The 57,671-nt window shown below is 36.3% G+C and carries 60 protein-coding genes and 2 riboswitches; of the genes, 11 read left to right on the forward strand and 49 right to left on the reverse strand.

Annotated elements, in window-relative coordinates; translation table 11 throughout:
• The coding region (locus ACIQYS_RS13275; protein WP_402980625.1) for an IS30 family transposase at positions 1–518 on the reverse strand (518 nt) is incomplete at its 3' end.
• Between the two features lie 293 nt (positions 519–811).
• Here ACIQYS_RS13275 and ACIQYS_RS13280 point away from each other — a divergent pair.
• Positions 812–1,174: a VOC family protein gene (locus ACIQYS_RS13280; protein ID WP_402980630.1), complete on the forward strand. Its 363-nt coding sequence runs from the start codon at positions 812–814 to the stop codon at positions 1,172–1,174.
• Between the two features lie 198 nt (positions 1,175–1,372).
• Here ACIQYS_RS13280 and ACIQYS_RS13285 read toward each other — a convergent pair whose 3' ends face one another.
• From ACIQYS_RS13285 to ACIQYS_RS13340, 12 genes are all read right to left on the reverse strand, one after another.
• Positions 1,373–1,720: a VOC family protein gene (locus ACIQYS_RS13285; protein ID WP_402980635.1), complete on the reverse strand. Its 348-nt coding sequence runs from the start codon at positions 1,718–1,720 to the stop codon at positions 1,373–1,375.
• Between the two features lie 140 nt (positions 1,721–1,860).
• Positions 1,861–2,208 (reverse strand): NIPSNAP family protein, encoded by a 348-nt coding sequence (locus tag ACIQYS_RS13290; RefSeq protein WP_402980638.1) that lies wholly within the window; start codon positions 2,206–2,208, stop codon positions 1,861–1,863.
• Positions 2,209–2,367: 159 nt separating this feature from the next.
• Positions 2,368–2,550, reverse strand: a complete 183-nt coding sequence (locus tag ACIQYS_RS13295) for a hypothetical protein (RefSeq protein ID WP_402980641.1) — start codon at positions 2,548–2,550, stop codon at positions 2,368–2,370.
• The gene (locus ACIQYS_RS13300; RefSeq protein WP_402980644.1) at positions 2,538–2,810 is read right to left on the reverse strand and encodes a hypothetical protein; all 273 of its coding nucleotides are present in this window, start codon (positions 2,808–2,810) and stop codon (positions 2,538–2,540) included. Before ACIQYS_RS13300 ends, ACIQYS_RS13295 begins: the two co-directional genes overlap by 13 nt.
• A 232-nt stretch (positions 2,811–3,042) precedes the next feature.
• Positions 3,043–3,573 (reverse strand): GNAT family N-acetyltransferase, encoded by a 531-nt coding sequence (locus ACIQYS_RS13305; RefSeq protein ID WP_402980647.1) that lies wholly within the window; start codon positions 3,571–3,573, stop codon positions 3,043–3,045.
• Positions 3,574–3,739: 166 nt separating this feature from the next.
• Positions 3,740–4,372, reverse strand: a complete 633-nt coding sequence (locus tag ACIQYS_RS13310) for a histidine phosphatase family protein (protein ID WP_402980650.1) — start codon at positions 4,370–4,372, stop codon at positions 3,740–3,742.
• Positions 4,373–4,454: 82 nt separating this feature from the next.
• On the reverse strand, positions 4,455–4,631 hold the full coding sequence (locus ACIQYS_RS13315; protein WP_402980653.1) for an NUDIX hydrolase: 177 nt from the start codon (positions 4,629–4,631) through the stop codon (positions 4,455–4,457).
• 573 nt (positions 4,632–5,204) lie between these two features.
• Positions 5,205–5,612, reverse strand: coding sequence for an NUDIX hydrolase (locus tag ACIQYS_RS13320; protein ID WP_402980656.1), 408 nt, complete (start codon positions 5,610–5,612; stop codon positions 5,205–5,207).
• Positions 5,613–5,858: 246 nt separating this feature from the next.
• The gene (locus tag ACIQYS_RS13325; RefSeq protein ID WP_402980659.1) at positions 5,859–6,587 is read right to left on the reverse strand and encodes a metallophosphoesterase family protein; all 729 of its coding nucleotides are present in this window, start codon (positions 6,585–6,587) and stop codon (positions 5,859–5,861) included.
• Positions 6,588–6,695: 108 nt separating this feature from the next.
• Complete coding sequence (locus tag ACIQYS_RS13330; RefSeq protein ID WP_402980662.1) at positions 6,696–7,565, reverse strand: DUF2785 domain-containing protein; 870 nt, start codon at positions 7,563–7,565, stop codon at positions 6,696–6,698.
• Positions 7,566–7,662: 97 nt separating this feature from the next.
• Positions 7,663–8,208: a GrpB family protein gene (locus ACIQYS_RS13335; RefSeq protein ID WP_402980665.1), complete on the reverse strand. Its 546-nt coding sequence runs from the start codon at positions 8,206–8,208 to the stop codon at positions 7,663–7,665.
• A gap of 74 nt (positions 8,209–8,282) precedes the next feature.
• The gene (locus ACIQYS_RS13340) at positions 8,283–9,008 is read right to left on the reverse strand and encodes an alpha/beta fold hydrolase (protein ID WP_402980668.1); all 726 of its coding nucleotides are present in this window, start codon (positions 9,006–9,008) and stop codon (positions 8,283–8,285) included.
• A gap of 640 nt (positions 9,009–9,648) precedes the next feature.
• On the opposite strand from ACIQYS_RS13340, the gene ACIQYS_RS13345 reads away from it, so the two are divergent.
• The gene (locus ACIQYS_RS13345) at positions 9,649–11,001 is read left to right on the forward strand and encodes an amino acid permease (protein ID WP_402980671.1); all 1,353 of its coding nucleotides are present in this window, start codon (positions 9,649–9,651) and stop codon (positions 10,999–11,001) included.
• Here the strand turns inward: ACIQYS_RS13345 and ACIQYS_RS13350 are convergent.
• The gene (locus ACIQYS_RS13350) at positions 10,986–11,612 is read right to left on the reverse strand and encodes a LysE family transporter (RefSeq protein WP_402980674.1); all 627 of its coding nucleotides are present in this window, start codon (positions 11,610–11,612) and stop codon (positions 10,986–10,988) included. The genes ACIQYS_RS13345 and ACIQYS_RS13350 overlap by 16 nt on opposite strands.
• Positions 11,613–12,178: 566 nt before the next feature.
• Here ACIQYS_RS13350 and ACIQYS_RS13355 point away from each other — a divergent pair.
• The gene (locus ACIQYS_RS13355; RefSeq protein ID WP_402980677.1) at positions 12,179–12,688 is read left to right on the forward strand and encodes a DUF3231 family protein; all 510 of its coding nucleotides are present in this window, start codon (positions 12,179–12,181) and stop codon (positions 12,686–12,688) included.
• 618 nt (positions 12,689–13,306) lie between these two features.
• Here ACIQYS_RS13355 and ACIQYS_RS13360 read toward each other — a convergent pair.
• Positions 13,307–13,540, reverse strand: coding sequence for a NifU family protein (locus ACIQYS_RS13360; RefSeq protein WP_100353777.1), 234 nt, complete (start codon positions 13,538–13,540; stop codon positions 13,307–13,309).
• Between the two features lie 83 nt (positions 13,541–13,623).
• Between ACIQYS_RS13360 and ACIQYS_RS13365 the strand changes: the two genes are divergently transcribed.
• Positions 13,624–13,956 carry a YuzD family protein gene (locus ACIQYS_RS13365; protein WP_402980680.1) on the forward strand — a complete coding sequence of 111 codons (333 nt, stop codon included), beginning with the start codon at positions 13,624–13,626 and terminating at the stop codon, positions 13,954–13,956.
• An 81-nt stretch (positions 13,957–14,037) separates the two neighbouring features.
• On the opposite strand, the gene ACIQYS_RS13370 is transcribed toward ACIQYS_RS13365, so the two are convergent.
• A complete protein-coding gene (locus tag ACIQYS_RS13370) occupies positions 14,038–15,105 on the reverse strand; it encodes an NAD(P)/FAD-dependent oxidoreductase (protein WP_402980683.1) in 1,068 nt (355 codons plus the stop codon).
• A gap of 127 nt (positions 15,106–15,232) precedes the next feature.
• Between ACIQYS_RS13370 and ACIQYS_RS13375 the strand changes: the two genes are divergently transcribed.
• Positions 15,233–15,469 carry a YuzB family protein gene (locus tag ACIQYS_RS13375; RefSeq protein WP_142540127.1) on the forward strand — a complete coding sequence of 79 codons (237 nt, stop codon included), beginning with the start codon at positions 15,233–15,235 and terminating at the stop codon, positions 15,467–15,469.
• Positions 15,470–15,489: 20 nt separating this feature from the next.
• Here the strand turns inward: ACIQYS_RS13375 and ACIQYS_RS13380 are convergent, their stop codons facing one another.
• Both ACIQYS_RS13380 and ACIQYS_RS13385 read right to left on the reverse strand, forming a co-directional pair.
• Entirely contained in the window at positions 15,490–16,254 is a 765-nt protein-coding gene (locus tag ACIQYS_RS13380; RefSeq protein WP_402980687.1) for a TIGR01457 family HAD-type hydrolase, read from the reverse strand.
• Complete coding sequence (locus ACIQYS_RS13385; RefSeq protein ID WP_402980690.1) at positions 16,241–16,702, reverse strand: DUF86 domain-containing protein; 462 nt, start codon at positions 16,700–16,702, stop codon at positions 16,241–16,243. The genes ACIQYS_RS13380 and ACIQYS_RS13385 overlap by 14 nt, the downstream gene beginning before the upstream one ends.
• Before the next feature lie 85 nt (positions 16,703–16,787).
• On the opposite strand from ACIQYS_RS13385, the gene ACIQYS_RS13390 reads away from it, so the two are divergent.
• On the forward strand, positions 16,788–17,054 hold the full coding sequence (locus tag ACIQYS_RS13390) for a DUF3055 domain-containing protein (RefSeq protein ID WP_402980693.1): 267 nt from the start codon (positions 16,788–16,790) through the stop codon (positions 17,052–17,054).
• A gap of 901 nt (positions 17,055–17,955) precedes the next feature.
• Here ACIQYS_RS13390 and ACIQYS_RS13395 read toward each other — a convergent pair.
• From ACIQYS_RS13395 to ACIQYS_RS13435, 9 genes are all read right to left on the reverse strand, one after another.
• Positions 17,956–18,297: a YutD family protein gene (locus ACIQYS_RS13395; protein WP_402980696.1), complete on the reverse strand. Its 342-nt coding sequence runs from the start codon at positions 18,295–18,297 to the stop codon at positions 17,956–17,958.
• 18 nt (positions 18,298–18,315) lie between these two features.
• On the reverse strand, positions 18,316–19,248 hold the full coding sequence (gene lipA / locus ACIQYS_RS13400; protein WP_402980699.1) for a lipoyl synthase: 933 nt from the start codon (positions 19,246–19,248) through the stop codon (positions 18,316–18,318).
• A gap of 115 nt (positions 19,249–19,363) precedes the next feature.
• A complete protein-coding gene (locus ACIQYS_RS13405) occupies positions 19,364–20,479 on the reverse strand; it encodes a Na+/H+ antiporter NhaC family protein (protein WP_402980702.1) in 1,116 nt (371 codons plus the stop codon).
• Positions 20,480–20,585: 106 nt separating this feature from the next.
• Positions 20,586–20,876 carry a hypothetical protein gene (locus ACIQYS_RS13410; protein ID WP_402980705.1) on the reverse strand — a complete coding sequence of 97 codons (291 nt, stop codon included), beginning with the start codon at positions 20,874–20,876 and terminating at the stop codon, positions 20,586–20,588.
• Positions 20,877–20,967: 91 nt separating this feature from the next.
• A riboswitch (Lysine riboswitch) is annotated at positions 20,968–21,151 on the reverse strand.
• A gap of 45 nt (positions 21,152–21,196) precedes the next feature.
• A complete protein-coding gene (gene yunB, locus ACIQYS_RS13415; RefSeq protein WP_402980708.1) occupies positions 21,197–21,970 on the reverse strand; it encodes a sporulation protein YunB in 774 nt (257 codons plus the stop codon).
• Positions 21,971–22,009: 39 nt separating this feature from the next.
• Positions 22,010–23,377, reverse strand: coding sequence for a bifunctional metallophosphatase/5'-nucleotidase (locus ACIQYS_RS13420; protein WP_402980711.1), 1,368 nt, complete (start codon positions 23,375–23,377; stop codon positions 22,010–22,012).
• A gap of 23 nt (positions 23,378–23,400) precedes the next feature.
• The gene (locus tag ACIQYS_RS13425; protein ID WP_402980714.1) at positions 23,401–24,219 is read right to left on the reverse strand and encodes a sulfite exporter TauE/SafE family protein; all 819 of its coding nucleotides are present in this window, start codon (positions 24,217–24,219) and stop codon (positions 23,401–23,403) included.
• Complete coding sequence (locus ACIQYS_RS13430; protein ID WP_402980717.1) at positions 24,219–25,070, reverse strand: DUF72 domain-containing protein; 852 nt, start codon at positions 25,068–25,070, stop codon at positions 24,219–24,221. The genes ACIQYS_RS13425 and ACIQYS_RS13430 overlap by 1 nt, the downstream gene beginning before the upstream one ends.
• Before the next feature lie 70 nt (positions 25,071–25,140).
• Positions 25,141–25,707, reverse strand: a complete 567-nt coding sequence (locus ACIQYS_RS13435) for a manganese efflux pump MntP (protein WP_402980720.1) — start codon at positions 25,705–25,707, stop codon at positions 25,141–25,143.
• 228 nt (positions 25,708–25,935) lie between these two features.
• Here ACIQYS_RS13435 and ACIQYS_RS13440 point away from each other — a divergent pair, with 228 nt between their 5' ends.
• Complete coding sequence (locus ACIQYS_RS13440; protein WP_402980725.1) at positions 25,936–28,542, forward strand: cation-translocating P-type ATPase; 2,607 nt, start codon at positions 25,936–25,938, stop codon at positions 28,540–28,542.
• Positions 28,543–29,195: 653 nt separating this feature from the next.
• Here the strand turns inward: ACIQYS_RS13440 and sufB are convergent.
• The 16 genes from sufB to ACIQYS_RS13515 form a co-directional block, all read right to left on the reverse strand.
• Entirely contained in the window at positions 29,196–30,593 is a 1,398-nt protein-coding gene (gene sufB, locus ACIQYS_RS13445) for a Fe-S cluster assembly protein SufB (protein ID WP_402980730.1), read from the reverse strand.
• 21 nt (positions 30,594–30,614) lie between these two features.
• Entirely contained in the window at positions 30,615–31,052 is a 438-nt protein-coding gene (gene sufU / locus ACIQYS_RS13450) for a Fe-S cluster assembly sulfur transfer protein SufU (protein ID WP_402980733.1), read from the reverse strand.
• The gene (locus ACIQYS_RS13455) at positions 31,042–32,271 is read right to left on the reverse strand and encodes a cysteine desulfurase (protein WP_402980736.1); all 1,230 of its coding nucleotides are present in this window, start codon (positions 32,269–32,271) and stop codon (positions 31,042–31,044) included. The genes sufU and ACIQYS_RS13455 overlap by 11 nt, the downstream gene beginning before the upstream one ends.
• On the reverse strand, positions 32,271–33,578 hold the full coding sequence (sufD, locus tag ACIQYS_RS13460; protein WP_402980739.1) for a Fe-S cluster assembly protein SufD: 1,308 nt from the start codon (positions 33,576–33,578) through the stop codon (positions 32,271–32,273). The genes ACIQYS_RS13455 and sufD overlap by 1 nt, the downstream gene beginning before the upstream one ends.
• Before the next feature lie 18 nt (positions 33,579–33,596).
• Positions 33,597–34,376, reverse strand: a complete 780-nt coding sequence (gene sufC / locus ACIQYS_RS13465; protein WP_402980742.1) for a Fe-S cluster assembly ATPase SufC — start codon at positions 34,374–34,376, stop codon at positions 33,597–33,599.
• A gap of 398 nt (positions 34,377–34,774) precedes the next feature.
• Complete coding sequence (locus tag ACIQYS_RS22430) at positions 34,775–34,930, reverse strand: YuzK family famiily protein (protein WP_483880188.1); 156 nt, start codon at positions 34,928–34,930, stop codon at positions 34,775–34,777.
• Between the two features lie 659 nt (positions 34,931–35,589).
• Positions 35,590–36,399: a MetQ/NlpA family ABC transporter substrate-binding protein gene (locus ACIQYS_RS13470; protein ID WP_402980746.1), complete on the reverse strand. Its 810-nt coding sequence runs from the start codon at positions 36,397–36,399 to the stop codon at positions 35,590–35,592.
• Between the two features lie 61 nt (positions 36,400–36,460).
• Complete coding sequence (locus ACIQYS_RS13475; RefSeq protein ID WP_402980749.1) at positions 36,461–37,129, reverse strand: methionine ABC transporter permease; 669 nt, start codon at positions 37,127–37,129, stop codon at positions 36,461–36,463.
• Positions 37,122–38,147, reverse strand: a complete 1,026-nt coding sequence (locus tag ACIQYS_RS13480) for a methionine ABC transporter ATP-binding protein (protein ID WP_402980752.1) — start codon at positions 38,145–38,147, stop codon at positions 37,122–37,124. Before ACIQYS_RS13480 ends, ACIQYS_RS13475 begins: the two co-directional genes overlap by 8 nt.
• A 193-nt stretch (positions 38,148–38,340) precedes the next feature.
• Positions 38,341–38,445, reverse strand: a riboswitch (SAM riboswitch).
• A gap of 41 nt (positions 38,446–38,486) precedes the next feature.
• Complete coding sequence (locus tag ACIQYS_RS13485; protein WP_402980755.1) at positions 38,487–38,807, reverse strand: thioredoxin family protein; 321 nt, start codon at positions 38,805–38,807, stop codon at positions 38,487–38,489.
• Between the two features lie 11 nt (positions 38,808–38,818).
• Entirely contained in the window at positions 38,819–39,169 is a 351-nt protein-coding gene (locus tag ACIQYS_RS13490) for a toprim domain-containing protein (RefSeq protein ID WP_402980758.1), read from the reverse strand.
• A 76-nt stretch (positions 39,170–39,245) separates the two neighbouring features.
• On the reverse strand, positions 39,246–39,626 hold the full coding sequence (gene gcvH / locus ACIQYS_RS13495; RefSeq protein WP_402980761.1) for a glycine cleavage system protein GcvH: 381 nt from the start codon (positions 39,624–39,626) through the stop codon (positions 39,246–39,248).
• Between the two features lie 74 nt (positions 39,627–39,700).
• A complete protein-coding gene (locus tag ACIQYS_RS13500) occupies positions 39,701–40,063 on the reverse strand; it encodes an arsenate reductase family protein (protein WP_402980764.1) in 363 nt (120 codons plus the stop codon).
• Between the two features lie 84 nt (positions 40,064–40,147).
• The gene (locus ACIQYS_RS13505) at positions 40,148–41,929 is read right to left on the reverse strand and encodes an acyl-CoA dehydrogenase family protein (protein ID WP_402980767.1); all 1,782 of its coding nucleotides are present in this window, start codon (positions 41,927–41,929) and stop codon (positions 40,148–40,150) included.
• A 223-nt stretch (positions 41,930–42,152) separates the two neighbouring features.
• Positions 42,153–43,328: an acetyl-CoA C-acetyltransferase gene (locus tag ACIQYS_RS13510; RefSeq protein ID WP_402980770.1), complete on the reverse strand. Its 1,176-nt coding sequence runs from the start codon at positions 43,326–43,328 to the stop codon at positions 42,153–42,155.
• Between the two features lie 30 nt (positions 43,329–43,358).
• A complete protein-coding gene (locus tag ACIQYS_RS13515) occupies positions 43,359–45,761 on the reverse strand; it encodes a 3-hydroxyacyl-CoA dehydrogenase/enoyl-CoA hydratase family protein (RefSeq protein ID WP_402980773.1) in 2,403 nt (800 codons plus the stop codon).
• Positions 45,762–46,046: 285 nt separating this feature from the next.
• Between ACIQYS_RS13515 and ACIQYS_RS13520 the strand changes: the two genes are divergently transcribed.
• On the forward strand, positions 46,047–46,364 hold the full coding sequence (locus ACIQYS_RS13520; RefSeq protein ID WP_402980776.1) for a thioredoxin family protein: 318 nt from the start codon (positions 46,047–46,049) through the stop codon (positions 46,362–46,364).
• Positions 46,365–46,470: 106 nt separating this feature from the next.
• Here ACIQYS_RS13520 and ACIQYS_RS13525 read toward each other — a convergent pair whose 3' ends face one another.
• Positions 46,471–47,436 (reverse strand): 2-hydroxyacid dehydrogenase, encoded by a 966-nt coding sequence (locus ACIQYS_RS13525; protein WP_402980779.1) that lies wholly within the window; start codon positions 47,434–47,436, stop codon positions 46,471–46,473.
• Between the two features lie 212 nt (positions 47,437–47,648).
• Positions 47,649–48,905 carry a GNAT family N-acetyltransferase gene (locus tag ACIQYS_RS13530; protein WP_402980782.1) on the reverse strand — a complete coding sequence of 419 codons (1,257 nt, stop codon included), beginning with the start codon at positions 48,903–48,905 and terminating at the stop codon, positions 47,649–47,651.
• A 202-nt stretch (positions 48,906–49,107) separates the two neighbouring features.
• Between ACIQYS_RS13530 and ACIQYS_RS13535 the strand changes: the two genes are divergently transcribed.
• Positions 49,108–49,626, forward strand: coding sequence for a C39 family peptidase (locus tag ACIQYS_RS13535; protein ID WP_402980785.1), 519 nt, complete (start codon positions 49,108–49,110; stop codon positions 49,624–49,626).
• Here the strand turns inward: ACIQYS_RS13535 and ACIQYS_RS13540 are convergent.
• Positions 49,623–50,498 carry a 5'-3' exonuclease gene (locus ACIQYS_RS13540; RefSeq protein ID WP_402980788.1) on the reverse strand — a complete coding sequence of 292 codons (876 nt, stop codon included), beginning with the start codon at positions 50,496–50,498 and terminating at the stop codon, positions 49,623–49,625. The genes ACIQYS_RS13535 and ACIQYS_RS13540 overlap by 4 nt on opposite strands.
• Before the next feature lie 103 nt (positions 50,499–50,601).
• Between ACIQYS_RS13540 and ACIQYS_RS13545 the strand changes: the two genes are divergently transcribed.
• Positions 50,602–51,816, forward strand: coding sequence for an NAD(P)/FAD-dependent oxidoreductase (locus tag ACIQYS_RS13545; protein ID WP_402980791.1), 1,215 nt, complete (start codon positions 50,602–50,604; stop codon positions 51,814–51,816).
• Positions 51,817–51,882: 66 nt separating this feature from the next.
• Here ACIQYS_RS13545 and ACIQYS_RS13550 read toward each other — a convergent pair whose 3' ends face one another.
• From ACIQYS_RS13550 to tsaA, 3 genes are all read right to left on the reverse strand, one after another.
• The gene (locus tag ACIQYS_RS13550; protein ID WP_402980794.1) at positions 51,883–52,473 is read right to left on the reverse strand and encodes a GNAT family N-acetyltransferase; all 591 of its coding nucleotides are present in this window, start codon (positions 52,471–52,473) and stop codon (positions 51,883–51,885) included.
• Positions 52,474–52,678: 205 nt separating this feature from the next.
• Complete coding sequence (locus tag ACIQYS_RS13555; RefSeq protein WP_402980797.1) at positions 52,679–53,680, reverse strand: glutaminase; 1,002 nt, start codon at positions 53,678–53,680, stop codon at positions 52,679–52,681.
• Between the two features lie 110 nt (positions 53,681–53,790).
• Positions 53,791–54,288 carry a tRNA (N6-threonylcarbamoyladenosine(37)-N6)-methyltransferase TrmO gene (gene tsaA / locus ACIQYS_RS13560; RefSeq protein ID WP_402980960.1) on the reverse strand — a complete coding sequence of 166 codons (498 nt, stop codon included), beginning with the start codon at positions 54,286–54,288 and terminating at the stop codon, positions 53,791–53,793.
• Positions 54,289–54,534: 246 nt separating this feature from the next.
• On the opposite strand from tsaA, the gene ACIQYS_RS13565 reads away from it, so the two are divergent.
• Entirely contained in the window at positions 54,535–57,567 is a 3,033-nt protein-coding gene (locus ACIQYS_RS13565; RefSeq protein ID WP_402980800.1) for an efflux RND transporter permease subunit, read from the forward strand.
• Positions 57,568–57,671: the final 104 nt, after the last annotated feature.

The following is a 57,671-nucleotide window of genomic DNA, read 5'->3' on the forward strand; positions in this document are numbered from 1 at the left end:
CCCTTTGCTTGCCCGCGTCCAGAAACGACCGTATCAAGCTCCCAATGACCAAATGTTTCCCGGTTACGAACTTCTTTGGGACGTTTGGAGATGGAGGTGCCAATGTTAAAACGGCCTCTTGTTTCTCGCGGTTTCTGGCGTTTTCCTTTTTGACGAAGGACTGTCAATGGCACTTCTAATAAGCCGTTATAAATCCAACGGTATATACTTTTGAAACTTAGCTTCCCTTTATACAAGCGGCCGACAATTTGTTCAGGCGACCAAGTTTCCCCCAACTTTTCTTGAACAGCTTCTTTTAACAAGGGCGTTAATTTTAGTTTTGCCCCACAGAACGATTTATTGGTATGATAACGAACTTGTGCTTCTTCAGCCGTACAATTAGCATGTCTTCTTAATTCACGCGAAATAGTAGAAGGCTGGCGATTTAATCGTCTCGCGATCTTTCGGATTGAATAGCCTAGTTCAAGTAACGTCTCTATTTTCGAACGTTCAGATATGGTAAGATGTTTGTAGCTCATAATGATTTCCTCCGTTCAAATGTTGGTGTGGTAACTACATTTTACACGAGGTCGTTATGGGCTTCTTTTAATTCAACTTATAGGTGTTGCACTTAATATTACAATTCGTCATATAAAAATAAATAGCCCCGTTCACTGAACTGAGCTATACCATATATTTATTTTCAATGCTTATTTCACAATAGCAACCTTTAGTGAAATAAGCAAATCAAGTGAAAATTCTATTTTTAAAGAAGGGCGATTGTTAAAGAGTGTAGAATATATATAATAATACTAAAAATAGGAGGAATAATATGAAAAATGAAGTTTGTGTTATCAGCATTTACGTGCCAAATTTAAACAAAGCAATCGACTTTTATACGAATACTTTAGGTTTTGAATTAAACAAACAGTATGGCCCTAAGATTGCATCACTTGTACACAGAGAGTTACCACTCGTTTTAGAGGAGAACGATAATGCCACCTATAATCAAGATATTTCAGGAGTTGTATTAGGATTACGAACTGAAGATATTTATGAAAAAGTTAAATTCTTGAAAGAGAAAAAAGTGAATTTTATTATAGATGAACCAACTAATTGTCCTCCAGGAAAATATGTTAGCTTTAGAGACCCCTTCGGAAATATTTTAGAATACCTCCAATTTGAAAATTTGTAACAAGTATAAAAAGTTCAACATAATTGTTGGACTTTTTAGTTTTCTTTTCAACTAACACGTATACCGCTAGTTAAAGTGTAACATTTCACATTGTGTCTCGGAAATTTTCTTAATGTTTTGGACGTAAGAATAGACCATCAAAATGATGGTCTTGTTTAACTAGCACCTGTTAGCTTAATAGCAAATGATTACAACTCACTATTTCTCCCAAAGTTCGATCAGTCGACCTTCAGGATCTTTTATCCAAATAAACTTTCCAAATTCACTAATCTCTTTTTCCTTCGCAAGAGGGACACCAATATGTTCAAGATGCTTAATAGTCTCATTTAAATCATGTACTTGGAAATTTAACATCACTTGTTGTTCTGTTGGAAAATAACTGTCATTCTCGGTAAAGAAAGAAAAAATAGTCTCATTTCCTAATTCGTGTTTAATTATAGTTCCATTCCACGATTCTAAATCAATCTTCAATACTTCACCGTACCATTTTTTTGTAACATCAAGATTCTTAGTTCTCCAAAATATTCCTCCGAAACCTTTTATCATCGTATCTAGCTCCTGTCTGTTTTTAAATTTTTAGTTGTTGAATTTAATGTTAAGTTCCTTCTTCAAATATACTGCGGCGTTAGGTCAATAAGAAAAAGCGCTGCCAAGCACCACATTAGTTAAACGAATAGTTAAAATTATTAGTTATATTTATTTAGAGTGGACACTAACGCTTCGTTTTTCACTTCCAATATATATTCAGTAAAAACATGTTCCCTACCACCATTTTTCTCGTACCAGTCTTTAATTCGTTTAACGTGAGCATCGTCACCTTTTACATTATTCTCTATTTCTATATAATCTTCATAACTGTCATATTCCCAAATGGCAAAAATTTCCGTGGTATTATTTTCATTCTCCTTCATCCATCGTCCTACCAAACGTGCTCCGTACTTTAGTTGATTAGGTAAATTAGTTTTGATAAAATGTTCATTTAATTTCTCTACAAAATCATTTTTTACAGTGTAAAATTTTCTCCTGTAAAACATACATGTACCTCCTATAACTTTTTATTATTTGGATTTCTCCCCGCCACCTAACTGTCTACGCTTAAAGGCTAATGTTATCATTAGCCCTCCAAGACCTACGAGGGAATGGTTAGTTCTTTCTCGACGGGAATTCCACCCGCTATATGATACAACCTAGGATTAATAAACTTTCCTTTGAAACCCAACCATAATACGTTCAAGTGATACCCATCCAATATACTTTGGTTTTTCCCAACCTATAGCAGTTTTTAACTTTTCTATATCAAGGTAATTATTAATCCCTACCTTATCCCAAGCATGAATAACCTCTCCATTACCAATAGATAAGCCTAATGCCCCCAATTTTTTCGTTCACCATTAATTACTCCGAAGCAATCATAAAAAACAAAGGTTCCTTTTGGAGGTACACCTGTTTGCTTATTTGCTTCATATAAATCTGCAGATTCTTTTGCAAAATCTCCACCAAAGATTTCAATGCCATTACTTCTTTCTAATGCATCCTCTACAAAAGCCAAACAAATAAAACAATATTCTTTAGAATTTAGATGACATATAGCCCACTCAATTGCATTGTTAATATACTTATCATAATTTTTATCCATTTTATTGTCACCTCTAATTCATCTCTTAAAGGTAATATATTCAACAATAAGAGCTTAACTTCCTGCCAAGAAATAAAACAATCTGAGCATTGCTTCTTTAACTATCACAACTAAAATACCCTACTTCAACTTTTACATAAAACTTAAACTAACCTGCTCCATAGCTCAATAAGAAAAAAGCTTTACTCCTTCTTGAAGTAAAGTACCCGTAAGTTGAAGAAGGTTTGTTGCATTACTTTCTCCATTCATGTTCTAAAACACTGTATAATAATGAGTCTCGCCAGCCATCTTTAATTAACAAGTCTTCACGAATTTTACCTTCTTTGATCATTCCGACTTTTTCTAATACTTTTGATGAACCAATATTTCTTGGGTCGCAAGTTGCATATATACGATGAAGTTTAAGATCCTCAATTCCAAACTCAACTAATAAAGTAGCGACTTCTGTCGCTATTCCTTTTCCCCAATAATCTGGATTAACAATATAAGCGATTTCCCCAACTCTATTTGTGTGATCTCTAATATTAAACTCCCCAGCACCAATCATTTTTTCTTTGTAAACAATTGCAAACACAAACCTTTTCCTTGGTTCTTTCCTTAAATCTTTTATCACTTGATTCACAAAATATTGTGATTCCTCTTCTGTATTAGGTCCCCAGGGCTGATATCTACAAACTATTTCTTGTGAAGCGTATTTATGTACATCTATCCAATCACTTTCAATAATTTCCCTTAATACTATCCTTTCATTTGAAAGTTCCATTAATAACCCTCCACTTTTATATCTTTGAATAAATACTTATTCCACTGAACTGCCTAGTTAGTTTAAGGGTAGCATTTCACAATGAATCGCCGAAATCTACTTGATGTTTTGGACGCAAAAATGAGGGTGGGACAGAAGTAGCCCCTCTGTTTAACTAGAGCACTATTTAGCTCAACACAGGAAAATGAGAGGTATCATTAAACTTATTTATAACATTCTGTTGATAACTATTTTGACTTAAAACTGTAATCCCACCTACCGAAGAAGAAAAGTATGCGTTAACAATCATTTCATGTTCAAATTTCATCCACCACGCAGTAATATAACCCAAAGTACCACCATGTGTGACAATCAATAAATTTTTCTCCTTTTCTATTTCATATATACTATCCATACAACTACAAACACGACTATAAAACTGTCTCCATGTCTCTCCATCTTTAAATTCCTGATAATCCAGATCAAATCCACTATTTTTCCTTGGTATTCTATTTTCTCTTGCCCAATTTTTTGTTTTTCCCGCTGCAATGCCAGTATTTATTTCACGAAGTCCTTTATTTTTGATGACTTTTAAGTTTAACTGATTGCCAATTATTTCTGCTGTTTGTGCTGCTCTTAATAAATCAGATGAATAAAAAGCATATTCTTTATTATCTACTATTCCCTCTTTTAATTTGTCACCTATAAGGCTTGCTTGTTTTTTCCCTAAATCTGTTAAAGGTGGATCTGTCCATCCTCCTGACATATTATTTATATGGTGTTCTGATTGACAATGCTGTATCAAGATAATGTTGCTCATTCAGACATCCCTCCCCCAAATATTAATCTTTTTCAAATTATCCTTACTTATAGAAACCGTTAGCTCTGTAAGAACAAAAAATTCATTTATACACTTTCCATTCTTTATAACATTCAGCATCTATACCTAGCGTATTTGTTTTTATCCATTCAAATGCATTAAGGACTAATGGTGAAGAATTATCTACTGATACATCTTGCTCCGATACCCATAAAGCTCCAAGTGAATCTTGTCCATCGAATTGTAGTAGTTCGCTCAATTCTCCACCTATTTTATTAACTAAATAATAAACGGCGATATGATGAACAGCACTTCCTGCACCATATCCTCCCCTTCACTCAAAATATTGCACTATTTATCTAAATACGATTTTAAAATTACATTCTTTGCTTTTCTCATTGTTCTATTTAATAATCCTATCTACTACCTTAGTTGAACCAGAAAAAGAGATGCATTGCAACTCAATGTTCTTCCACTATAGCTACCCGTTAGTGAAAAATGTCTCTACATTCCTTTTATCCCATTAGACTCAAAAATCCAATTGTTAAAACCATTGCCCCAATAGAAATTAGGCACACTATTACAAATTGATTAAAAGCAATCTTTTTTAATTTACCTTTTCTTTTCTGACTGTATAAAGACATAGTAAATACAATAACCCACGTTGCCATTAGAATATAAAAAGAAGCTAATATTTGAGCTCACCGCCAACCTAATTAATTTTTCCTGAATCTACTTTATATAGTTACCAAAGTGGTTTTACAAAAGTTTGGTCGAGGATGTAATAGAAGGTGCTTGTTTAACTAAAGCACCCGGAGTTTAATAAGGCTAATTAAAATGCAATATAAAAAGCTTGAAGTTTTGCATCTAAACAATATTCAATTCTTTGTCTGAAATTTTTCCAAATGACCATTTCCAATGCTTTCTCAATAGGAAAAAAACCTACCTCCAGACTCTCAGTACTAGTTGTTAGTTCTCCTCCTATGGGTGTACCCAAAAATAATGTATTACAAATTGAACCACTTACATTTTGAAATACCCCACAAAATTTCGTTATTTCAATATCTATTCCCGATTCTTCTTTCGTTTCCCTGATTGCAGCTTCCTTCAATGATTCTCCCTCTTCAACTTGTCCGCCAGGCATTTCCCATCCTCTTCTTGGGCCCTTAATTAATAAAATTTCATTTTGGTCATTTAGTACAATAGTTGCTGCTGAAATTACATGTTTTGGTGGTGTCATTATCTCTATCCCCATTTTTACATTTATTTTACGCAGTAAAAAACAATATTTCACCAAACATTTCTAATCATGAAATACCCTGTTTCTTCAACTAAACTGCTGCGTTAATTGAACAAGAACAGGTATTAATCCTGTTGAAGTAAAGCACCCTTTTGCTGAAGAAGTAAATTTACTACTTTACTAATACTTATCAGTACGCTATTATAAAATATTTAATTAATACCAATAGGATTAGTTAAGGAATCCTTATGTATATATACGAAGTATTATCTCTTTTCTTGGTATTGATGTTTTGCTTAACTTATTAACGTATTTTTCTAAGTCATATGGGACATTTCGTTGAGTAACACTAAATCCTTTTTCATTTATATCAATTATTCCATAACGGGCAAATGATTTTTTATAATAACCTAGTGATCCTGCGTTGTAGAACACTGTATTGTTACAAGTAAACTGGTGATGACTATGGTCGTGTCCAAAGCAAACTAATGAAGTTAATTCTAAACCATCTAAAACAGAAAAGTTTTCTGATGAAGGTATTCCCGTTAAGTCAAAAGGATCTTCGCTTATATGTGCATTATATAAAGTTGTATTCATCGGATAATGTATCAAGTGAAGATCTTGTTCAATTATCGTCTTATTTATTATGCGAGGTAATTTGGATAAACCAATTATATGTTCTTTTTTGAGTCTATCCGCAATCCATTCATGATGTGGTTTAACATTAATTCTGCTGATTGGATACGCTTCATTATTAAGTAATGCCAAGACTGATTCATCATGATTTCCAGTGATCATTTCGAGATTTTCAATAGCAAATAATTCATCTAAAACCTCATTTGAGAATGGCCCTATTCCTACCATATCTCCAAGACAATATATAAAATCTATTGATTTCCCTTTTAGATCATTTAAAACAGCATTCAGTGCATATATATTTCCATGAACGTCTGAAATGATAGCGATCCTATACATAATTACACCCCCATAGATTTTGAGAGTTTTTTAATTTCATGGAAGTTCAATAATAATGTTTGTGATAAAAGTTTAACACTCCTGTTAACTATTAATTTCTTGCTACTATTACAAAGAAATTTCGGATAGACACTTTTCAATACTCTTTTGAAGAGGTTTTAATTCAGAATTCGTATTCACTTTGATATAAAAACTTTTTAAGAATGTCTTACAGTTAAAATATAAGAACCAATACTCTTCTTCCTCTATCTGTTCTTTTTGATTCTTTAGTTCTATCGGTACATTTTGTAGTAATGTCTCTATTTCTTCTTGTTCCAATCCGTTATTTAACATTTCTAGTATAGGAATTAATATCCTTTCATCTTCATCGTGGACATAAACACTAGTTGAAACAAAAACCTTATTCCATAGTACTTTTAATATTTCTATGTAAATTTTCTGATCTATTTTTGAATTTTTTACAAGTTCATCAACAGCGTCAGCTACATGAGCCATACTATGAGCCCAGCCTTTTACAGATATATATCCCCGTAAATCTTTCTCCAAGTTAATATAATCAATTAATCTATCTTTTATTTTAAACACCATATCTTGTGAGAGAAAGTTGTCTTCATTATCCCTATATAGGATAAGTGCTATTAAAAGAGTAGTAAATGACCTTGTAAAAACAGTATCAGTTTCATATTCCCCAATTCCTTTAAATAATAAATCACTTAAACACAATTCTAATAGTTCATTTAATAACTCCTGCTCCATTTGATTTTTTTCTATAATTAATTGATAAAAAGAGCTATAAATTAATTTGTCTCTAAGTTCCCAATCAGTTGAGCCGATATTCTCAACCATAGATTTAACTATACAAACCTTACTTTCTTCTTCCCAAGTTCTTTCCCCACTCTTAATTTCCATTAAGAATTTTTTAAGTTCATTCGCCTTCATTGGAACAGCGTTTTTATAACTTATTTCTAGCCTTTCCATATCATCCACTCCTTTTTTATTCCAATAAGAAAAAATGTTGGCTTTGGCAACCCAGTGTTCTTTAACTAAAACACCTGTTAGTTGAATAAGCAAATCGTTATTTTATCATTTGATCCGTAACTTTTTCTAATATCATACTTATAAATTCTGTTTTACCTAACGTATAGGAAGTTCGGTCTTTTACTGTATTTGCTAAATTCCTTTTTAAGTTTTCATACTCAATTACGACTTGCGGGTTATTTCTCAAATAGTCTCTGAATACTAAATGTCTTGCAAGTTCTTTACTGTCTTTGTTACAAACATAGAGGTGATGCTCCATCCATCGTGTACTATTTCCATCCCATGGAGTATAAACATCCTTTCTACCAAATGCTTCTCTTCCGTAAAAGCTCCATTCTTCTTGGTGAAAATAACCTATGTTTTCAAGTCCCTGAATTACATGAGGAAAAACATCGTAATTTTCTATTACAATATCTATATCCAATATTGGTTTTGCTCCAAGGCCCTGAACCGAAGTGCTTCCAACGTGTTCAATATCTATAATCAAATCATTTAAATACTTACTTAAAACTTGTTTCATTGATTGAAATATTTCTGACCATCGTTCATCAAATTTAGATACTACTATATCGGAATGTGTCAACCTAGTTCCCCCCTTATTTCTTACTATAAAACTTAACTTCCCCTTTAATTTAGTGTCTTTTCTATACAAAATATTCAAGTGTTGTCGATTAACCGTTTTATTGCACTAACTACTACTTCTGGTTCGTCATTCTGTATATAATGGGTACTATTTTCAGCAATTACGAATTCTCCATTTGAGGAAATTTCAAGAATCTCTTTCTGCATTTCATTCCATAACCCTTGTGATTCCTTTGAATAATGAGCTTTCTTGCCCGCTGAAAGAACAATTAATGGGACATCCAGCATCTTTCTTGATTCCTTCACCTGTTTTAAGCTTTCCATAAACTCATCATAATTACCTTCGTAAACAAATTGCTTGTTGTATGCTTGTTGAAACTCTTGTGGCATCGTTGGGAGAAAAATTTCTCTATAATCTTCGGGTGTAGAATCGACCAATACAAGTCCACAAATTTCACTTTGATATTTAGTTGCGTACAGTCGTGTATTAACTCCACCAAATGAATGACCGACTAATATGTATGGGGGGATTATATTTGCTTGATTAAGAAGTTCATGCAATTCTCTTACCATCTCTTGACTCGTTCTTGAGTTAGAACTTGATTCACTTTTCCCAAGTCCTGCTCTATCATAAATGAGAACATCAGACAGCATTGATATATCAGTAATCACCGAATCCCAAGCCTTGGAAGTGTCTCCATACCCAGCATCCATTACAATAGTCGGTCTTCCCTTATTTTCTCCAACCAATTTAGCGTATAGTTTACAGTCACTTATCTGTACAAACATCTCTTTTGTCATTTAGTCCGTCCCCTCTTTTGTTAATCCTATTGGTTAAACAAGAAAAAAGAGCCATCTATACAGCTCATTGTCCTTCTACTAAAACACCTTGTTAAAGAAGAAGCCTATATTACATAAGAGTATTCTTTAGAATAAATCTTTAAAAAAACTGGTTACCCCATAAGTTCAGATATAATTTCAGAACTACCAGGCATTAATAATATGAGGGAAGTAACTATGAATAACAGTCCAATAACAAACAACATAATAACTATTTTCACAGAAAGAGAAACGTTTTTGTTAATTGCACCTAGTATAAGAAAAACAATACCTATAAACAGTAAAACCAAATAATAAAAACCCATCCTATCACCCCATTCAAAACAATTAGAATACTTCTCAAAACCCAGGAATATTCCTCTTCTGCTTTATACATTAACGTTATTCCTGATAAATAAGTTTCATTTATTGGGAAGATTACAAAAATAATAAACATGCTCCTTATTAAACTAAACTGACCCGTTGGCCATCCATGCAGCAAAGTGTTGCAAATACAGAGCCAAGAATTGGACTTAATACTGATAAAATTTGAAATAAACTTCTAAGGATAATACATAAGTTTAATGTCATGTGAAAACCTATGATTTCTAGGAGGTGCAAAATGGCGAAAAAAAAGACAGCGAATAACAGTAACAAGGATGCCAATCTTGCTTGGTGGCAATTATCTCTTATAGGGGTAGGGTGCATTATAGGATCGGGTTTTTTCTTGGCAACAAGTATTGCAATAAAAATGACGGGTCCTTCTGTTATATTCGCCTTTATAATGGCAGCGAGTGCAACTTATATTGTATTTGAAGCTCTCGGTAAAATGTCCGCTAAAGACCCACAAAAAGGGTCGTTTCGCACATACGCAAAAAAAGCATATGGACGTTGGGCTGGGTTTAGTAGTGGCTGGGTTTACTGGTGTTCAGAAATACTAATAATCGGCAGTCAGCTTACGGCAATTTCCCTTTTAACTAAACTTTGGTTTCCTGATGTTCACTTGTGGATATTTGCATTAATCTACGCAATTTGTGGACTTCTGATTCTTTTTATTGGAGCAAAAGCTTTTGGAAAATTAGAAAGTATTTTTGGTGTAATGAAAATTGCTGCTATTTTCATGTTTATTGTGATTGCCCTTTTGGCACTTACAGGAGTCATTGAAGGCAATCCAAAAGGAGAAGTTCCTAAATCTTTTCATGAGTTTTTCCCGAAAGGAGTCATCGGGTTTTGGAGTGCACTTTTGTTTGCCTTTTATGCACATGGAGGAATAGAAGTGATGGGGGTAATGGCTATTCATTTACGAAACAAGGAGGATGCTCCTAAGTCAGGACAAGTCATGATAGGATTGCTTGGATTAATCTATGTTACCGCTCTTTCTTTAGCGCTGTTACTGATACCATATACTTCATTTAAAGAGGACAAGAGTCCATTTGTTACGGCTTTATCCAGTTTTAATCTCGATTTTTTCCCACATGTATTTACCGCAGCTATTATTATTGCAGGATTTTCAACAATGTCTGCTTCCCTGTTTTCAGTTACTACGATACTGACGACATTATCAGAGGAGGGAGATGCGCCTGCTATTTTCAGCAAGCAAACGAAAAAGAAGTTCAAAATGCCTCTTCCTGCGATTGCGCTTACTTCCACAGGTCTTATAATTTCCATTGTTACTTCTTTATTATTGCCTGATAAAGTGTATGAATATATAACCACTGCTGCAGCATTAATGTTGCTTTATAATTGGTTTTTCATTTTGATTATGTATCAAAGATTAATCGAGCCGACTAAAGCTGATAAAGTGAAAAGAATAATAGGAATGATTCTCGTAGCCACGGCAGTAAGTGGTGCCCTTTTTCACGCAACAAGTCGACCTGGATTTTTTATTAGTCTAGTTTTCATTTCAATTATTGCAATTGTGGTCTTATTATTGCGTAAAAGATGGAAAAAGGAAGAATCTCAAAATAGCGTATGATAAGCCTGGATGCCAAAGTATATTCCGAATGCAATCATGGAAAGGGAAGAAATTAAGGAGATAATGATTAGAAATCTGGTAGATAAGAATTTGCGGGCACCACTTGATAAAAATGCCATTGTTGAATCCCATAATAGTATGCCTACTATAATAGCCAAACTAAAAGTAATTATTTGATTTGCTTGGAAATTTTGGGATGTTTCGGCTAGGACAGAGCCGTATATCCCCAGCCAAAAAAGGATCGTTAGTGGATTCAATAGGGATACGAGAAATCCAGACACTAATGATTGTCTAAGACGAATTCTTTTACCGGATTTCATATCTACCTTAATTTCATGAATTGTTAGTAGACTTTCTATTCCCGTATAAGTAAGCACAAAACAGCCAAACGACCAAAGAAATATTTTCATGTAAGGTGAATCGATAAATTGGCCAATACCAAAATAAACCATAATCATATACAAGACATCTGCCATTAAAGCTCCAAAACCAAAAATCCAAGCATGAAAAAAACCATTTTTAATGCCCGTATCTAATTGCGCAGCATTAACAGGCCCTATTGGTGCAGCTAGGGATATCCCTAAAAAGATATAAGTAAATATTGAATTCATGGTCTAGTCCCCCCTTAACTTGATATCTATGTATCTTATTCAGAGGGAGTGTCTTGTACACCTAATTTAAGAAAAAATAAATCGACATTCTACATCAACGACCAAGATCAAAATCTTTGATTTTCTTAGCGAGCAGGTTGAATTATTAAACAGGAAAAAATTACTAATTACCCCCCAAATCCTCTTATTCTCGAGAAGACTCCAAAAGCATATTAATGTAAAATTTTTTTCAAAAGATGGCATACTTTTTTCGTGAGAAATGGCTTCAGCCTTTGTTCTGTCGCTTTACCCAAGATTCAGAGCCAATTATAGATGGATGCCCATTCGTTTTTATAAAACATGAGTAATATGTTAGATAGCTAAGAAGTATTCACCCCCAGGTTGTGTGCTTCTCAGTTATTTTTTTGCACCTAATAATTCTTACTTTAGTACTTATTTCAATCGCACTACGAATTAAACTTTGCTATACATTTAACTTAAAATTTCCATACAAATGAATAATCTTTTATACTCTGCACATCCTAGTCCCTGTATGAAAAAATTACAAATTGTTAGGGAGTGCAATTATGGGAATATTAAGTGGAAATCCAAAGGATAAACCGTTACATTATGGTGAAGTGTTCGGTATCTGGACAAATCTGGCTACAAACAATGGATTGATAGCTGCTTATCAAACATTTTTTAATCACACAGGTGATAAGGAATTAGAAAAGATTATTGAAGAATCAATTCAATGTATGAAAGATGAAAACAAGCAACTAGAAGTAATATTAAAAATAAATGGTATAGCACTTCCTCCTGCACCTCCTGAACGACCGGTTGCAAGAATAGAGGACATTCCTCCTGGTGCAAGATTTAACGATCCTGAAATCAGCGCTTCACTTTCAATGAATATAGCTGCAGGTTTAGTTGCTTGCAGTCAAGCTATGGGAATGTCAATTAGGGAAGATATCGGTTTAATGTATGGTCAATTCCATCTGAATAAAGCTCAACTAGGTGCCAAATTGTTACGATTGAATAAAAGTAAAGGTTGGCTTATTCCTCCACCACTACATGTAGATTTTCCTGATAAGTAACTAAAATACCTATTCAGAAATGAGGAACTATACTTGTATTATTACAAAGAGGAACTCATAAAAATTATTACATCAACCAGATCCTGAAGCTGCACGTGTGATGCAAGAGATTTTGGGTGGTCATTAGAAGATTCTCACCATATTTAGTTTTCAGCCATCCGGTGTATCCATTGGCATACTTTTTCCAAGGGGAGTGGCTTTAGCCTTTGTTCTGCTGACTTCAACTGAGCTTCAGACCCCATAATCTGTCCACATATTAGTGCTTATAACAAAACTTGTCGCACTGCTGCGTTTGTTTAAGTGCATTCCTTCACAATCTCTGCGCTTGTTTTAGTATAAATATTCAGAAAACCTTATAACTTAAAAGAAGAAATGATAAACATTCTATTTATTGGTAAATATTATTAGATCAAGCCGCACTAATAATTAATACCAAAATGTAAACATACACCAGTTGTTGTATCCCAACAATTCGAATTACATTATGCTATAAAAATTTTAATAAAAATATAAGCAAATCCCCAAGTAAGAATAAAAATGACTATCAAATCGGCTTACAATTTGATAGTCATTTTAAATTACATTTTTAATGTTTGTTATTGGCCCTGCTGAATCAAGTTAAAATACTTGCTCTACTTCTACTACTCCAGGTACTTCTTCTAAAAGAGCGCGTTCAATACCTGCTTTTAATGTAATCGTTGAACTTGGGCAAGTTCCGCAAGCTCCAAGAAGGCGTAGTTTTACAATACCGTCTTCCACGTCTACAAGCTCACAATCTCCCCCATCACGTAGTAAAAATGGGCGCAATTTATCTAAAACTTCTTGAACTTGTTCATTCATTGTATCAGTCATATCTATCGACTCCTTTCATTATAATCATTATAATATCAGTAAGGGAAAAAATCCAATAAAGAATATGAAGGAGCTAAACGTCGATGAAACCTCAAGCGTTAAATATAGAAATTTATGGAGCGGATATAGTGTGCGCCAGTTGCGTAAATGCACCATCCTCCAAGGATACTTACGAATGGCTTCAAGCAGCAATTGACCGTAAATTTCCAACAAACGAAGTAACGTTTACGTACATTGATATCGATCAGCCAATTGAGAATAATAGACAACAAGATATAGCAAATCGAATCGTAGAAGATGAGTTTTTCTACCCACTAGTGATGATTAATGAAGAAGTGATCGGTGAAGGTTATATTCAACTAAAGCCAGTATATGCTGCACTTGAGAAATATGGGTATGTAAGTGAAGCAGAATAATGGAGTAAGGAAGTTCAATTGATGGTTCATTATTCAAAAAACTTCGAAGCAGTTTTTTTACATCGCTTCGAAGTTTTTTTGTTATCCATTATGTCGCTTATACATCCATAGCAACCCTGATTTCATCAGTCTTGCAATACGACCTGTAACGGAAATATCTGCCATGTAAGCGAATCCTTGCTTTTTCCCAAGTGATCCCATAAAACCTTTTAGTTTAATGTCAGGCATTTTGTCAGGGAGTGGTAGACCTCTCCAGCGAGCTTGTAAAACTTTTACTATTTGCTCCGCTTGTTCTTCCGCTAATTGAGCACTTGGTGCAAAAGGAAGAGATGCACAATCCCCAACAACGAATACATTCTCATAATTCGGCAAATCATGATATTGCGTTAAAATAACACGACCAGAATTATCTTTTTCACCTGGTAATGCACGCACTGTAGCTGCTGGTTGAATACCTGCAGTCCACACCACCACATCTACTGGAATAACCTCTTCATGATTATACAATTTGTTTGGTTCTACTTTTGTTATATTTGAGTTACTTACTACTTCTACATCGTTCGAATCAAACCACTTTTGTACATAATTACTCAAGCGTTCTGGAAAATCTCTTAAAATACGTGGACTACGATCGAATAATTTAATTCTTAGATCTGGACGACTCTCCCGAAGTTCACTAGCTAACTCTATTCCACTTAACCCTGCACCAACGATACCAACAATGGATCCCGCAGGAAGTCCACCAATTTTCGTGTATGTGTCACGAGACCGTCCGATCGTTTGAATGCTAAACGTAAACTCATCTGCACCAGGTACGTTATGGTACTTATCTTCACAGCCCAGCCCAATAACAAGATCATCGTAAGAAATCGCTTGACCATCTGCTAATAAAACTTGTTTGCCTTCTACATCAATTTCTGTAATTTCCCCATACTTAATCATTAATTTATCACTTTCTGGAAATCCAACTCGAACTTCATGATCTGAGGTTGTCCCTGCTGCTAATGCATAAAATTCGGTTTTCAAGCTATGAAATGGTGTTCTGTCTATTAAGGTGATTTCTACATCAAGTGGTAAATTATTTGGCAACATTCGCGACAAAATTCGCATATTACCATATCCTCCACCTAATAATACTAATTTTCGCATAATAATCTCCCTCATCTCTCAATGTCATCTAAAATTATAAATGATTGTGATGGTTTTCACAAGAGAGCTTCTAAATTGACGTATCCCGAAAAAAAGAGTAGCATGACGTTGTAGTGAGGTGACAGCTATGAATCCTATGGTTGAATTTTGTATAAGCAACCTTGCAAATGGTTCTCAAGAAGCTTTTGACATTTTAGAACAAGATCCTAACTTAGATGTACTTGAATATGGCTGCCTCAGTCATTGTTCATTATGCTCCGAAACTTTACTTGCAATCGTAAATGGAGATGTTGTCGAAGGGGATTCTCCAGAAGATCTTGTGAAAAAAATATATGCATATATTGAAGAAAATCCGCTATTTTAATAGTGGATTTTCTTTTCTTTTTACTTTATCCATTCATGTAAAGACTCTAAACAATAAGTCGGTTGCGAGGGTTTCATTTGAACTTCCTCTGTTCGAGTTACCCCACTATTCACATGCGCTGTATGAATGCCCATATGAATACCAGTTAAAATATCCGTAAGATAATTATCACCTATCATAATCATCTCTTCATTTTTATACCCGTATTTCTTTTGGATAAACGTTAGCATATATGGTTCTGGTTTACCCATAAATATTGGCTCTACACCAGTAGAATATTCTACTAGTTTTGTAAAAGCACCATTTCCCGGTACTAATCCTCTTTCATCTGGAAAAGCATGATCCCCATTTGTCGAAATAAACGCCGCTCCCGCTCGAATAGAAAGACATGCGGTTGCAAGCTTCTCATAAGTAATAGAGCGGTCAATTCCCATCACTACTACATCTGCAATATCTTCTGACCGCGCTACTTGCTTCGCGTCCAACGCATCTTGTAATCCACTCTCTCCGATCATAAACACCGATTTCTTAGGAAAATGTTCCTCTATATAATTCGCAGCCGCAATGGAAGAAGAAATAATATGATCTGTGTCCACATGAATATCCATCTTCCCTATTTTTTCTTGCAGTTGTTTCTGTGTCATTGACGAATTATTCGTTACAAAAAAAGGGTCGATACCGTTATTTTGTAAATAATGAACAAAATCCACCGCTTCCTTAATAGGGGTTTTTCCTTTATAAACCGTTCCGTCCAGATCCAAGAAATAAGCTTTATAGTTTAACATTCGAATCCTCCGGTAAAAAAGCAGAAACTGGTCCCAATTCATGGACTAAATAATTCTCAACTTGCGTTGGGAATTGCTTTAAGAAAGATATATTTGATACAAGTATATTTTCAAGTTTTTTATGATCTACTGCATAAAATTGACGTACTAGCTCTTTTCTATATTCAATTACTTCTTTTAGTGGGGCATCCATCTCATGTGGAATAACTTTTTCATCTGTTAAAATGTCGATAATATCATCATAACCACCTGGATCACGCATGATAAAACCATCAATCATCGAATTTCCAACATCAATAATGGACTCAATCATATTATGACCTACACGTTCTAAAGCTAATTTAGAATGTTCATCTGCATGCCAGTCTGTATTACCTTCTATTAGTGTTAACAACTTCTTCATATGTGCGATTGTCTCAGCAATTTTTTTTCGATCTACAAAATACATTGGAAAGCCTCCTGAGTCATGTTCAGTTGATATATACCTCTAATCTATAGTACCATAATTCGTAGTCAGGAAGGAGTGTCACAAGATGGAGCGATTTTTTTTATACGATGATGTGGAAGATACAAAAACGAGGTTCGTTGGTTTTACAGGAGATTCACAAAGATATGATTTAGCTATTTTACAAAGTTCCCGCTTTTTTGGAAAAGTGCTTGTAATGGATATTCAATATGGTAGAGCAGCAATACTTGGACCAGATGATTTAGAAGAACCAGGCTATTTAGAGCATGTTTACAATAGATCAGAAGTAGAAGCAGAAGAATTAAGAGATTATTTAAGAGAATTACTAAACTAATAAATTAAGTGCCTCTTTTTGCCAGCGAGAGCTTCTAGAAAGCTACTATCCCATAAAACGAAGACTCAATTTTTATCGTATCGCATTATAGGGATAATGCGTCTTAGCAAGTTGAATAAAAATGTCCGCAATGATTTTCGCTACAGTGCGGACGCTTTCCACGGGGGAGCGATGAACCTTCACCGACGCTACGCGTGCGCTGTGAAGTTTGATCTGTCTCACTTCATCCCGCTGGATTCGCCGCCCTTCCGCGAAAATCAAAGGAGCTTGCTGACTAATTAGTTTCTCGCTTTATAAACCAAAAGTTTTATTAGAATCAAAGAGTAAAATCTATTATTAGTAAGAATCTCGTGAAAATTTATCCAGTAAGTGGATAAGAGCAACAAACTGATCTTTAAAAGCAACTAGTTCTATAAGGGAAGCGACCATTTCCCCTATCAAAGAGTTTACCTAATAGGAGACGACCATTAATATTACGAAAATATACATTATATATTAATTCATAACATAGTGAAGCTCATGTTCACTTTCATATAGTGATAGATGCCACTCTTGCCTTCGTTCAGCGGGTTCTAATATTTCTTTTTGTTTTGTTTAGCTGAACGCTAATTAGCTAGCATATTTGGGTGATTGCAGCGGAAGGCGGCGACTCTAGCGGAGGCCAACAGGATGTTGGTCACGAAGGCGTTGCCACACGATGTGGCGCACTTAGCCTTCGTTCCTCTGGTGAGCAAATGAGACATCACAACGTACGCGCAAGCGGCGGTGATGGCTCATCGCTCACCCGGCGGAAATCGCAGAGGTCACCTGATAAAGCCATTTAAGACACATTACTCCTATTACGAGCAAAAGAGAATATTTTGCTTACCAAATGTAAAGTATTAAAAAACCTAGAGGAAGATCATAAATGATCCTGCTCTAGGTTTTCTTCTATTGTTTCATCTATTACGGTCGTTTTTACTTTCGGTGCAACTCCCGTTTTTTTGATCAGAAAATACGCACAGCCAAAATTACAATACTCATACAAATAATCTTTCATTGTACTAATTTTCGTATCAAATGTCGCTTTATGATTTCGATCTTCAAAAAATCCTTTTAGACGAAGCTGACCATATCCCCAGTCTCCCATAATATAGTCATACTTTGAGAGAATCTCGCTATATCGGTCCAAAAATGCATCTTCTTTAAATGCATCTCGGTAATTTTCTATTAGTTCATATGTAAATCCTTCTGCAACTATCATTCCATCACCACCCATTAGCTATTCCTTCGTAGCTAGAAGTTCCTCGCCTTGCGCTTGTCTTTGTTTTGCAGCGGCGTTTACTTGCTCATCCGCGTGATAACTACTTCTTACGAGCGGTCCTGCTTCACAATGAGAGAACCCTTTACTCATTGCAATCTTACGTAATTCACCAAACTCAGCAGGTGAATAATATTTTAGTACAGGTAAGTGTTTTTTCGTTGGTTGCAAATATTGGCCTATTGTCATAATATCTACGTTGTTAGCACGTAAATCGTCCATTACTTCTAAAATCTCTTCATACGTTTCCCCTAAACCTAACATTAACGAAGATTTCGTCGGGATGCTTGGTTGCATCTCTTTCGCACGACGCAGTAGTTCAAGGGAGCGATCGTATTTTGCTCTTGCTCGAACTCTTGGTGTTAATCGACGTACCGTTTCGATATTATGGTTCAAAATATCTGGTTTCGCATCCATGATATTTCGGATATTTTGTTCAATACCTCCCATATCAGAAGGTAATACTTCAATAGTTGTAAATGGATTTTTACGTCGGATTGCTCGAATCGTTTCGGCAAATACTTCTGAACCACCGTCTTTAAGATCATCACGAGCAACAGCTGTAACAACTACATGTTTTAAATTCATAATGACAACTGAATCCGCAACGCGTTCTGGTTCTGCTAGATCTAATTCGTTTGGTAGACCTGTTTTAACCGCACAGAAACGACAAGCACGTGTACAAACTGCTCCTAAAATCATAAAAGTAGCAGTTCTTCGAGAACCCCAGCATTCATGAATATTTGGGCATTTTGCTTCTTCACAAACTGTATGTAAATTATTATCACGCATTAATTTTTTTAGACCTTTATAGTCTTCATTCGTATTTAGTTTAATTTTTAACCAATCTGGTTTGCGTTGATGCTCTGATTTCGTAGGCTTACAAGATGTCATTTACAGCGACCCCATTCTTTATAAACTAACCACACTGTTGTCAATGTACCATATTATTAGAATTCAAACAACCTTCTGAACTCAGAATATTGGAGCAAAAAATGGGGTTCAATAGTTAACTATTTGCTTTTATATCACTCTTATTTTTTGTATTCCAAATGATGAATAGTGCTATAATAATAGCCACCACAGAAAGCATTCCTACTATTACCGAGCCTGTCAATCCTAAAACTAGATAGCCTATTGCCGCAATGATTGCACTAATAATCGCATAAGGTAATTGTGTCATCACATGATCGATGACATTCACCCCGGCTCCCGTTGCAGACATAATCGTTGTATCTGAAATAGGTGAACAATGATCTCCAAAAACGGCTCCTGCTAAAACTGCTGAAAGAACCGGTAATAATAATGCTGGCTCTATCTCCATAATAATACTAGCTCCTATTGGAAGCAAAATTCCGAATGATCCCCAAGAAGATCCTGTTGCAAAAGCCATCACAGCGGTTAATACAAAAAGCAAAAATGGAATGACTCCTACTGGAATATTATTATCCATTACGATTTTTGCTAAAAATGCTCCCGTTCCTAGCGCATTAATAAGAAACGACAATGACCACGCAAATATTAAGATAAAAATAGCAGGAAGCATTGAACGAATTCCTGTAACGAAAGCTTTCCTTACTAAACTAAAATTAGCATCTGGATTTTTATTAAACTGGCGTACATACAGTGCAATAGCTAAAATCGTTGCTATTAAACCACCGAGCATTAAAGAAAATGGAACATCTGTAAATTCAAAAATGACAAACAGATTAAGTATGTATCCCGAAAGTTTAAAACCTGTCCATAACATTGCAACTAACGTTACAACGATTAATGCAATAATCGGCAATACTAAATCTATAACTTTCCCATAATGATTAGTTGGAAAACTTCCTTGTAGATCTCCCGGATTAGGTTTACTCAAATCATACAGTTCTCCTGTTTCGAGCGCTTTTTTCTCATGCTTTTTCATTTCAAATAAATCAAAATCGGTCCAAGCAATAAAAAACACAATAGCTAACGTTGCAACCACATAAAAGTTCATCGGAGCCATTAACATAAATGCCTCAAGTGGTGTGTATGCAGTTACGGCATGTGTCGCAAAAATAACACCGATCTGACTGATTAAAAAAGCGCCCCAACTAGAAACTGGCGACACGGTGCGAATCAGTAATAGGTCTTGCAATTTGTCCAACTGCTAACGCATTAAAATAATCATCAACAAAAATAATAATACCTAAAAACGCTGTAAGTAATTTAGACCCTCGGCGAGTTCGAATCCTTTTGACCGCCTATGCAGCAAATGCAGCGCTACCTCCGGATAAACTAACAAATGCAGTAATTACACCAAGCAATAAGATAAAGAGTAAAATATAAATGTTAGAAGCATTTATCCCTTCGTCCCAAAAAGAAGTTTTAAATGATTCCCATAGCAGTATTAAAGTATCCACCGGAGCAAAATTCTTTACGAGTAATGCTGCGGTAACAATTCCAACACCAAGGGATAATATCACCCTTTTTGTCAGAAGCACCATTATAATTGCTAATAACGGTGGCAATAAAGAAAAAATCGTATTTTCCAAAACCTGTTCCTCCTCAAAATATAAAAAAGCCAACCTACATATGCACTAGGTTGGCTTCCACTATTGAATTTAAGCATAAAAATGATTATTTATCCTTTGTAGCTCATCATTTATACTTTTCATATAAATGACAGTGTTATTCTTTTTTAAAATAACCCCAACTAAATATCGTTTGACGAACCATACATAGCTTCGGCAAAACTTCCTTTCGTATACGATTATAAGCGTCATCTTTCCGTATAGTACTATTAAGCTCTGCAGCCTCTACCTATTATTCATTTTCTCTATTGTAACAGTTCTTTCTGTCTTTCCTGGATTTTTTATTTTTCAGGCAATGGAATCGGCACTTCAATGGACGGAGCAGTTCCGTTTCCACCTGTATAAATATGAGGAACTTGCCCTTGCACTAATCCCATCGCAACAGGAATATTTTGTTCGACAACACTCATTTTACTAGCAAGCGGGACAATAATTCGGACATTTACTTTAATATGAATACTTACTTCTACATAGGCATTATTAATTCCAAATTCCGTTATTGTTGGTACTACGTTCGACTGCACATTTCCAATTACATGAAATCGAATCGGAATTTTTGGTCCTAAGTTACCGATAAGCGGGATGTTCGTCGCCTGCCCCATCGGTACAAAAAACACAACTCCACCTTGATCTTCCATCGTTTGTTTGTCATATTCAATATCATCCAAATAAGGTAGACTCGATAAATTTCCTTTTTCTGCTTGCTCTAGATGGGCTTGAACCAAACTGTTCGTATCCGATAAAACACGATTAATAATTTCTGTATTAAATTTCGTCGTTACCATATTGGTGCTACCATTTGTTGATGGTACTTCCTCGATAATATCGTTTACATCTAAAACGTTCGCCGTTCTTGAGTTAATTGCTTTACTAATTACCATTGATGCAATTTTATTTGTTTGCACTTCCGCATAATCTAGATATGTGGGCGTCAACCGTTTATTAACAACATAAAATACACCAGCAACTGAAAAGATGAAAATCGCTATTAGTATAGCTAGTTTCCGCTGAGCAGTAAAAATGGTTAAACGCTTTTTTTTTCGATAGAATAGCAAAAAATCCCCCTTATTACTACTATGTAATAAGAGGGGTCATTATGATTGACTTAATAACTGATTGCCGTACCATTTTACTACATCTCGTATTAACTCTGGCATATAGTATTGTTTCGTCGCATATTTGAAGGAAGGAAAAAAATAACCAAATGTGAACATATCGAGTGTAGCAAGCGTATACACTTTTTTAAGTAGCAACGCTTCCCCACCTATAAATATGTTACCTTGCTCATCTTCCATCAGTTGCTCAAAAATAATTGCTCCCAAGTATTTCCCTCTAAATCCGAGCCCCTTTACTTCCAAACGTGGCCATTTCTCGTTTTTAGATTGCTCGACAATTTCCAATAATTCTGCGCCTGTTAATGTTATGACGCAAGGATTAATTGGATGCGGTAAACATCTATGCAAATCGCTTGCTGTAATCAGACCTTTTGGTAAGTCCGTCAAAAATATACCTGCTGGGAACATCGCACAATCCGCTTTCGTAAATGCAAGCAAAGCATTACCGAAAAATCGGGACATATCAGATGGACCGAACCACTCTTTGTGTAATAAGGTATCATTGTGAAGAACTGTTTCAGAAAGCTCTTCATTACCAAGCGCTTCCCATTTTTTTAGTTGCAAATCTGAGTCTTTCGGTTTTGGTAATGTATGTGTAACATGCAACATAGCTTGCTTTGATACGATTTTTTTTGTTCGATGATCGTAATCCATTGTCACTTGGCCAATATAAGCCCCATACTTTCCTGCAGCAGCCTGTAATGTATTTCCTATTGTTTTTCCTTCTTCGAAAAAATGATGTGTATGCGAACCTAAGATCAGATCAATTTCCGGTATCTCCTCCGTCATGATTTCATCTTGAGACATCCCTAAATGAGATAAACAAATAAGCACATCGACGTCCTTTTCTATTTCTTTACAAGTTTCTTTCAAACGATCGATAGGCTGTTGAATATGCCAACCTAATTGTTCATAATACAAACCGAAATCTGCAGTTGCCCCTACAATACCAATTCGGATGCCGGTGTGCGTAACATGAATTTTATAAGGAAGCACCCAAGAAGGAATATTCCCGCTTAAATCTGTAAAATTGGACACGATCACTTTAAAGTTTGCAGCTTCATACAAAGTATTTAAGTCATCATGGCTAAGCGTTATTCCTTCATTGTTGCCAATGGTGACATAATCATATCCCGCATTATTTAGTAATTGAACATTGCCTTTTCCAAGCGTACCTTCCGTAAACACATTAGATCTGTCTATATGATCACCAATATCCAAGGTTAAATAGGATTCGTTCGGTCCATGGCTTTTATGACGCTCTAAGAGAAACTGATGAATAGCAGGCCAATTTTCTAAATGGCTATGTATATCATTCGTATGATAAATATGGATTGTCTCTCTCATCTTTCATACACCTCTTCTATACTTTAAAATAACCCATCGATAATGGAGCGAATACCTAATAATAACAGCACGATTCTAAGTGCAAAAACAAGTGTATCAGAGTTTAATCTTTTATTTAATTTTGCACCTATTTTTGCACCTACATATGCAGCAGGAATTACTGGAATCGTATAAAGCCAAGGTACATTTCCGAGAGATATATGCATGGCCGAATTTACAAGCGACGATAAGAACACCATGAACATGGATGTTCCAACTGCAACATGCGGAGGAAACAAGAACAACAGGATCATGGCAGGTACAATCATAGAACCGCCACCAATCCCAAATAATCCGGATGCAAACCCAACTCCAAATGTTAACAGCAACGCAAACCAAATAGGATACCCATATACATACGTGTCTTTTTCATCTGTAAACGTTCGTTTCTTTCCATTATCCACAAACCACTTTACTGGTTTTAGACGATTACGCACAAGTAAAAGGGTAGATAAAACAATAAGTAAAATACCAAAATATAGATTAAAAGATGGCAAATCTAGCCCCTTATTCACCCATGCACCGAGTATTGTACCCGGAATACTTCCGATGAAAAAGATAAATCCGCTTCTAAAATCAACCGTCTTCGTTTTCATATACGAAAGTGTGGAAGAAAGACCTGTAAAAATCATCATAACTACAGAAAGTCCAACAACACTTTGAGGCGTAATATTAGAAATTAATCCGAGTGTCGTACCGAAAAACAACACCGCTGGAACTAAAATTACGCCACCACCTAAACCTACTAACGCTCCAACTATACCAGAAAATAGCCCAGCGACTACGAGTAATATCCACTCCATTATATCCCACCTTCAAATAAGTCTAATTGTTTCGGAGCAAGTCCTTCAAATTCAATACCAAGCATTTGCTGAAAGGCTTTCGCATTTTTCGCAGCATGGCCTCCGGAATTATTATTAAATAGTACAACTATCTCTTTTGCTTGTTTCTGTAATTGGTCTACTATATTTTGAGTATATGAGAGCTCTTCTTTATTATAATCGTATAAATAACGTACCTCTCGCCATTTTTCATTATTTCCTGGGTTATTCCAACCATATGTATTTCGACCATGTAAACGAACAAGTACTTTATCAGAAGTCGCAATTGGAACTACAGGAACACATCCTGTCCCTACTTGCGGCTCATCACAAACAGTATGATGCAAATGATGTGTTCTCAAAAAGTCCAATGTTCCATTTTGAAAATCAGGAGAGTACCAAGATTGATGACGAAATTCAATAGCTAGCTCTAAATCTCTCAATTCTTCTTTCACCCGAAGTATGTATTCCACATTTTCTTTGACACATGTAAACCAAGGTGGAAACTGTACTAACACCATCGATAGTTTTCCGGCTTCTTTAAACGGAAGAACAGACTCCCGGTAACGCTCATACATCTCTTCCATCGATTCATAATGGGAGTCCCCGCGTAAATGACAAGTTATTTCTTGATATGCTTTTACGACAAACTGAAAATTATCCGGTGTTTCTTTTATCCATTTTAAACTATTTTTAATAGGTGGAATTGCATAAAAAGATGTGTCCAATTCAACAACTGGAAAATGTGCGCTATAATCTTTTAACTTGTCTTTTGCCGTTGATACATACAAGTCTTGATGATCTCCCCACCCTGTTAAGCCTATTTTAATCATTTGTTCACCCCCAATATATATTAATCATATCATTCGTAATAGTTAAGTTACAGTGAAATGAAAAAGTATACTAAGCGAACATTTCATATATACCTATAAAAATAAGTAAGATTCCAGAAATTATAGTTGAATATTTACCGATAAATGTTTTGGTCAGCAAATAACCAAAATGACTACCAACCCCAACAGTTACAATCGAAAAAAATCCTACCGAAATTACCGTCCAAATAGCAGAAATGCCATTTGCACCTATTCCAATTCCACTTGCAAGACAATTGACGGATAAGACAAATCCTAACATAATCGCTTCTTTAATAGAGATGATGTTATTTTTGTCCTTATCAAATTCTTCCGCTTTTTTAGTATCCATGTTAGAAGATCGAGCGGACCATAAAGTCCATAAACCTATAATACATAACAAAATACTTCCAAAAAAATTGGCATTACTTAAAGAAATGTATCCAGTTATAGCGCCACCTGTTAAAACTGCCACATAGGTCATGATCATTGATATGACAGCAATCATTATATTCGAGCCGATTGGGACTTTCGTTTGTTTAGCCCCATAAGCAAGACCAATGCCCAAATTATCTAAGTTTGCCGCTAATCCAATAAGAATAATAGTTATCCAATGCATAATATCCCCCTTGTAAAAATCCATTTACATCTTATGCATATGCGAAAAAATTTTTTTGGTTAAAACCTTTCTGATAAACAGTACTTTTGGTTATGTTCCATCCAGATTTTACTCGATTACTATCATACTGTGATTGATACAGGAATAGTATTGATAGAGTTCAAATCTTACGGAGGCATTTTTCCACGAATAGAAGTCTAATCATTTTATACAAGAAAGGAGACTGACATGGTAGCATATCATCAACAATCATCACGCAAAGTCATGGAGATGTTAGACGTGACAAATCAAGGATTAAGTGATTATGACGTCCAAATAAGACAAAAAGAATACGGCTATAATAAATTAGTAGAAGGAAAAAGGACAAGTACTTTCGCCGTTTTCTTCGGACAATTTAAAGATTTACTAGTCATTATTTTAATGATTGCCGCTTTCATTTCATTTCTATTAGGAGAGGTAGAAAGCACCATCGTGATAATGATCGTCATTATTTTAAACGCAATCCTAGGCACCGTACAACATGTAAAAGCAGAGCAGTCATTGGACAACCTAAAAGCTCTAACCACCCCAATTGCAAAAGTGTTACGAAACAATCAAATAGTTCAAATCCCCTCCGTGGATATAGTAGTTGGAGATCTTCTTTATTTGGATGCTGGAGACTATATAAATGCAGATGGCAGATTATTAGAAAGCTATAACCTGCATATTAATGAAAGTTCGCTAACAGGCGAATCACTCTCAGTAGAGAAAAGTTCCTCGGCCATCAAAGAAGATGATGTCATTATTGCTGATAAAAAAAATATGGTTTTCACGGGAAGCTTCGTTACCAATGGACGTGGTACTGTCATTGTTACGGCTATCGGCATGGAAACAGAAATCGGGAAAATAGCCAATTTACTAGATACTGCAAAGGAGAAAAAAACTCCACTGCAAGTTAGTCTCGATCATTTTGGTGGAAATTTAGCTTTAGGGATTACAATAATCTGTTTAGCCATTTTCACGATTGATCTTTTTCGAGGACGCGAGCTCGTAGATTCATTTATGTTTGCCGTTGCGCTTGCCGTTGCAGCTATACCAGAAGCATTAAGTTCGATTGTCACCATCGTGCTAGCTTTTGGAACACATAAAATGGCAAAGGAAAATGCAATTATACGAAAGCTTTATGCGGTTGAAAGTTTGGGAAGTGTATCCGTTATTTGTTCCGATAAAACGGGAACATTAACTGAAAATAAAATGACCGTTCAACAAGTATACGTTGACCAAAAAGTCATCCCACATGATCAAATACAAACAAAAAACGCGGTGGAGAAAAATCTTCTCTTAATGGGCTTATTATGTAATAACTCCTCCCTGATAGATCAAAAAGAAATCGGGGACCCTACTGAAATTGCGCTCGTAAAATTAGGAAAGCAGTACGATCTTGACGCACTTAACATTAGAGATCACAATCCAAGAGTAGGAGAAATTCCTTTTGATTCAGATAGAAAACTAATGAGTACAGTAAATCATATCAATCAGCAAAATATTATGATAACCAAAGGCGCAGTAGATGTACTTCTATCTAAAACTGTAAAAATTGTTACTTCTAAAGGAATAGTAGATATAACAGAAATAGATCGTAAAAAAATCGAAGAAGTGAATCATGACTTTTCTAAAAATGGTTTAAGAGTGCTCGCAATTACTTATAAGGAAATAAAGCAAAATAGAGCAATTGGTGCAGAAGACGAAAAAGATTTAATCTTTGCCGGATTAATAGCGATGATGGATCCTCCTAGGAAAGAGTCAAAAGCTTCGGTTGAAAGCTGTATAGACGCAGGTATTAAACCCGTCATGATAACAGGGGACCATAAAATAACGGCAATTTCTATCGCTAAGCAAATTGGCATTTTAAAAGATTCATCCGAAGCAATGGAAGGATATGAAATTGAACAATTAACCGATAAACAACTACAAGAAAAAGTTCAAGATATCTCCGTCTACGCCCGTGTAACACCAGAGCATAAAATTCGTATCGTGAAAGCTTGGCAAGAAAAAGGAAATGTCGTTGCCATGACGGGAGATGGTGTGAATGATGGTCCCGCTTTAAAACAAGCGGATATTGGAGTGGCTATGGGGATAACTGGTACCGAGGTTGCAAAAGATGCATCCTCTATGATTCTAACAGATGATAATTTCTCAACAATTGTCAAAGCGATTTCAAATGGAAGAAGCATGTATACGAATATTAAAAATGCGATTCTCTTCCTATTATCAGGGAATGCGGGTGCTATTTTTGTAGTTCTCTATGCCACCATTTTAGGTTTACCAATCCCTTTTGCACCCGTTCATCTATTGTTTATTAATTTACTTACCGATAGTTTACCGGCAATAGCAATAGGTTTAGAGCCGCATAATAAAAATACAATGAAGGACAAGCCAAGAGATATTCGCATACCATTGTTAAATAAAAAGTTTACAACGCAAGTAATACTTGAAGGTTTATTAATTGCGATTTCTACCATTATTGCTTTTCGAATGGGATTGCAGACAGGAGATACGGTAACTGCAACTACCATGGCATTTACAACATTATGTTTGTCCAGATTAATACATGGCTTCAACTCCCGATCCAAAGAATCGATTTTCAAAATTGGTGTATTTTCGAATAAATATACGTGGCTAGCGTTTTCAATAGGGATTTTATGTTTACATTTAGTTTTGTTTGTCCCAGCGCTTGCAAATATGTTTGATGTTGCAACATTAAACGGAGTTCAATTAGGATTCATCTATGCATTGTCCTGTATGCCGTTTCTAGTTAATCAGTGGTATAAATTGTTGTTTGTGAGAAGTAAATAGAATATAGTTTGCGCACTTTAGAAATAATGCTTCTAATGGAAGTTATCGCTAGGATTTCCGCTGCAGGGCGGACGCTTTCCGCCGGGTGAGCGATGAACCATCACCGACGCTACGAGTACGCCTGTGATGGTTCATCTGTCTCACTGATCCAGCTGGAGTTGCTGCCCTTCCGCTCCAATCAAAAGAAAATGCTTACTTATCAGTATCGACTTGCTAAAACCAAATATTATGCAGTTTTTAAAATATGTGCATCCATAAAATGGCTTAGGGCAACAAACCGGTCATTGAAAGCAACCAGTTCTATTCAGAAAGCAACTAAATTAGCACGATAGCAACCAAATTGCTAGTGAAAGCAACCAATTCTTAAAATAACAAGTTTACTTGGAGTGAGACGATGATGAAAAAACAGCTGATAACTACAGATGCCAAATTAGCAAGTAATCCTCAATGATTTTTTTCTAGCTATCAGTTTCAAATCTTACAGTATATGGTTGAACAAGACAAAATCCACTGCGAACACGACAAAGACTACCCCGAGCGCGACAAACCCGAAGATCCCATCCGTATGACGCATTATCCCTATACTGCGCTTAATACAAAAAAAGGAGACGAACTATTGAAGTTCGTCTCCTTTTACTATTCTTTATAAAAGATTAACCTATTGACCCTTCCATTTCGAACTTGATCAGACGGTTCATCTCAACTGCATATTCCATTGGAAGTTCTTTTGTAAATGGCTCGATGAAGCCCATTACGATCATTTCTGTTGCTTCTTCTTCACTTAATCCACGACTCATCAAGTAGAATAATTGTTCTTCTGATACTTTAGAAACTTTCGCTTCATGCTCAAGAGAGATATTATCATTCAAGATTTCATTGTATGGAATTGTGTCTGAAGTAGACTGGTTATCCATGATTAATGTATCACATTCAATGTTCGCACGAGCACCTGTTGCTTTACGTCCAAAGTGTACGATACCACGATATGTTACTTTACCACCTTGTTTAGAAATAGATTTCGAAACAATGGTAGATGACGTATTTGGTGCTAAGTGCATCATTTTCGCACCAGCATCTTGGTGTTGTCCTTTACCAGCAATTGCGATCGAAAGTGTCATCCCACGAGCGCCTTCACCTTTTAAGATACACGCTGGGTATTTCATTGTTAATTTAGAACCGATGTTCCCATCAATCCATTCCATTGTTCCGTTTTCTTCAACAACCGTACGTTTTGTAACTAGGTTATAAACGTTGTTCGCCCAGTTTTGAATTGTTGTATAACGGCAATAAGCATCTTTTTTAACAATAATTTCAACTACTGCAGAGTGAAGTGAGTTTGTTGTATAAACAGGAGCTGTACAACCTTCTACGTAATGTACAGAAGCACCTTCATCTACAATGATTAGTGTACGTTCGAATTGACCCATGTTTTCAGAGTTAATACGGAAGTACGCTTGAAGTGGTGTGTCCACTTTTACGCCTGGTGGTACATAGATAAATGAGCCACCTGACCATACAGCTGAGTTAAGTGCTGCGAATTTGTTATCCGATGAAGGAATGACAGTTCCCCAGTATTTCTTGAAGATATCTTCATTTTCACGAAGTGCAGAGTCTGTATCTTTAAATACGATCCCCATATCTTCAAGTTCTTCTTTCATGTTGTGGTAAACAACTTCTGATTCATACTGTGCCGAAACACCTGCAAGGTATTTTTGTTCTGCTTCTGGGATACCTAGTTTATCAAATGTTGCTTTGATTTCTTCTGGTACTTCATCCCATGATTTTTGTGTAGCTTCAGATGGTTTTACATAGTACGTAATTTCATCGAAGTTTAGTGATCCTAAATCTCCACCCCATTGTGGCATCGGTTTAGAATAGAAAATTTCTAATGCTTTCAAACGATAATCTAACATCCATTGTGGTTCATTTTTCATACGTGAAATTTCTTCAACGATTTCTTTCGTCAAACCACGTTTTGAACGGAAAATGGATACGTCTTTATCGTGGAAACCATATTTATAATCACCAATTTCAGGCATTTTTTTTGCCATCGTAATTCCTCCGTTCTACTTTTATTGTTGTTCTTCCGAAACGCCTTTTTCCATTGCCTTCCACGCTAACGTTGCACACTTAATACGCGCAGGAAATTTGGCAACACCGTTTAATGCTTCAATGTCACCAAGGTCAATGGAATCGTCGTATTCTTTCCCAAGCATCATATCAGAAAAGATATGAGATAATTGAAGCGCTTCTTCAATTTTCTTCCCTTTTATCGCTTGTGTCATCATAGAAGCAGATGACATTGAAATAGAACAACCTTCCCCGTCATACTTTGCATCTTGAACGACACCATCTTCCACTTGAAGTGTTAGATGGATGCGGTCTCCGCAAGTTGGGTTATTCATATCAATTGTCAATGCGCCATCCTCTATACTTCCTTTATTGCGAGGATTTTTATAATGATCCATAATTACTTGTCGATATAGTTGATCTAAATTATTAGAAGACATCGCTAAAATACTCCTTTGCAGTACGCAGTCCAGCTACAAGTCGGTCAATATCTTCTTCTGTATTGTAAAGATAAAAACTTGCTCTCGCAGTTGCCGTGCATTGTAACCATTTCATCAAAGGCTGTGCACAATGATGACCTGCACGAACTGCAATACCATTCATATCAAGCACAGTTGCAACATCATGTGGATGCACATCATCCAAGTTAAATGTTACAATTCCTGCTCGTTTAGACGGATCATTAGGTCCATAAATAGTCAAACCTTCAATTGTTAACATTTTTTCCATCGCATAAGTAGCAAGTTCATGCTCATGTTTTTCAATTTCATCTAATCCAATCTCTTCGAGGAAATCAATCGCAGCTGCAAGACCAATGGCCCCTGCAATGATTGGTGTGCCCCCTTCAAATTTCCAAGGGAGCTCTTTCCATGTAGATTCATACAAACCTACAAAGTCAATCATTTCTCCACCGAATTCAATTGGCTCCATTTTTTCTAGCAAATCTTGTTTTCCGTAAAGTACACCGATACCAGTAGGACCACACATTTTATGACCAGAAAAGGCAAGGAAATCACAATCTAAGTTTTGAACATCTAACTTTAAGTGTGGTGCAGCTTGTGCTCCATCCACAACCATAATAGCTCCATGCTCATGTGCAATTTGTGTGATTTCTTTAATCGGGTTCATTGTACCAAGTACGTTTGAAACATATACAACGGATACGATTTTTGTCTTATCCGTTATCGTTGCACGTACTTTTTCTAACGATAATGTCCCGTCTGCTTCTAAGTCGATATATTTCAGTGTAGCACCAGTTTCTTTCGCAAGTTGTTGCCAAGGAATGATATTCGAATGGTGCTCCATATGCGTAATAACAATTTCATCGCCTTCTTTTACATTTGCACGGCCATAGCTTTGTGCAACTGTATTAAGAGAAGTCGTTGTACCACGTGTGAAAATAATTTCTTTCGTGGATTTAGCATTAATGAATTTACGAACTTTTTCTCGTGCTCCTTCATAGCTTTCTGTAGCACGGTTGCCGAGTGTATGGACTCCACGGTGAACATTCGAGTTTTCAAATTCATAATACTTTTTAATCGCTTCAATGACTTGTACTGGCTTTTGAGATGTAGCGCCACTGTCCAAATAAACAAGTGGATGCCCATTAATCTCTTGATTTAAGATGGGAAAATAGCTTCGAATCTCTTTACTGAGCATTAGCGAACTTTCCTTTCAATAACCTCCGTCAGCTGTTTCTTTACGCCTTCGATCGGTAATTCGTTCACTACTGGAGCAAGGAATCCATGAATAACTAGACGCTCTGCTTCGTGTTTAGAAATACCACGGCTCATTAAATAGTACAACTGAAGTGGATCTACTCGGCCAACAGAAGCTGCGTGACCTGCTGTTACATCATCTTCATCAATTAATAGAATTGGGTTTGCGTCCCCACGAGCTTTTTCACTTAACATAAGAACACGAGACTCTTGTTCTGCATTCGATTTTGTCGCACCGAATTCAATTTTTCCGATACCATTGAAAATAGAAGAAGCTTCATCTTTCATCACACCGTGTTTCAAGATTTGTCCTTCTGTATGTTTACCCCAGTGAATAACCTTAGTTGTAAAGTTTTGCTTTTGTTTCCCGCGTCCTACAACAACCATTTTCACGTGGCCTTCTGAGTTATCTCCAACAAGATGAGTCGTATTTTCGGAAATGGTATCACTGTCGTTCATCATTCCTAGTGCCCATTCAAGCACTGCATCACGACTAGTTACCCCACGGCGGTTTACATAAGTTGTAAACCCTTCTGCTAATACATCTACCGTACCAAAAGTTACTTTTGCGTTATCTTTTACAATTACTTCTGAAATGATATTCGCTTGGCCTGTTGTTTTTTCTACAGTAGATAAGTAATTTTCTACATATGTTACAGCACTGTTTTCATCCGCAACTAGTAATGTGTGGTTGAATAGAGATGCTGAATCATTATCATGTAAATAAATAACTTGAACTGGCTCTTCGATAACAACATTTTTCGGTACGTATACAAATACTCCACCGTTTAAAAGTGCTGCATGAAGTGCAGTAAGCTTATGTTCATTTACTTTTACACCATCAGTCATAAAGTATTTTTGAACAAGATCACTATGCTCACGAAGGGCTGTGTAAATATCTGTTAAAATGACACCTTTAGCTTGTAAATCTTCAGTTAAAGATACAAAAGCAGGTGTATTATTATGCTGAATATAGATGTTTTTTTGTTCTTCTGCATGCACAAGTGCTTTTACTTCTTCAGGAAGTTCATCTAAAGAAGAAAAGGCATTGCTTTCTACAGTATGTGTAGGAAATTCAGTGAAATTCCAATTTGTAATTTTTGTTTTATCTGGTGTTGGCATTGGAAGTGTCTCAAGTTCACCAAATGCTTTTAGACGAAGATCCGTCATCCAGCTTGGTTCTTGGTTACCTTCTGAAAAGGAGCGGATATCTTGCTCGGTTAATGCCAATTTTGTTTCAACCGTCATGCTTATTCGTCCCCTCTCTTATGCTTCTTGTCCAACTGTCTCGTCTTCAATTCCTAACTCTTCTTTAATCCAGTCATATCCTTGTGCTTCTAATTTTTGCGCAAGCTCAGGACCACCAGATTTTACTACGCGACCTTGCATCATTACGTGTACGTAGTCCGGAGTGATGTAGTTAAGAAGACGTTGGTAGTGAGTGATTACAAGACTTCCGAAACCTTCTCCACGCATTTCATTGATCCCTTTAGAAACAACTTTAAGCGCATCGATATCTAGACCTGAGTCAATTTCATCTAGAATAGCGAATTTTGGTTGCAACATCATTAATTGAAGAATTTCATTACGTTTTTTCTCTCCACCTGAGAATCCTTCATTTAAATAACGTTGTGCCATATCAAGGTCCATTTCTAAAAATTCCATTTTGTTATCTAATTCGCGGATGAATTTCATCAAAGAAATTTCTTCACCTTCCGGGCGACGAGCATTAATAGCTGAACGTAAGAAGTCCGCGTTTGTAACTCCAGTAATTTCACTTGGATATTGCATTGCTAAAAATAGACCTGCTTGTGCGCGCTCGTCTACTTCCATTTCTAATACGTCTTCTCCGTCCAATTCAACTGAACCAGAAGTTACTTCATATTTAGGATGACCCATAATAGCAGATGCTAAGGTAGATTTACCAGTACCATTAGGACCCATAACTGCGTGAATTTCATTTGTATTAATTGTTAAATTAACACCTTTAAGTATCTCTTTACCGTCGATTGCAACGTGTAAATCCTTAATCACTAAAGTTGACATTGAATAACCTCCATTAAGTAACTATGAATGTGTAACCATTCTAATTTATTATCATTCTAATCTTAACCCAAACTGAAGTCTTAGGCAAATCTTTTGAAACAGTTTGGCAGTTATTGTAGAAAACACGCAAAAATCAAGATTTTTCAACCCTTTCTCTAAACTATTTGAGAAATTGGAAGAAGTTGATATTTTCAATACGATTTCCTAATTGAGAATTGATTTCACTATGAATATAGTGGAAACATCAAAAGTGCAACCACCTTTGTTCGCCGGAGTACATCCTAAATGCGCTTGAGATTCTTTGTAGAAAATTATCCTATGTAATAGATTTAATATTTAATATTTCCAAATAGCACAAAAAAATCCACGAAGAGCTTGTCTTCATGGATTTAATCATCTTAGCCTTTAAAAGATTGTGCATCAATTCTTGCAACAAGTTGAATACTTTTCTCATAATCTCTTTGTCTTCTTTTTTCTACTTTCATTCGCAGAGCTTGACTGTTTCGTAATTCGTCGTATCCGAATCCGTGTACTCCTCTAAATGCGTGGTCCATTTGTTCCGTGTAAGGTAAGCCTTCTGAAGTGATAATGAATCATTCCTTTCAATTTTTTACGCCTACTCTATAGTACATACCCACGTATATTCATATTAAACATTTATTTTTCTTTGGAAAATCGATCGACGATAATAGAAATATAACTTTATATGTATCTTATTTAGATACCGCATCTTAGCAAGTTGAATAAAGTGTCCGCAATGATTTTCGCTACAGGGCGGACGCTTTCCGCGGGGTGAGCGATGAACCTTCACCGCCGCTACGCGTGCGCTGTAAAGTTTCATCTGTCTCACTTCATCCCGCTAGAGTAGCCGTCCTTCCGCTCCAATCTATAAAAGTTGCTAGCTAATCAGCGGCACTGCGTTAAATTCAATCTTATGTATTGTTTCTTGAAAATAAAATCCAATAAATGGTTGAACGAGACGTAACATGCTGCGAACGCGACAATCTACCTTTCGAATACGACAAAACACATCTCGAAAGCAACAAACAGGACCCTGTACACGACAAACAGGCCCAGCGGAAATCATATCGGTCACCAAATAAAGCTTTTACGACGCAGTATCCCTATATAGTGGCATACCATCTACTTGATAATTCCATAAAGCATATAAAAAAGCAGGCACTTAATATGCGTGCCCGCTTGATCGTTATATTTATTCGTTTACTGGTACGATTGATCCGCCCCACTCATTTTGGATGAAGTCTTGGATTTCTTGTGAGTGTAATGCGTTTACTAATGCTTTGATTTTTTCATTGTTTTCATTGCCAGCTTTTGTTGCAATGATGTTTATATATGGTGATTCTGAAGCTTCTTCAATAGCAATTGAGTCTTCAAGAGGATTTAAACCAGCATCAATTGCATAGTTAGAATTTATAAGTAGAGCGTCTCCTTCGTCATTTTCATACAATTGCACCATTAATGCAGATTCGTAGTTTGGATCGAATTTTAAGTTTTTAGGGTTTTCTACGATATCAGAGATTTCTGCTGTTGTTTTATCAACGCCATCTGCCAATTTGATTAATCCCTTTGCTTCAAGCATTGCTAAAATACGGCCATGGTCAGGAATAGAGTTACTCATTAAAATTGTTGCACCTTCTGGTAGCTCTTCAATAGAATTATATTTTTTAGAATATAATCCGATTGGTTCGATATGAATTCCACCAGCGTTTACGAAATCATATCCAAATGTAGCAATTTGATCCTCTAAATAAGGAATATGTTGGAAATAGTTCGCATCTAACTCGCCAGACTCTAAATCTTTATTTGGTAATACATAATCTTGATAAGGTTCCACAACAAGTTCAATTCCTTGTTCCTCAAGAATAGGCTTTGCTTGTTCTAAAATAATTGCGTGTGGTGTGTTTGAAGCACCTACCACTAATTTATTGCTTTCTTCTTCTCCACAAGCCGCAAGTGTTAGCGCACTTATTGATAATAATGCTCCAGCTAAAAATTTCTTCATCTGTATTCTCTCCTTCTAATTTTCCCCATTTTTATATGTGATCGGGTAAACCCGTGAACACCTAACGTTTATCTATTTTCGTTGTAATCATATCGCCAATCCATTGAATGATAAATACTAGGATTAATATTAAAATCGTTGCGACTAATGTAACATCTTCTCTACTGCGTTGGAAGCCATCTAGAAAAGCAAGTGTTCCTAAACCACCAGCACCAATTATTCCCGCCATTGCTGTATATCCAACGAGTGAAATACAAGTTACTGTAATCCCAGACACTAAAGCTGGCATCGATTCTGGAAGTAAAACCTTCCATATAATAGTAGAGGTTTTGGCACCCATCGATCTTGCTGCTTCTAAAACACCTTTATCAATTTCCCGTAAAGCGATTAACACCATACGCGCATAGAACGGAGCAGCCCCAATGACGAGAGCAGGGAACGCTGCATTTGGCCCACGCATTGTGCCAACTAAAAATTTCGTTAAAGGAATTAATAAAATGATTAAAATAATAAACGGAATAGATCGGAATATATTTACAAAAGCCCCTGTTAACCAGTTCGCTAGCTTATTTGCCCATGCTTGATGTGGACTTGTTAAGAATAATAAAAGACCGAGTGCTAAACCAATAACTGCTGTTAATATAGTAGAAATTGCCGTCATATATAATGTTTCGAGCGCAGCGTCCCACATTTTAGGCCAATCAACATTCGGAAAAAGCGTATTAATCATTGTTGATCACCTCTGTACTTACTTTTTGATCATGTATAAATTGGATCGCTTCATCGACTGCAAATGCATCGCCCTCTAATTGCAGAATTAGTGTACCAAATGCACCGCTCTTTGTATGCGATATATTTCCTTGCACAATATTCACTTCTAGTTCGAATTGTTTGATCAGCCTAGAAAGTATTGGTTGTTCCGTTTGTTCTCCAACAAAGGTGAGTTTGATTAACTTCCCATTTGGATATAGATCCACTAAGTTTTGGATCGTTTGCATTGTTTGCGTCGATTCAGAAACTTGTGAAACAAATCTTTTGGTAATCGGTTGATGTGGATTTTGGAAAACTTCTAACACGTCGCCCTCTTCAACTACGTGTCCACCTTCCATTACCGCCACGCGATTGCAAATTTTTTGAATGACTTGCATTTCGTGTGTGATCAATACAATCGTTAAACCTAGCTTCTCATTAATGCTGACTAATAGATCCAAAATAGCATCCGTTGTTTCTGGATCCAGGGCTGATGTTGCTTCATCGCATAGCAATACTTCTGGACGATTTGCTAATGCTCTGGCAATTCCTACACGTTGTTTCTGCCCACCTGATAGTTGGGAAGGATAGTAATTGCCTCTCCCTTCTAAGCCTACAAGCTCTATCAACTCATTCACTCGTGCTACTCGCTGATCTTTTGGAACTCCAGCTATTTCAAGCGGGAAAGCAATGTTTTCTGCGACTGTTCTGGACCATAACAAGTTAAAATGTTGGAAAATCATACTCACTTTGTGTCGAACTTGACGAAGTTTGTCCTCATTTATAGAAGTAATTTCTTTTCCGTTTACAACTATTTGTCCAGCAGTTGGTTTCTCTAATCCATTGAGCAACCGGATTAATGTACTTTTCCCAGCACCACTATATCCAATAATGCCGAAAATCTCGCCTTGCTTTATGTCAAGATTTACATCGTCAACAGCAATTATCGTACCTTGTTTCGTTTTAAACTTCTTCGAAACGTCTTTTAAACTTATCATGTAAATCTCACACCCTCCTAATCAATTACGCCTCGGAGTACTTACGCCCAAGGCTTATACTTTATTTTTGCAAGGTTTGAACACTGCTCCTGCGGTTACTCGTCGCAAACAATAACTGCTGAATAAAGTAAAAAATCCCTTCTGCAAAAGAGCAGAAGGGAAGTAAGTTATCTATAAATAGAACTTTTCCATTCTCTCATTTCCCAAAGCATTCGCTTTGCGTGATTTGGCACCATTTCATTTTCATGACGGTTGCCGGGCTTCATAGGGCACTTCCCTCCACCACTCTTAATAAGAGTAACACTATTTAATTTATATGACTCAGTAAGACGTATTTTATCACATTTCTACTTCGTCGTCAATTCTTTTTATTGTTTCTAACAGAAAAGGAACGGATTGAAAAGCGTATATTTTTTTATATACATGACCTTGTTTGGCAATCAACAGGCATGGGACACTTTCAATTTCATATTCCATCGCTAGGTTTTCTAAATAATTTATATTTGCTTGGCCAACTGGATTCGGTACTAATTCATTAATCACTTGCATCATTTTACTTGCTACCATGCAAGTACCGCACATCGGTGTATAGAGATAGAATAGCGAAAGCTGGTTGCCATTTTTTAATTGCTCCCACTGTTCACGCGTCCATTCATTCACAAAACATCATCCTAAAGTAAAAATTCTTTTTTCACTTTAATATTAACACGTTTCAGTATAGATGCCAAAACTTTGAAAGGGGTATTGGCGACTTCGCAATACATCGGATTCGTGTAAAGATGAATTGCTTCTGGATATTCTTTTCGGACGACGGAACGTATTTGTTCACCTGATTTATCCGCATCTAAAAAAGCGTATATGGGTAAATCATCGTATGGGCTCAAAATTTCCTCTAGCTTTACATTAGAGATCGTACCATTTGTACAAATAATTTCTGGGGATTCATCAAGAAGTCGTAAAAGCTGAAGCTTATCCGATCTTCCTTCGACGAGAATTACTTTTTCACTAAAAACTTTAGCCAATTAGCTTCTCTCCCTAATTATCATCGTTAACTCAGTATATGAAAAAAACGCCGACAATTAACCGGCGTTTTGATTATTATTCTGCAATTAATTCTTCGTATTGTTCAGCACTTAATAAGCCATCAATTTCAGAAGTATCTGATGGTTCTACGACGATCATCCATGCATTTTCATACGGAGATTCGTTTACAAATTCAGGGCTATCTTCTAGTTCGCTATTTACTTCTACAACTTTTCCACTAATAGGCGCATAAAGTTCTGAAACAGTTTTTACTGATTCTACACTACCGAATGGGTCTCCTGCTTTAATATCGTCTCCCACTTGTGGAAGTTCAACAAACACGATATCCCCAAGCTCAGATTGTGCAAAATGAGTAATACCGATACGTGCATTACCACCTTCTGTTTTTACCCATTCATGCTCTTCTGAGTATTTCAATTCTTTTGGTGTGCTCATAAATTATACCCCTCTCAAATAAGTTATATATTCATCTATAATATTCACATATTTTTATGATAAAAACAACTACTTTAGGACTTTATCCAAATTTGTTCAAACTCTTCTTCTTTAAAACCAAGTGTCAGATGTTTACCATCAAAAACAAGTGGTCTTTTCACTAGCATCCCATCGGATACTAGCTTTTCAATCTGTTCTTCTTCTGTCATATTTGGAAGCTTGTCTTTTAATTGTAGTTCTCGATATTTTGTTCCACTTGTATTAAAAAGTTTCTTTATTTCGATGTTTGTTTTTTCTAGTATTTCTTTTATTAATTCTTTTGTAGGTGGATTGTCAACTATTTGATTGTGTTCAAATTCTATATTATTGTCTTTCAACCACTTACTTGCTTTATTACATGTACTACATTTAGGGTAACCAAAAAATTGAATCTTCATTACTTCTCACCTTTTTTCTTTTTATCATATCAAAAAATACTGTGGACCGCACATCGGTTCACAGTATTTTTGTGGTGAGGTTCATTACACGACATATTTCTCCGCGTCAATTAATTTAACAGAAGCTTCCCGTTTTTTAGTAATGACATTATACGGTGTGTAGCGAGTTAGTTTGCGAAGAGCAGAAAGCATCATTCGTAATGTATCACCTTCTACTGATGCGATTAGCGTTTCTTTCGCAGCTTTTTCGATTTCATCAAATGCTTCTTGGCAGAAGATTTGCGTATAAAGCAGTTTTTGGTTTGACTTTTCTACTCCGTCACGACCAATTGCTTTTTCTGTACGTAATACCGCAGATTCCATTGCAAATAAGTTATTTGCGATATTAGCAATGTTCACTAGTACTTCTTGTTCTGCTTCTAGTTTTGTACCGAAACGTTGTGCAGCAAGCCCAGCAGCAAGTAACCCAATTTTCTTCGCATTCGCTACTAGTACTTTTTCTTGTGCAAGTGGTGCGTCACTTACTTCTTCCGGCATCATCATAAGTAACTCTTCTTGTAAGCTTTGTGCTTTTTCAAGTAGTGGCAATTCGCCTTTCATTGCTTTTTTCAAGAAAGTGCCTGGAACGATCAATCGGTTGATTTCATTTGTTCCTTCGAAAATACGGTTAATACGAGAGTCACGATAAATACGTTCTACTTCATACTCTTGCATGAAGCCATACCCACCATGCAATTGAACAGCTTCGTCTGCGATATAATCGAGCACTTCTGATCCTACTACTTTATTAATCGAACATTCAATTGCATATTCTGCGATAGATGCCGCAATTGCTTTCCCATCTTTTTGTTCTGCTTCACTTAACCTGCTCATACGCTCCTCAAAATAACCAACTGTACGGTAGATTAAACTTTCTGTTGCATACAATTTAGAAGCCATCGTTGCTAATTTTTGTTTCGTCAAATTAAAAGAAGAAATAGGTGTTTTAAATTGTTGACGTTGTTTTGAATAGGAAATCGCTAATTCTAATGCACGTTTTGAACCTCCAACAGTTCCAACTCCTAATTTGTAACGGCCAATATTTAAAATATTAAATGCAATCACATGACCGCGACCAATTTCACCTAGTAAATTTTCTACCGGCACTTGTGCATCTTGTAAAATGAGCGTGCGTGTAGATGAAGATTTGATGCCCATTTTCTTTTCTTCGGCTCCAACAGAAACACCGGGAAATTCGCGTTCTACGATGAATGCAGAAAATTTATCCCCATCCACTTTTGCATATACAACAAATACATCCGCAAAGCCTGCATTGGTGATCCATTGTTTTTCCCCATTTAAAATATAGTGCGTACCCTCTGCATTTAGCTTCGCCGTTGTTTTAGCCCCTAATGCATCTGAACCTGAACCTGGCTCAGTTAAAGCATAAGCAGAGATTTTATCCCCAGAAGCAGAGTTTGGTAAATATTTTTCTTTTTGTTCTTCATTCCCAAAAAGAACGATAGGTAAAGTTCCGATCCCTACATGTGCACCATGTGTAATAGAAAAACCACCAGCTACAGATAATTTCTCCGCAATTAATGCAGAAGAAATTTTATCTAATGCAATTCCACCATATGCTTCTGGGATATCAGCCGCTAGTAATCCAAGATCACCTGCAGATTTAAGTAATCGAACGGAATGTTCAAACTCATGATTTTCCAGTTTTTCTACTACAGGTAATACTTCATTCGTTACAAAGTCTTCTGCGGTTTTCGCAATCATTTTTTGCTCATCTGTAAAATCCTCTGGAGTGAAAATACGGCTTGCATCCACATCTTCTACTAAAAAACTTCCACCTTTAATAACATCCTTCACTTCTGTCATGTCCATTTCCCCCTATTTTTTAGTAATCAAATACGCCTCGGCGGATGCCACAGGACGCGGCGCTCCTAGCCAGAGTTCCTTGAAATTCAGCAGTTATTGTTAGCTCCTGCGCAAGCTCGTCGCAGAAAACATTTGCTTCCGCTTCTCTTCGTTCAGCTCCGCAGAAGACATTTGCTTCCGCTTCTCTTCGTTCAGCTCCGCAGAAAACATTTGCTGAATGAAGTTATAAAAGTTCAAAAACGCCTGCTGCTCCCATTCCTCCGCCGATACACATCGTCACAACTCCGAATTGTTTTCGTTGACGTTTAAGCTCGCTCATCATCTTCAATGTCAAAATAGTACCTGTCGCTCCAAGTGGATGACCTAGTGCGATTGCTCCACCATTTACATTTACTTTGTCTATATCAATACCTAAATGACGTATAACTTGGATTGATTGAGAAGCAAACGCTTCGTTCAGTTCCCAAAGATCAATATCGTCAATCGATAATCCCGCAAGCTTTAATGCTTTTGGAACAGCTACAATTGGACCAATCCCCATTACGTCTGGTGCAACTCCTCCTACTGCAAACGAACGGAATTTAGCGATCGGTTTTAACCCTTGTGCTTCTGCAACTTCACGGTCCATTACTAAAACTGCCCCTGCTCCGTCTGAAGTTTGCGAAGCGTTACCTGCTGTTACCGATCCGCGTACATTAAATGCTGGTCGTAGCTTTGCTAGTGTTTCGATAGACGTACCTACTCGAACACCTTCATCCATTTTGAACAAAAACTTTTTCTCTTGGGCTTTATTATTTTCATCCACGAAATGCTTCACTACTTCTACCGGAACAATATCATCTTCAAACTTGCCAGCAGCAATTGCAGCTGCAGCAAGTTCATGGGAACGAACAGCAAAAGCATCTTGGTCTTCTCGGCTCACACCGTATCTAGTTGCCACTTGCTCCGCAGTATGGCCCATCCCCATATAGTATTGTGGAGCCGTTTCTGCTAGATGCACATTCGGTCTAATTGTATTTCCCATCATCGGAACCATACTCATCGATTCTACTCCGCCTGCAATAATTGCTTCGGAATGCCCGAGCATTATTCGTTCTGCCCCATAAGCAATTGATTGTAAGCCAGAAGAACAAAAACGATTAATCGTAATGGCAGGAGTCGTATCTGGAAGACCCGCTAGTGCACCAATATTTCGTGCTACATTCATCCCTTGTTCTGCTTCTGGCATGGCACAGCCTAATATCAAATCATCAATCGGCCCATCATAACCGCCCGCTCTTTTTAATGTTTCTTTCACAACTAGTGCTCCAAAATCGTCTGGACGAACGGTTGCGAGAGATCCTTTTTTCGCTTTACCAACCGGTGTTCTTGCACCTGCTACGATAACTGCTTCACGCATGAGTTTTCCTCCTTTATCACCTACGCAAAATTAGTTGCGTAATGGCTTCCCTTTCACTAACATATGTTGCATTCTTGCTTGTGATTTTGGATCGGCAACTAAGCTTAAGAATGCTTCTCGCTCTAAATTAAGTAGATATTGCTCATCCACTAAAGTACCGTATGGAACTTCTCCACCTGCAATCACATACGCAAGTTTTTTCGCAATTTTCAAGTCATGCTCACTAATATAACCTGATAAAAACATGCCTTCTGCACCTAAAAGTAGAGTTGCAAATCCAGGCGATCCTGTTACAGGAACCTTTTCTCGTAACGGTGCTTTGTATCCAGCATTTGCAAGATTTAGTGCAGCTTGTTTTGCATCATATAACTGGTGATCTGGATTCACACTAATTCCATCTGCAAAGTTTAAGAAGTTGTTTTCAAGCGCTTCTTCCCCAGATGTGGAGACCTTCGCCATTGCAATTGTTTCAAATACTTTATTGGCAACGTATTGATAGTCCACTTGAACGCCTTTTGGAAGTCCTTTTAAATGCTTCATATATAGCTCTTTGTTTCCGCCACCACCAGGTATTAGTCCAACACCAGCTTCCACTAGACCCATATAGGTTTCAGTCGTAGCTTGAATATGGGCTGCAGGTAAACAAGCTTCAGCCCCGCCGCCTAGTGTCATCCCAAACGGAGCCACTACTACCGGTTTAGAAGCATATTTAATTTTCATCATCGCATTTTGGAAGCTTCGAATGACAAAATCTAATTCAAATAGATTATCATCTTGTGCTTCCATTAAAATCATGCCAAGGTTCGCTCCAACACTAAAGTTTTTGCCTTGGTTCCCAATAACAAGCCCTTTGAAGTTTTTCTCCACTTCATCAATCGCAAAGTTAATCATTTGAATGATGTCGAGTCCAATTGCATTCGACTTAGAATGGAATTCTAGTAATGCAATTCCGTCTCCTAAATCTATTAAACTAGCGCCAGAATTGGACTTAATGACACCATGTTTTTTCTTATAACGCTTCAGATCAATTACCTTTTCATTGAAAGAAACGATCGTGTAGTCATTTCCGTCGAAGTAATATAGATCACCATTTTCTTCTTTATAAAATGATTCGAACCCTTTATTTAAAAGCGACTGGACGAAAACAGGAATTTCCTGTCCTTCTGCTTTCATTTTTTCAACTGACTCTTTTACACCAATTGCATCCCAGATTTCAAACGGTCCTTGTTGCCAGCCGAATCCCCATTTCATCGCTTGATCAATAGAGACGATATCGTCTGCAATTTCCCCGTGTAGCTCAGCAGAATAGATAAGCATCGGACTCAAAATGCTCCACAGCAGTTCACCAGTTCGATCTTTTGCATATGTTAACGTTTTCACTTTTGCCGCTAAACCTTTTTGCTGCTTCGCCATTTCCATCGATGGTGTGTTTAGCTTTTTGACAGGCTCATATTCTAAAGTTTCCGGATTTAATTCCTTAATTTCTTTGCCTTCTTTTAAGAAGAACCCTTGACCTGTTTTGGAACCAAGCCAATTATTTTCAAGCATTATATGCATAAAAGCCGGTACTTCAAACACTTTCTGTTCTTCGCCAGTCGTTAGGTCATAGACGTTTTTCGCAACATGTGCAAACGTATCTAATCCGACAACATCCAATGTACGGAATGTCGCAGATTTTGGTCGCCCAATTAGTGGACCAGTAACCGAATCCACTTCCCCTACAGAATATCCACGGGCTAGCATTTCTCGAAGTGTAATCAGTAATCCATACGTGCCAATTCGATTAGCAATAAAGTTAGGGGTATCTTTGGCTAAAACAACCCCTTTTCCTAAAATGTCCTCTCCGAATTGCTTCATATATTCTACTACTTCAGGATCCGTTGTTTGAGCTGGTATTATTTCTAACAGCTTTAAATATCGTGGTGGATTAAAGAAATGCGTTCCGAGAAAATGCTTTGCAAAATCTTCTGAACGTCCTTCTACCATTGCATTAATACTAATACCAGAAGTGTTGGAGCTAATGATAGTTCCCGCTTTTCGTACTGCGTCTATTTTTTCATATAAGCTTTTTTTCACGCCCAAGTTTTCTACTACTACCTCAATGATCCAGTCGACTTCTTTTAGTTTCTCCAAATCATCTTCTAAGTTACCTGCAGTAATGAGTTGTACATTTTTAATAGAAGTAAGAGGTGCCGGTTTTTGCTTCAGCAATTTTTGTAATGCATTTTGAGCAAATTTATTACGCAACTCGGGATGCTCTAATGTTAACCCCTTTGCTTCATCATCTTTACTCACTTCTTTTGGCACAATATCTAACAGTAGTGTTGGAATACCTATATTTGCTAAGTGAGCTGCAATTCCAGACCCCATTACCCCCGAGCCAAGAACCGCTGCTTTTTTAATTTGAAAAGTCACGTGCAAAAGCCTCCCCATTGTTTTGAATGAATACTCATTCATTTTATTGATAAAAAAAATAGAAACACTCTCTATGACTATTAGTTTAGAACAATTTTTAAATTTTCGCAATAATAAAATGAATTATTTCAAGCAATTTTCTTTCTAGTCTTTCTGAAACAGTGTAAACTACAAGAAAAGTGTAAGCGCCTATGTCTGCCCCGACAGGCAAAGAACTTCTGCGAGCAGGAGCAATTATCCATTTGCCTCCGAGGGGCAAGGCACTGGAACTAGACATAATAACAATTATTGGAGGTAAATATTATGAACAAAATTACAACTGCAGAACAATTCAATGAAATCATTTCTGGTGACAATGAAGTACTAGTAAAATTCGAAGCTGGCTGGTGTCCAGATTGCCGTCGCATGGAAATGTTCATCGACCCAATCATTGAAAAATATAACCAATATACATGGTACGAAGTAAACCGTGACGAATTACCGGAAATCGCTGAAAAATATGAAGTAATGGGTATTCCAAGCCTTCTTATTTACCAGAATGGCGAGAAAAAAGCACATTTACACAGTGCAAATGCAAAATCTCCTGAACAAGTAACAGAATTTCTGGATGCTCAGAATTAATATCGCAAATTTATTATGCCCTTTGAAACTTTTAATAAAGTTTCAAAGGGCATAATGCATATAGTAATATTTGATTTAACACTATTTAGTTAGTTATTTCATCACGCTAAGTTATTTTGTTCAATGCATTCGTAGGGGATTCCCCTCTAAGTACCGATAAGACAGAATCAGCAGCGAGCATCCCCATTTTAAATCTTGTTTCTACCGTCGCTGATCCTATATGTGGTGTAGTTACGACGTTTGGAAACTTCAATAACGGATGATTGATATCTACAGGTTCTTGTTTATAAACGTCTAATCCAGCTCCCGCAATTTCTTTATTTCGCAATGATTCAATTAAAGAATCTTCATCGACGACAGCACCACGTGATCCGTTTATAAAAATAGCGTTTTTCTTCATCAACTTAAATTCAGCAGCACCATACATATTTTTCGTTTCTTCACTTAGTGGAACCATATTACAAACGAAGTCCGAACGTTTCAGCAAGTCCTGAAGACTACAATATTGTGCATCATAAGTCGATTCGATTTCCTCATCACGACTTCTATTATGATATAAAATTTCCATACCAAACCCAAATTTTGCTCGTGTTGCAATTGCCTTTCCAACTCCCCCCATTCCAATAATTCCTATCACTTTTCCGTGAACATCAAGTCCAAATAAATCTTCGTCAATCATTGCATCCCAATTTCCTTGTTTCACATATGCATCCAACTCTGGTATTCTTCTAGCAGTAGAAAGAAGTACGCCGAACACTGCATCTGCTACAGTCTCATTCAAGATGCCTGGAGTATTTGTTGCTATTATATTTCGTTTTGTTAATAAATCTAAATCCAAATTATCATATCCAACCGAAATATTGCTTACTACTTTCAGTTTGGGACTATTTTTCAAAATCTCCTCATCTATTTTTAAAGCAGAACCTAACAATGCTACCGCATCATTCAGATGAGAGATGAATTGCGGATATGTTGATTCATCTAATTTTTCAAAATAAACAACTTCACATGTTGTACGTAAATAATCTAAAACACGTTGATCTACTTTTCTATAAACGATTACTTTTTGCATGATTAGCTTCCTCCTAATTAATTTCCAGCATAACTATTAATACCTCTAATTGTATGGTAAACGAATAGCTCAATCAATCAATCAATATTCCGAAAATTATAACAACTATATTTTTATATTGAATAGATTATGACAACGTGTAAATTAGAATTAAACGAACCTTATGTTAAATATAAGTTACACTTCTTATTTTTTATCTGTACACCATTAATTCAAAACGAAGTGAAACAAATAGGACTGTGCACCGGCTTAAACCACTCGTCTAGCATTTTGATATTTACATTATTTATAACAACTGTCCCATAATTATATAACGTTTCTATAGAAACACATCCCATCAACCAAGAACTTAGATCATGAATACCTATTTTAATATTTACATCTTCAGTGGGATTCGATAATTTTATAGCTTTCCAAAAATCATCATGATAAATGACTTCGTATAAGCCGTTTTGTGTTGGTAAGAAAGTGTCTTCTATTTCTAGTACTATCCTTGTATATTGATCCGGTTTTCTAAGTTGATGGAAATTCATTTCGTGAATAAAATCAATAATATTTGTTATTCGATACATCAGTCCTGTTCCCGATGTTGCCACTTCATGATATGCACTTGGTATAAGATGATTCGAATCATTCAATGGACTTTCAAGTGCATGCAAAAATGATTTATCATTTGTCCGAAAAATAATTCTATCCACTTGATCTTGCTGTGAATGTAACCAAGCTGCTAATTGTTTATAACCAGTCGGATTAGTCCAAATCCATTCGTGGACAATCATATGTTGATGTAAAAAGTGACTATCTTTTACTGGTTCTAAAGTAAAGGCTAATGCACCTAATAGCTGCCCGTTTTCTATAACACCAACATAATTCGTTATTGCATTTTTAATTCGTTGTCGTTCGGTCCATGTTCTTTTAATCATCCCATGATTTTTTTGTGTATAGTCGTTATATAAGGATACGATTGCTTCCTCATCTTTGGGAGACAAGAACTTAACCATTCCTTTTTCTCCATTTGTAACAAGAGCATTTGGTTTAATTTTAAATTCATATTTCATCGGTCCATAGCCATAACCCATCTTCCGATAAAAACCTGGGTTAAACGGGTACAGTGATACTAGGACTACATTTTCCTGATTAGCATACTGATGGAAATGAGACAGAAGTTTGTTTGCAATTTTCTCTTTTTTATGTAGAAGATGGACTGCAACCATACCAATTCCAAAAACACGCTGAAATTTACCATTTACATTACATTCAAAATCATTCAAACGATACATACCTTGAAGTTCTTCTTCCTCATTAAAATAACCAAAATATTGAATACCATTTTGTTCTTCTTGCTCTTTCGTTAAACGACCTACAAATTCCATTTTTTTCTCTGCTGTTTGGATGTTCATGCCTGGATACGCAAAGGCTGCAATGTTTGCCGCTGCTTCTAAGTCTTGCTTTTGTAAAAGTCGAATCAAGTTATTCTCCCCTTTCGAAATAATATGTAGAATTAATAGCCATTTTAATTATAGTATATTCCTAATATTTAGATAACATATTTTCTATTGCTTACATGGTTGCAACTTAGTCAAAGTATGTTCTAATTTATACTTAGCGCAAAATAAAAAAGAGTTCTTCCTAACGGATTAGGAAAAACTCTTCTTTAAGGTGAGGTTACATATGAAAACTCAATTACCGATTCAAGGTCTATCTCAATATGACTCGTCTATCCAAACAGATTTTCAAACATCGGCATGTGGGCCTGTAACCGCATATGTTCTACTAAACTATTTAATGCCGGATACTTATTCGGATACTCCGAATTCTCTTTACGACAAATTAGGCGTCACCCGCATTGGATTATTTACCCATCGATTTGTTCGTAATATGCGCATAGTACTCGGCTCGAATTGGCATATTGAAAAATGTTCCCTTCATACAGCTCTACGTGAACTTAAAAACGGTCGACCAGTTGCACTCAAATTCGATAAATACTTTTCGTTAAAGTGGAACAAGAAATCAACATTCGCTTATCACTGGGTACCCCTTATCGGATATGAAATAGAAAACGATGAACTTGTTTTAATCATTCATGATAATGGGGCTCGAAATCGTGAAAGTAAAATTCGCAAAGTTTCGTATAGCCAAAATGCATCGATTTTAACTTTCATTCGAATTACACCGACATCTGCCATTTAGTTTTGAAGCTGTCTTGCTAAAATTGTATAGCCGTGCTCATACAAATAATCGAATTTCGAAGACGAGATGTCTTGTACAAGTAGATGATCTAATTCTGCTTCGATTGGTACATCTCTTTTAATCGTTGCAAGTTCTTTCGATAATTTCAGCATTTCTAAGTCTGTTTCAATCTTAGTTCGTTGCCCAGCTTTCAATAAATGAAGCGATTCAATTACTGCCTCCACTGTTCCATACGTTTGCACTAATTGTAATGCCGTTTTCGGCCCAATTCCTTTTACTCCAGCATACCCATCGCTAGTGTCTCCCATAAATGCTTTTACATCCGGGAATAACAATGGTGAAATCCCATACTCTTCTATAAAACGTGCTTCATTGTACACATCATAAATCGTAAATCCTTTTTTTGTAAATGCGATTTCCGTTGATGGATGCAATAATTGCAATAAATCTTTATCTCCACTTACAATAGTAAACTTTGCATCATCTTGCCATTTATGTGTAATAGAAGCGATTGTATCGTCTGCTTCCATCCCAACTACTCCGAAGTTTGTCCATCCTAAATGCTCAGACAGTTCTTGTGCCATGTCAAATTGAGGAATTAGTTCTTCCGCAGGCTTCGGACGGTTTGCTTTGTATCCATCGTAAATTTCATTTCGAAATGTGTGCGCCCCTTTATCCCAACATATCGCCATATGCGTAGGTTGCATTAAATTTTGTGCAGCTAATACATGACGAGCAAATCCTTGTACTGCATTCGTTGGAATCCCTTTATCGTTTTTAAAATAATTTCCTGACATTGCGGTTGCAAAAAACGAACGAAATAGTAGAGCCATTCCATCTATTACGAGTACATGTGGTTTATCTTGATTCATATTCAACATCCTTTTTCATTGATTAAACACTAGTATAACATGTGTGTTGAATCAATAGAGTATGGGTATATAACTAGAAATATATACAAAGGAGGATTAGTGAATGGACATACATAATGGCACGCTTTATTGGCCAACTACAACCACCCCTTTTAAACCTCAAAGTACGAAAGAAAGGCTAGATCTATATGATGTAGTAATCGTTGGTGCTGGCATGTCTGGTTCTTTAACAGCGCTTGCTTTAGTTGAAGCGGGATTGTCTGTCGCCATACTAGATAAACGAGATATGGGCTCTGGTAGCACAAGTGCAAATACGGGTTTACTACAGTATTCAAACGATATTATGCTGTATGAATTAATTGACCAAATTGGTGAAAAAGAGGCTGTCCGCTTTTATAAGCTTTGTTACGACGCGGTGGATGGCATTGAAAAAATAGTAAAACGACTGCAGATAGATGCTGAGTTTATTCATAGACCTAGCATTTGTTATGCAAGCAACGAAAAAGATGTCGATAAGATAAAAACAGAATACGCTACTTTGAAAAGGTATGGGTTTCCATGTGACTATTTCGAACAAGATGAAATAGAAAAGAAGTTTCCATTTTCCAAGTTAGGTGCTTTAGTTACCTTTAATGATGCAGAAATAAATCCTTTAAAATTTGTACAAGGACTTTTAAAGGAAATCGAAAGCCTTGGAGTACATCTATTTCCGTATGTGGACGTACAAGATGTAGTGACAGAAAATGATAATCTGGAGATTCGTACATCCGGGCAATCATTTTATGCCCAACATATTATTTATACGACTGGCTATGAAACGACACCTGTTGGTAAAAGGATTGGAGCAGATATTAACCGCTCGTATGTATTTGTTAGTAATCCAATAAAAGATTTATCTGATTGGTATAAGAAGGCCCTTATTTGGGAAACAAAACGGCCTTATCTATATATTCGAACAACCGCAGATGGTAGGATAATCGTAGGTGGATTAGATGAGGACAAACCAGAAGCCCCTTTTTCAGACGAATTAATTTTGAAACGCGCAAACAACTTATTAAAACAAACGAAAAAACTATTTCCGAATTATGACTTGAACATTGACTATGCCTATGCAGCGAGTTTTGGAGAGTCCATCGATAATCTACCATTTATCGGAGAACACCCAACTAAAAACAATCAGTATTATTTGTTAGGGTATGGGGGAAATGGAACGGTATATAGTATGTTAGGGTCAATAATATTAAGAGATTTGATCACTGGCAATAGAAATGAAGATGCGGAGATCGTTCAACTACATCGGAAATATGGAGTGACATAAAAATACGAAGGGATCTAATTCTCCCTTCGTGTTTTTTCATGATTTTCATACTTCTGTGACATTTTTCTATTTTCTTCCTCTTCCAATTCCTTTCATACTAACCTTTTCTTTTGCCCATAAAAAATTTCTATACGTTTTAGCTCTTACCGTATTTGTAGAAAAGATAGTGTTTCTTGTGTAACTATACGAATCATCATAAGAAGTTACGATTCGTATAGATTGTTCCTTCAAATTTCTTGCTTGCAAATAGTTGGATAATTTAACAGGAGTACCCCCACTCTCTACTAACCCATGTAAATAAAATACTGCACTTTTCTTTTGTTTAATAATTGCATCAAAAATAAACATAATGACTCGATCCAGATCTCTTTTTCGAGCAATTATATCCATATAATGTGCATTATCAAGAGCTATAAACTTCCCTATATAGCCAAACCAAGTTTTTTTCAATTGAATGGGGAAAAATGCAATAATACGTTTATGCTCTCTTACTGCATATATTTCCACTTTTTCATTTTCACCTACAAAACGCCACCAATTATAAACAAAATCATACTCTAAAGATGGGTTCGTATTTTGATTTTCTGCTGAAATAGCCGACCACTCTTTCTCATACGCTCCCAAATGTTTATACGTGTTAATTACAATGAGCTCCAAATAATCCTCCATTCAAAAGATGATCTAGCCTTTTACTTAATCCTATTGAATTTAGTATATTCACCCTTTCTATTAAAAATGAACTAAGGAGTAATTTCCATCCAAATAAAAAGTCCAATCCCCGATTAAGAGAAAATTGGACTTTGCTTCACCACAAAAAGATATTTTTGTATAAATATGATTTAATTCCTTTCACATATATCTATTAGAAAATACTCAAATCCCAAGTTTTAGCAATTTTCTCTAATAAAAATACACCTGCTACACTGCTGCCATACTCGTCAATTGCCGGTCCATAAATACCTATTCCACAGCCATCTAATAATGGAGAGTCTTTCTGTCTAACACGTGGAGGTACAGCAGCCATAACACCTCCAGAAACCCCAGTCTTAGATGGTATTCCAATAAAAGCAGCAAATCGACCAGAATTATTATAGACCCCACAAGTCAGCATGAGGCTTTTGGCTAACCTAGCAACTTCTTTAGGAAGAATTGGTTCTTTACGAATAGGATGATACCCGTCATGCGCTAATATTAACCCGATTAAAGCAATGTCTTCTGTCGTTACTTCGATCGAGCATTGTTTCAAATATACTTCTAATGCTTCCTCTACCTCTATTTCTAAATAGCCTGTTTCTTTTAAATAATAGGCAAGTGCTCTATTTCGATTTGCTGTTACCCATTCGGAGCGGAACACCTCTTCATTATATGTAAAAGATTTTCCTACCATTTTCTCCATTAACGTTAGGACGGATTCTAACTTTGCTTTCGGATTGCCCCCTGGAAGAATGGAAGAAATCGTAATGGCCCCCGCATTAATCATCGGATTGAGCGGTTTTCCTAGCTTATGCATTTCTAAACGAATAATCGAGTCAAACGGATCACCAGTTGGTTCTAAATCGACTCGTTCTAATACATAAGGAATGCCATGATGCATACATGCTGCTATAAAACTAATGACTTTCGATACGCTTTGTAGCGTAAAAGGAACTTCCCAATCACCGGAGTTTAAAATAATTCCATTCGGTTCGATGATCGTGATGCCTAAATGCAACGAGTTGGCATTTTCCAATGCTGGAATGTAAGAGGCATTTTTCCCCTGTGAAGTGAAGGTGCGATAATATGTTACCCACTCATCCACTAATTTCTTATTTTTACTATTCCTTTGAGCAATTGTATCTTTACTACTTTGTTCTATCGCTTCCATCCCCCATTCTATAACTGCTCTTATATCGTAGATAATAGTAAAAAAGCTACGGTACCGCTAATTACGGTAGTTGTAGCTTTTACTTCATTTATTATATTTAAACCAATAGACTACTCCCAATAATTAGCCATCAAAGATGTTGCCCATTGCGGTTGTTTTATTTCCCCTTTTGGCAAAAATTCGTTCATTACGGGCTTTATATCTATTACAGGAGTACCATCTATTGCATCTAATCCCCTCACAATGAGAGTATTACCCTCTCGCTTAATCAGTTCAACAACTGTTAGGCCTATTTTATTTGGTCGATTTTTCCCTCTTTGTGCAAAAATGCCGACTTTCGGATACTCATGATTATTTCTTGGATACCTTGCTGAATATTGAATCTTATCACTTGAAACAAGGTGGAATAGAAAAAGAATTTCCAAATGGCTGAAAGATTCGATGCCATCTAAACTAGATGTATCCCATTCATTCAGTAATTTTATTTCGGAAATGACATTACCCCAATAATCATCTTCTGGAGTTTTACGTTCATTTTGTACTACCCCAATAGAACTGATAGTATACTTATTCACATTTCCCACTCCTTTATAGGAAAATAATAACATACAAATCAAAAATGAAAATGACGTATTCATTATAAAGAGTAATAAGTAATTCTAATTGAAAGCAAACGCTTCTACCTATCATTTGAACACCTTAGTTCTTCTACGTCTTAGGTCGTAGTTAAAGTTAATTCTAAGGATCAATGTGGAACATTTTTCTATTTTCTACAATGAAGTAGAAACTGAAACGATAGAAAGGAGTCTGCATTTTATTCGTTTAAATTTGTCATTTTAGGAGGATTTATTTCTATGTCAACATTCACGAAATGGGCTTTTAGTAACAAAGCCGCCATTACATTATTAACTGTTTTAATATTAGTGATTGGCGTTGTTAGTTATTTTAGATTACCGATGGAATTTTTACCAGCTGCTGATAATCCGCAAGTTACGATTATCACAATGGGTCAAGGAACTGACTCCAAAACAATGGAATCGGATGTCACCACCCCGATTGAAAGAGCAGTTACTGGACTGAATGGAAAAACATCCGTCTTTTCACGTACTGGTGACGGGTATTCGAAAGTAGATCTAGTTTACGAGTCTGGCTATGATATGAAACAAGCAAAAATGGATGTACAAGATGCTTTAAGTAATGTGAATTTACCGCACAATATATCCAAGCCAATCATTTCACAACTTAATACATCGATGATTCCAATTGTTAATATTGCAGTCACCTTTAATGATGGACTGACTACAGAAAATATGGATTTTGCACGTGATGAACTTCAAACTAGATATCAAGATATAAAAGGTGTTTCAAGCGTTGAGATCTACGGACTAACAGATTCTGTAATTTCAGTTAAGATTGATGATGAAAAGATGGCTGAAAATCAAGTCTCCCTCCAAGCAGTTATGGGGATTCTAAATGGTCAAAATACTGCTGTAGCTGTTGGCGAGAAAAATATTGATGGAAAAACAAGTAATATTAAAGTGATCGGCGATTTAACAAGCATTGAAAAGTTAAAAGGACTGACTGTTGCACCTGATGTAACGCTTGGGGATATTGCCACAATTGAGGAAACAAAAGATACGAATTTCGTCAGCCATTTCAATGGTAAGGATAGTTTAGATATAAGCATTACAAAAGATAGTCAATCGAATGCAGTAACTATCAGTAAAGAAGTTGCAAAAGTTACAAAAGAAATTAATGAAAAGTTTAAACAACAGGAATCTACTCTCTACATTTCCTCTGCTGATTTAGTTGAAAATTCCGTTCATACGATGATAAAAGAAGTGCTTCTCGGTGCTCTATTTGCAACGATTGTAATTATGCTATTTTTACGTAATATCCGTTCAACCTTTATTACAATTGTATCTATTCCATTATCCCTGTGCTTCACCCTATTCCTCCTATCCATGTCTGGTGTGACATTGAACATTTTAACGCTTGGGGGAGTTGCAGTTGCAGTTGGACGTTTAGTAGACGACAGTATAGTTGTTATAGAAAATATTTTCCGTAAAATGCAAACGGAGAAATTCTCTGTGAAGATGGTTATTGATGCTACGAAGCAAGTTGGAGTTGCTATTACTGCTTCTACATTAACAACAGTTGCTGTTTTCTTACCTATGAGCTTATTGAATGGAGGACTTCAGGAATTCCTGCTACCATTCGCATTAACTGTTACCTATTCGTTGCTTGCTTCTTTAATCGTAGCATTGACTGTTGTTCCATTAATGAGTGCAGGATTATTAAAGAATGCAAAGATTCCAGAACATAAAGCCGCTGTTCGTTTTCCAAAAGTAGTGACATGGTCTTTGAACCATAAATGGATTGTCTTTACAATTTCTATACTGCTGTTTGTTGGTTCCATCGGGGCTTACTTAGTGATTCCGAAAGGTGCAGTTGACAACTCTTCAGCAGATTATGTGGTAGCTACACTAAGCTACCCGAATGATACACCTATTGATGAAGTGAAGAAAAATACGTTTGATCTTGAAACCTCTATTTTAGAGATGGATGAAGTACAATATGTCTTTGCACAAGTAGGTTCTCCAGCAGAAGCAGCACAATATGGCTGGGTTGGATCCCCGACAGAAGCATCTTTCAGTATTTTATTGGAAGATAAAAAGGATACCGATATTGTTGTAAAAGAAATGGAAAAGAAAAAAGATCAATACGCTGATGCCAAATTTGAAGTAAATACAGCGTCCTTTATGATGGGCGGAGGAAGCACGAATATCACAATTGATGTTGTTGGCGAAAATATAACTGACCTTGAAAAAGTTGCAACAACAATAAAAGAAAAAGTACAGAATATTGATGGCGTTGAAGAAGTTACCACAAACCAAGATGAAAAGAAAACAGTATACTCCCTAGTTGTAAATCCGACGAAAGGAAATACTGAACAAGTTGCACAACAGTTAGGGGTCATGTTAAATAAAACGCCGATTGGTACGATTAATTTAGATGACAAGCAAAAACCTGTGTTTTTAGAGCCTATTCTTGATGCAAAAAAACCGGAAGACTTAGAAAACATCCAAGTCATGACCGGAGTCGGCCTAGTACCTGTATCTGATATCGCTACATTACAAAAAGATGAACGCTCAACAAGCCAGTTCCATAAAGACGGAGATGCTTACCTTCGCGTGACAGCATCCGTTGATCCAACCAAATTATCAGAGGTATCCAGTGCGGTAAGTGTAGAGATATTCGGTGATAACGAGAACAAAAGAGGTATAGACATTCCAGAAAATATAGAGGTCCTAATTGGCGGTGCTAGTAGTCAGCAGTCCGAAGACTTTACAGATTTATTCCTAACCATGCTTGTTTCCATAGGTATTGTATTTTTAATAATGGTTATAACATTTAAGTCTATAAAAGCACCAATTGCCATTCTTTGCTCACTTCCACTTGCTGCAATCGGAGCAATTTTAGGAATTCTCATTAGCCGGATTCCAGTAGATATCACGGCACTATTAGGAGCATTAATGCTAATAGGTATCGTAGTAACAAATGCGATTGTGCTTTTAGACCGTGTAAAACAAAATGAGCAAAAAATGATCATTCGTGATGCACTTGTCGAAGCAACAGCAACAAGAATGAGACCAATCTTTATGACTGCGATTGCAACAATCTGTGCGATGCTTCCATTATTAATGAAGCAAGCCGAAACAGGCAGCTTAGTATCTCAAAGCCTAGCAATTGTTGTTATTGGGGGATTAGCGATGGCTACCTTGCTAACACTAATTGTCATCCCTTGTATATATGAATTGCTTTATTTTAGGAAGTCTAAGAAACAGCGGATGAATCAAGTTTCTGAGCAAGAGGTTTCTTCTTAATGTGAACATGGTAAAACGAGACCATAGCTTGAATGCAAAGGTCTCGTTTTTATTGTTCGTTCTTGTTAATTCGAAAAGTTTACCGTAATGATCTAGTATATTAA

The sequence above is a fragment of the Psychrobacillus sp. NPDC096426 genome, from assembly GCF_044762745.1.
GTDB lineage: Bacteria > Bacillota > Bacilli > Bacillales_A > Planococcaceae > Psychrobacillus.

Coding starts and splice junctions, on each gene's coding strand:
- ACIQYS_RS13425 (WP_402980714.1), bottom strand. CDS start 24,219: ATGGAGTGGATATTACTCGTAGTCGCTGGGCTATTTTCTGGTATAGTT.
- ACIQYS_RS13535 (WP_402980785.1), top strand. CDS start 49,108: ATGAAAACTCAATTACCGATTCAAGGTCTATCTCAATATGACTCGTCT.
- ACIQYS_RS13480 (WP_402980752.1), bottom strand. CDS start 38,147: ATGATAAGTTTAAAAGACGTTTCGAAGAAGTTTAAAACGAAACAAGGT.
- ACIQYS_RS13505 (WP_402980767.1), bottom strand. CDS start 41,929: ATGACAGAAGTGAAGGATGTTATTAAAGGTGGAAGTTTTTTAGTAGAA.
- ACIQYS_RS13290 (WP_402980638.1), bottom strand. CDS start 2,208: ATGTTTTACAGGAGAAAATTTTACACTGTAAAAAATGATTTTGTAGAG.
- ACIQYS_RS13390 (WP_402980693.1), top strand. CDS start 16,788: ATGGAGCGATTTTTTTTATACGATGATGTGGAAGATACAAAAACGAGG.
- sufU (WP_402980733.1), bottom strand. CDS start 31,052: ATGTCTTCTAATAATTTAGATCAACTATATCGACAAGTAATTATGGAT.
- ACIQYS_RS13285 (WP_402980635.1), bottom strand. CDS start 1,720: ATGATAAAAGGTTTCGGAGGAATATTTTGGAGAACTAAGAATCTTGAT.
- ACIQYS_RS13370 (WP_402980683.1), bottom strand. CDS start 15,105: ATGCGAAAATTAGTATTATTAGGTGGAGGATATGGTAATATGCGAATT.
- ACIQYS_RS13525 (WP_402980779.1), bottom strand. CDS start 47,436: ATGCAAAAAGTAATCGTTTATAGAAAAGTAGATCAACGTGTTTTAGAT.
- ACIQYS_RS13455 (WP_402980736.1), bottom strand. CDS start 32,271: ATGCTCAGTAAAGAGATTCGAAGCTATTTTCCCATCTTAAATCAAGAG.
- ACIQYS_RS13475 (WP_402980749.1), bottom strand. CDS start 37,129: ATGATTAATACGCTTTTTCCGAATGTTGATTGGCCTAAAATGTGGGAC.
- ACIQYS_RS13520 (WP_402980776.1), top strand. CDS start 46,047: ATGAACAAAATTACAACTGCAGAACAATTCAATGAAATCATTTCTGGT.
- lipA (WP_402980699.1), bottom strand. CDS start 19,248: ATGACATCTTGTAAGCCTACGAAATCAGAGCATCAACGCAAACCAGAT.
- ACIQYS_RS13325 (WP_402980659.1), bottom strand. CDS start 6,587: ATGTATAGGATCGCTATCATTTCAGACGTTCATGGAAATATATATGCA.
- ACIQYS_RS13470 (WP_402980746.1), bottom strand. CDS start 36,399: ATGAAGAAATTTTTAGCTGGAGCATTATTATCAATAAGTGCGCTAACA.
- ACIQYS_RS13430 (WP_402980717.1), bottom strand. CDS start 25,070: ATGATTAAAATAGGCTTAACAGGGTGGGGAGATCATCAAGACTTGTAT.
- sufC (WP_402980742.1), bottom strand. CDS start 34,376: ATGTCAACTTTAGTGATTAAGGATTTACACGTTGCAATCGACGGTAAA.
- ACIQYS_RS13375 (WP_142540127.1), top strand. CDS start 15,233: ATGAATCCTATGGTTGAATTTTGTATAAGCAACCTTGCAAATGGTTCT.
- ACIQYS_RS13420 (WP_402980711.1), bottom strand. CDS start 23,377: ATGAGAGAGACAATCCATATTTATCATACGAATGATATACATAGCCAT.
- ACIQYS_RS13360 (WP_100353777.1), bottom strand. CDS start 13,540: ATGACTGATACAATGAATGAACAAGTTCAAGAAGTTTTAGATAAATTG.
- ACIQYS_RS13355 (WP_402980677.1), top strand. CDS start 12,179: ATGGGAATATTAAGTGGAAATCCAAAGGATAAACCGTTACATTATGGT.
- ACIQYS_RS13395 (WP_402980696.1), bottom strand. CDS start 18,297: ATGATAGTTGCAGAAGGATTTACATATGAACTAATAGAAAATTACCGA.
- sufD (WP_402980739.1), bottom strand. CDS start 33,578: ATGACGGTTGAAACAAAATTGGCATTAACCGAGCAAGATATCCGCTCC.
- ACIQYS_RS13510 (WP_402980770.1), bottom strand. CDS start 43,328: ATGCGTGAAGCAGTTATCGTAGCAGGTGCAAGAACACCGGTTGGTAAA.
- ACIQYS_RS13345 (WP_402980671.1), top strand. CDS start 9,649: ATGGCGAAAAAAAAGACAGCGAATAACAGTAACAAGGATGCCAATCTT.
- ACIQYS_RS13385 (WP_402980690.1), bottom strand. CDS start 16,702: ATGTATTTTGTAGATCGAAAAAAAATTGCTGAGACAATCGCACATATG.
- ACIQYS_RS13555 (WP_402980797.1), bottom strand. CDS start 53,680: ATGGAAGCGATAGAACAAAGTAGTAAAGATACAATTGCTCAAAGGAAT.
- ACIQYS_RS13365 (WP_402980680.1), top strand. CDS start 13,624: ATGAAACCTCAAGCGTTAAATATAGAAATTTATGGAGCGGATATAGTG.
- gcvH (WP_402980761.1), bottom strand. CDS start 39,626: ATGAGCACACCAAAAGAATTGAAATACTCAGAAGAGCATGAATGGGTA.
- ACIQYS_RS22430 (WP_483880188.1), bottom strand. CDS start 34,930: ATGGACCACGCATTTAGAGGAGTACACGGATTCGGATACGACGAATTA.
- ACIQYS_RS13565 (WP_402980800.1), top strand. CDS start 54,535: ATGTCAACATTCACGAAATGGGCTTTTAGTAACAAAGCCGCCATTACA.
- ACIQYS_RS13540 (WP_402980788.1), bottom strand. CDS start 50,498: ATGAATCAAGATAAACCACATGTACTCGTAATAGATGGAATGGCTCTA.
- ACIQYS_RS13545 (WP_402980791.1), top strand. CDS start 50,602: ATGGACATACATAATGGCACGCTTTATTGGCCAACTACAACCACCCCT.
- ACIQYS_RS13280 (WP_402980630.1), top strand. CDS start 812: ATGAAAAATGAAGTTTGTGTTATCAGCATTTACGTGCCAAATTTAAAC.
- sufB (WP_402980730.1), bottom strand. CDS start 30,593: ATGGCAAAAAAAATGCCTGAAATTGGTGATTATAAATATGGTTTCCAC.
- ACIQYS_RS13515 (WP_402980773.1), bottom strand. CDS start 45,761: ATGGGGAGGCTTTTGCACGTGACTTTTCAAATTAAAAAAGCAGCGGTT.
- ACIQYS_RS13320 (WP_402980656.1), bottom strand. CDS start 5,612: ATGACACCACCAAAACATGTAATTTCAGCAGCAACTATTGTACTAAAT.
- ACIQYS_RS13340 (WP_402980668.1), bottom strand. CDS start 9,008: ATGACAAAAGAGATGTTTGTACAGATAAGTGACTGTAAACTATACGCT.
- ACIQYS_RS13305 (WP_402980647.1), bottom strand. CDS start 3,573: ATGGAACTTTCAAATGAAAGGATAGTATTAAGGGAAATTATTGAAAGT.
- ACIQYS_RS13330 (WP_402980662.1), bottom strand. CDS start 7,565: ATGGAAAGGCTAGAAATAAGTTATAAAAACGCTGTTCCAATGAAGGCG.
- ACIQYS_RS13380 (WP_402980687.1), bottom strand. CDS start 16,254: ATGTTAAACTATAAAGCTTATTTCTTGGATCTGGACGGAACGGTTTAT.
- tsaA (WP_402980960.1), bottom strand. CDS start 54,288: ATGTTATTATTTTCCTATAAAGGAGTGGGAAATGTGAATAAGTATACT.
- ACIQYS_RS13440 (WP_402980725.1), top strand. CDS start 25,936: ATGGTAGCATATCATCAACAATCATCACGCAAAGTCATGGAGATGTTA.
- ACIQYS_RS13300 (WP_402980644.1), bottom strand. CDS start 2,810: ATGGATAAAAATTATGATAAGTATATTAACAATGCAATTGAGTGGGCT.
- ACIQYS_RS13500 (WP_402980764.1), bottom strand. CDS start 40,063: ATGAAGATTCAATTTTTTGGTTACCCTAAATGTAGTACATGTAATAAA.
- ACIQYS_RS13310 (WP_402980650.1), bottom strand. CDS start 4,372: ATGAGCAACATTATCTTGATACAGCATTGTCAATCAGAACACCATATA.
- ACIQYS_RS13350 (WP_402980674.1), bottom strand. CDS start 11,612: ATGAATTCAATATTTACTTATATCTTTTTAGGGATATCCCTAGCTGCA.
- ACIQYS_RS13435 (WP_402980720.1), bottom strand. CDS start 25,707: ATGCATTGGATAACTATTATTCTTATTGGATTAGCGGCAAACTTAGAT.